Raw genomic sequence first — 57,671 nt, forward strand, 5'->3', positions numbered from 1 at the left:
GTGGATTCCATACATCATGTAAAGCAGCATGTGTTTCTGTGGATTCTTCCGATGGACAGAAAAGAAATCTCGGCACGACGCCGTCCCACACTGAACGATACCCAATTCTTCGAATGCCAATACATGGCTTTGATCGACAAACTCTTGGTGTGTCTGATCAGAGATCTCGTACCGTTCGTGTTTCTCACTCATTTCACTGGTCGCTCATTAGGTTTGCCTGCAATTAAATCGCCACTTTAGTCATTCGATAGTTTTGGAATAGATGATTTTGAAAACAGATCGTTTTGACAAATAGACAGCTTTTGAAAATAGATAGTTTGGCAAAAGTTTGTGATGAACCTGAACAATACAGCCTAAACAAATGCCGATAAACTTCTCGCATATTAACCACAGGGGAAATGCGATGCGCTCGACATATCTTCATCTAGACAAAGATTTTTGGCAAAAGCTTTTACACATCGGTTTGCCTGTATCGCTACAAACCATGTTGTTTTCATTACTCGGCGTGGTCGATATTTTTATGGTTAACCAACTGGGTGACTCTGCAACTGCGGCGGTTGGTGTGGGTAACCGCATATTTTTCTTCAACTTGATCATGGTATCCGGGATTAGCGGCGCTGTCAGTGTGCTAGCTTCGCAATATTTCGGTGCGGGAGATTTCAACGGAATTAGACGCACATTAGCACAGTCATGGGCATTGTCTGTCTTTACCATCATCCCCTTTGTGTTGATTTATACATTGGCTCCTGAATCAGTCGTGTCTGTGGTGGCCTCAGACCCTGATTACGTCCGCTTGGCAACGGATTACCTTTGGATAACAGGAGCCAGCCTTTTTGGTACCGCGATCGTAGTGCCCTTAGAAAGCGCACTGCGATCGGTCGGCGAAGCCAAGCTACCCACCAAGATCAGTATTGGGGCAATCATCGTTAATGCGATTCTCAATGCATTGCTGATCTTTGGTTTGTTTGGATTTCCAGAACTGGGCGTAGTTGGTGCGGCTATTGGCACCACGGTGTCTCGATTCTTTCAGACGATAGCGCTGCTTATCATGGCGAAGAAACACTACGCGCATCTATTCCCGACATTAAGTAATTGGCGAGAAGCGATATTACCGAAGCATAGAAAGAAGTACTTCACGATAGCAATACCTATGTTGGTTCATGACACAGCATGGGCGGGCGGGATTCTTATTTATAACGTGATAGTTGGGCAAATGGGTGTTGGAGAGCTTGCGATCATTTCGCTGTTATCGCCAGTAGAAAGTATCTTGATCTCGGCGTTCATGGGGTTTGCGGTCGCCGCTTCGATCATTCTAGGCAACGAGATCGGCGCGAAGAACTATCAACGTGTTGAGAACACCGCATGGGGTTATGTATTGGTCAGCTGTGGGCTTGCGGCTATATTAGCCTTGGTGTGTTGGTTTGCTAAACCCGCGATCGTATACATGATCGGCCTTACTCACTTAGAGCTTAAAGACACGGCCGTTAACGTCACCTTAGTCATGGCACTCGGCATGATACTAAGAGTCTTCAATATGGTTGGTATTGGTGGCGTGCTGAAAAGTGGTGGAGACATCAACTACAGTATATTCATCGACTTGTTTGGCCAATGGGCAATCGGTATCCCCCTTGCCTACTTTACTGCGCTGGTGTTGGGTTGGCCGCTAGAATGGGTTTTGATGATTGTACTGCTGGAAGAGCTCGCCAAAATAATTCTGACCAGTCATAGGATTCAATCCAAGAAATGGATAAACAACCTAATCGACGAGCCTGAGCACATTCCTATTTAAGCAAGCGCCAAACCGACACTGACGTGCAGGCGATAGAATCAAAAGAACTCACACCCAAGGGCTGATTTGTAGCATTGCGCTAACGATGATGCCCTTTTTCCTGTTTCTATTCCTTTTACAAGAGTCCTGAATTAGAACAAGCTTATAAGTCGGTAAATCGATGGATGATTTGGTTTGAACTACCACGCCAATCCAACATTGGATCCGCTTTATCTTGTTCAAAACGACCATCAATCAAAGTATCTACGTATTCAAGTACTTGCTTTTGCTTTTCATCAAGCTCATCGAGCTCGTAACCCGTCCACATCCAGATGTCTTTGCCTTCACATTCTGCTTTTACGCGTTGAACAAGCTTAAGCACTTCAGATACGTTTGCAGGATGCAAAGGATCACCACCAGAAAGTGACAAGCCACGACGCTTAATTCGCGGATCATTGAGATCAGCGATAATGTGGTCTTGCAGTTCTTGAGTAAACAAATGCCCGGAGTCCAACCTTTGCGTTGATTGGTTATAACACCCGCGACACTGGTGTACACAACCCGACACAAACAAAGTGCAGCGTGTTCCAGGGCCATTTACAACGTCGATTGGGTGATATTGGTGATAATTCATAAGGCAGTATTGAAAACTCGTGATGGCTTAATGGTTTAACTCGAAAAGTAGCGAGAGTTGAAACAAATGAATTGGTATCGACATAGCGCCGATACCAAACATATTTCTTGAAACGTAGCTCTTCTAAGTAAGCTAGCTAATAATCTTAGAGCTTACTAAAGATGCTTCACGCGGCGTTTAACTTCTTCTTGCTTACCGAAGTTAAATGGTCGTGCATCTGGGCTACCAAGGTAACCACAAACACGGCGCGTCACCGATACTTTGGTTGAGTCATGGTTGCCACATTTAGGACACGTAAAGCCCTTACTTGTACAGTCGAACTCACCGTTGTAACCACATTCGTAACACTCATCAATCGGTGTGTTAGTGCCGTAGTAAGGAACACGTGTGTAGCTGTAATCCCATACGTTTTCTAGTGCTTCGATGTTCTTCTGCATGTTCGGGAATTCGCCGTAACAGATAAAACCACCGCTAGAAATTTCAGGATAAGGCATCTCGAAATCGATCTTGTCGTATGGGTTCACTGTCTTCTGCACATCTAAGTGGAAGCTGTTGGTGTAGTAACCACGGTCTGTTACGCCATCAATCACACCAAACTCTTTGGTGTCGATGCTGCAGAAACGGCTACATAGGTTTTCACTTGGTGTGCCGTATAGGCTGAATGCGTAACCTGTCTCTTTCGTCCAAGATTCCACTTCACGCTTCATGTACTCCACCAGCTCAAGCGCTTTAGCACGCATTTCGCCATCGTCGTACAGGTGAACGTCAGTACCGTAAAGCGCAGTCATTGCTTCGTGGATACCAATGTAACCAAGAGAAACAGAAGCACGGCCGTTCTTAAAGATATCAGCGATAGAGTCGTCTGCTTTCAAGCGAACGCCACATGCACCTTCCATGTATAGGATTGGAGCAACACGTGCTTTCACGTTTTCTAGACGAGAAATACGAGTTTCTAATGCACGACGAGCCAGCTTGAGTTTATCATCAAGCAGTTCGTAGAACTTAGCCATATCTTGTTTTGCGTTAATCGCAATACGTGGCAAGTTCAAGCTAACAACACCTAAGTTGTTACGGCCTTCGTGAATCAACTCACCATTTTCTTCGTAAGTATTCAAGAAGCTACGACAACCCATAGGAGTTTTAAATGACCCTGTCACTTCTACTACTTTGTCGTAGTTAAGAATGTCTGGGTACATACGCTTAGACGCACACTCTAGCGCTAATTGCTTGATGTCGTAGTTTGGATCTTGCTTCTGGTGGTTCAAACCATCTTTGATCGCAAATACCAGTTTAGGGAACACGGCTGTTTTACGGTTCTTACCCAAACCTGCAATGCGGTTTTTCAAGATTGATTGCTGAATCAATTTCGAGCCCCAGCTTTCACCTAAACCAAAACCAAACGTCACGAATGGTGTTTGACCATTAGCGGTGTGCAGCGTGTTTACTTCGTACTCCAGAGATTGGAACGCGTCGTAACACTCTTTCTCTGTGCGAGAGATAGCAAAAGCTTCTGGGCTATGAATGTCCCACTCTTTCGCTAGCGATAAGTGCTTCTCGTAGCTCGCCATAACGTAAGGTTCAAGAACCTCATCGATGCGGTTAATCGTTGTGCCGCCGTAGATGTGACTCGCCACTTGCGCGATGATCTGCGCGGTTACCGCTGTCGCCGTAGAAATAGACTTAGGTGTGTCGATTTCCGCGTTACCCATCTTGAAGCCATGCGTTAACATGCCTTTCAGATCGATAAGCATGCAGTTAAACATTGGGAAGAACGGTGCGTAGTCTAGATCGTGGTAGTGAATATCACCACATTCGTGAGCATGTACGATATCACGTGGCAAAATGTGAGTTTTCGCATAGTGTTTAGCCACGATACCCGCCAGCAGGTCACGCTGAGTTGGGATTACTTTGCCATCTTTGTTCGCGTTTTCATTGATTAGATCAACGTTGCTTTCTTCGATCAAACCTTCGATCTCACGAGTTAAAGCGCTTTGCTTCTCACGGGCGATGTCGCGGTCATGACGATATTCAATGTAGGCACGAGCCAGAGACTTGTATGGTCCCTGCATTAGCTCGTTCTCGACCATGGTTTGAATTTCAGAGATATGAACTTCATCGTAGTCTTCGAGCTTCAACTCAACTGCTAATGCCACATTCAGTGCATAAATAGCAATTTCCTTATCGGCTTTGTCTGATGCTGCTTCCACTGCAGCTTGGATGCGATCTCTACTGAATGGAGCTCTTGAGCCATCACGCTTGATTACGATTGATTTCACCACTTCTCCTTACTCTTGAGGTATTCACAGACTTATCCACAAACACACTATATAGAGCGATTTATCGTTTAACTAACACTAGATATTGTGGCGTATTTAACGAGAACCACCAACTTTGAGTATTGATTTGGATCAATAAAAAGAGAACGCTGACTAAGATCAATTCAATATTATTACGCTAGTTCTCAAGTCGAAAAGAAACAATGTAACAATAAAAAAACTCCTAAAAAGAGTTGAATTTTTGGTAAGTGTTGTAGGATAACGGCTCATCAATATTGGCAGACAAAATTAGGGATATTTGGCATGAAACGACTTCAAAACTGGATAATGTTAGGCTGCTTACTCAGTAGCCAGACATTTGCTGAACCTTTGACCATATCCAGTTGGAATATCGAATGGTTATCAACCAACGAGGCTGTGAATAAGTTTTCTGACAAACGTGATCAAGCTGATTTCGACAAACTCGCAACTTATTTTCAATCCTTAGACGCAGACGTGGTTGCGTTTCAAGAAGTCGATAACGTAAATGCCATTCAGCGTGTGGCTGGTGATCAATACAAGATATTGATGTCTGACCGGGCACTATCTAAGAACAGCAACCGCCAATTTAAAGAAGTGAACCAATACACGGGATTTGCAGTTCGTAAAGGAGTAGCCCTCACCGACTACGCTGACTTTCCGCTTGAAACCACATCCAACAGTAAACTTAGGTTTGCCAGCTATATCGTTGTAGAAACAAACTTTAAACCCATTCACATGTTGTCTGTGCATTTAAAGGCAGGTTGTAGCGGAGCGTATAAGTCCAACCGCGATTGCTCTCGTTTAAAAGAGCAAGCTCAGCAACTGAACAAGTGGATAAAGCAAAGAGAGCGCAATAACGAAGACTACGCCATTCTTGGCGACTTTAACCATAACCTCGCTTACTCACGAGATTGGATGTGGAAAGAGTTATCACAATATACTGATGCGCAGTTAGCGACACGAAAGACCCGTGCAGATTGTAAGGTGCGCTCTAACCGCAATAACCATCGCACGCACCAATTCCGTTCTGTCATTGATCATATTGTGGTGAGTAAGTCACTAAATGTATCTTCTGCGAAACAGGTGGTATTTGAAACGCAAGATGTGCTTGATTACAAACTTAGCGACCATTGTCCAGTTTCAACGACTATCAGATAGATATAAAAAAGAGGTGACTGGCTTTTTTCTGAAAGCGAGTCAACCTCTAGACTTGGTCAGCTCAGAACGAATGACGTCAAAGCCACTTTAATCAGCGTTAAGCTTTCTACTAACAGGTTTTATTCGCTCGTCCCGCCAGCCACATTCCCACCAGCATACTTAAGACGAACAACCACACCGTTGGGTTGCCGCCACTAAGGCTGGTTACTGCTGGGCCCGGGCAAAAGCCTGCAATCCCCCAGCCTAAACCAAAGGCAGTTGAACCTAGAATCAGCTTTCTGTCGATTATCGGGTTGTTACGGCTGTCTAACGACTCGCCATTGATGGCTTGAACGCGCTTTTTTATGACTAAGTGATAAAACGGTGCGAAGACCAATAACGCGCCACCCATCACGAATGCCAAGCTGGTATCCCAGTCGCCAGTAATGTCTAAAAAGCCAAGTACTTTGTTTGGATCAACCATGCCTGAAATGATCATACCAGAGCCGAAAAGAAGACCTGCGAGCAAGCCAATAACGATAGTAAACGAAGAGTTTTTCATTACGCCCCCAAACCAATCATATTCTTAACCAACACAGTTGCCATTGCCACACCCATAAACACACAAGTGGCGACAATTGAACGTTTCGACAAGCGAGCCATTCCCACAATGCCATGGCCACTTGTACAGCCATTCGCGACCTTAGTGCCGAAGCCCACCAATAGTCCGGCTATGATAACCACTGCGAAGTTAATCTCTTCTAACTGAGGAAGTTGATAACCAGTCGGAATCAACAACCAACCGCTCACAACCATTCCGACAACAAAGGCAAGTCGCCAATGTTTCTCGGTTTTCTCAATACGCGTGTCCGAGCTAGATTCAGATCCTGATTCTAAGCTTTTATTCTTTCTAGACGGTAATAAGCGACTAACGATTCCACTGATTCCTGCTACTCGCCCGATGCCCAACATCAGAATAATTGCCGATGCGCCTAGCAGCATGCCGCCGAAAAACGCATCCCAAGGTATAAAACTAATCACTGACCTCTCCTATCCACAAACTCTAATTTAACTCACCACAAGTTAAATTAGAGTTTACTAATAAATATAAATTAGTCAATGCTAATGTAATGGCACTATGTTTCGGTTTGCAAGTCTAGTGTCTAAAGCCAAAAACCAAGAAGCTTCAACCATGAAAAAAGCCCCTAGGCGTTAACCTAAGGGCTTAAGATTTATTCTGTCTTTGGTAAAGAACAGCTATTTGATCTTGTTCTTCTCAGCAATCCACTGCGACATGTACTTAGTGCTCGCCATGCTGTGGTGCTTCAGCATAGAGCCAAAGAAGTTATCCAGCCGGTGAGACTCAAGCTCAGACTCTAGCGCAATCAATCGCTCGATCAATTTGTCGCCCAGTTGGTTCTGTTCGTAGTGCGCTTCAAGAATTGAATGACACTGGCTTTGAGCCTTGAGCCACTTCTCTTCATCTTTATAAAGAGCAACTGTTTGTTCAACAAACGCGTCGATATCGTCTGCTACCGCGCCCGGCCATTGCAACTCACCTTTCGGCAACATGCCTTCACTACCAATTTCACTAGTCACGTTTGGAGTTTGAAGCTTCATTGCATCAAGCAACTTACCTTTAATGCCCGCACCAAAACGTAGTGGAGCGACACACACACGTGCCTGCTCCATCACTTCTTGAGCATCTTTCGCCCAACCTTTGATATGGAAACCGGTTTTAGGGTTGTGTAATGCGGTCGCTTTTGGTGGCGGATACGATCCATAAATATGAAGTTCAGTGTCAGGCAGCTGTTTGCGAATCTTCGGCCAAATCTTCTGTAACTGAAGCACGGCATCCCAGTTCGGTGCGTGTCTAAAGTTACCTATCGTCATGAAATGCTTACGTTCTTCAAAGCTTTTCGTGCTTTCAGGAAGCGTATTAAGATCAACCATGAAAGGTAGATGGTGAAGCAGTTTGGGATCGATATTGAACTCGGATTGAAGCAGTTCCATCTCGTAGCTTGAAATGATCAACGAAAGATCACAGCGCAGAATCGCAGCAATTTCACGTTTAGCCAAGTCACTGTACAAATGCGCTTTGGTCAGTTCAGTCTCTTTCTTAACGGCTTCATGGCGCGCGTTACGTAGGAACTGCAAGTCTTCGGTATCCAACAGCTTAAACGCATTCGGACATACCTTCTCAACACGCCAACCAAACTGTTCTTCCATCATAAAACGGTCAAACATCACGACATCGGGCTGCAGCTCTTCAATATAATCGTCAAAGCTATCGCAATTTAACTGTATAGATTGGCTTGTAATGCCCTCTTCAGAGAGATCAATCATGTGCTCGGTTTCTTGAGCGGGTGTTGCAAATTCAACTGACCAACCTTGTCTCTTAAATAGGCGTAAAAGAGACATCATGTGGCTGCCAGCCGCCGATGAATTCGGTTCTGGCCAAACGTAGCCAATTGCTAAAATTTTCTTCAAAACACTTCCTAAGAAATAACAAAAGGGACTAACTTAGCCCCTAATAAAACGTTTACCGATCGTGGTCGACTTATATCGCTGATTATAATGAGTTTTAATCACTCGGCGATCAGATTCGCTCACCTACATTGCGAGCTATCATAAGCACTTCATCAGCAGAGTACAGGTTTGAAATCGTAGTTTCGACTTGAGCGCCTAATGTCGACTGATAGAGCTTTTGTGCAAAGTTATCCGCTCTGGTCGTCACTAGAACATGTTTTAGCGTCGAGTCTTGCTCTGCTAGCTTCTGTTTCACTTGCGGCAAGGAGTCAAGAATCAGCTTTTTACCCAAACCTTTTCCCTGTGCAGTTGTTAACACGGCAAGTTGCTCTAGTTCTAAAACAGCTTCAGGTCTAAACCCGCTTTTCTGCACCCAAATAATGTAGCCAACAACTTCACCTTCGCTTTCAACAACAAAGTTAAGAAAGCGTGGTGAAGCGTTTAAGTTACATTGTAACCAATCGCGTGAGTTTTTCTGTCGAACAAAGGCAGATTGATGAACCAAAGCCGCCCCATCGAGGTCAGCTTCTGTCATAAAACGAACTTGAGTCATGCAGCTACTCGCTCTCAGAATTAGGACGCGTTTTACAGTGTAAAATGGCTCTTTCTAGAAGCTCTAAAGCCGATTTATCAGCTTCTGGAAGCTTAGCATCCGATTGACCTAGTGGTTCAACGCGGCTGCCCCACTTAATGTGGCCAGCACCCCAAGTTAAACCCGCACCAAATGCTGCAACAAGAATGTTGTCGTTAGGCTTAACGAAGCCTTGCTCTAGCGATTCACACAGTGCAATTGGCACAGTAGCAGCAGATGTGTTGCCGTAGTTTTGGATGTTCACGAACGCTTTCTCGCGCTCAATACCCGCCATATCACACAAAGTTTGAATGATTCGGATGTTCGCTTGATGCGGAATCACAACATCGATGTTTTCAGTTGAGATGCCAGTGCGGCTCAATACTGTATGTGCTGCAGCGCCCATGCCTTTTACTGCACGCTTGAAGATCTCTTTGCCTACGAAATCAAAATCCCAGTAGCCGTTATCAGCAGCAAAGCGGTCCATAGAAGTACCGAATTTTGGTACTGCTAGAATGTCACGGCCCTCTGCGTCACAACCTATTTGAGCTTCTTGCAGACCCACTTGCTCTTCAGTACGTGATAGAACCACAGCGCCAGCACCGTCACCGAAAAGAACCGCCGTATCACGCTTGGTCCAGTCGATGAAGAATGAAAGACGTTCTGCGCCCACAACGATTGCATTGCGGTAGTTGCCCGCTTGAATCAATCGAGTTGCGGTTTCAACACCGTAAATGAAGCCTGTACATGCTGCGTTAAGGTCAAAAGCCGCTGCGCTCTTGATACCTAGGTTCTGTTGAACCTTAGACGCAGTATTTGGAATAAGAGAATCAGGGCTGCACGTTGCGATGATCACGAGATCGATATCTTCGGCAGTAAGGCCAGCGCACGCCATTGCGTGTTGAGCAGCAACAGTCGCTAGCTCAGAGGTATTTACATGACTGATACGACGGTTTTCGATACCAGTTCGAGTACGAATCCACTCGTCAGACGTATCAATGAAAGTGCTTAAATCATCATTGGACAGCACGGCTGGTGGCAGACACTTTCCCCAGCCAGTAATTTCGGCGTAAAATTTTGTCATCATTTACCTGTTTATTGTTTGTTTTTATTTAAGTATCGTATTCTTGTTTTAAACAGTATAAGCGCTCTGTGCGTGATTCGTAAATCGCGTTAGCCACGGAGTTGCAATAAAAAGAGAAAGTTATGTCTACATTCAACACACGCTGCCCTTCTTGTAATGGCGTAAACCGAGTTCCTTCAGAAAGAATTTCAGAAAGCCCAACTTGTGGTAAGTGCAAAACAGCACTGCTCGATGGCGCTCCTATCGAGGGAACGTCACTTAATTTCCAATCTATCTTGAACAGTTCACAACCTGTAGTTGTCGATTTCTGGGCAACATGGTGTAACCCATGTGTGGGCTTCGCGCCCGTGTTCAGCGACGTTGCAAAAGAACGCTCTGGAGATGTTCGATTCGTTAAGATTGATACTGAAGCTCAGCAGCAGCTCGCGGCAATGTATCAAATCAGAAGCATTCCGACCGTGATGGTGTTTAAAGACGGTAAACGTGTCGATACGATTAACGGTGCACTGCCAAAAGGTCAATTTGATCAGTGGCTTAATCAAGCACTAACCAAGTAACACTATTATTTAAACTATTATTTAAACTATTATTTAAACTATTGGTTAAACTATTGGTTAAACTATTGATTTAGTTTTACTTAATTCTAAGTAAGCACACAAAAATAGGTTAGAGAGCCTTACCAAACCAAGACTCTCTAACCTACTGTTTTATTTATAGTTATCACTTAATTCCTTGAATCAAACTACAGCTTCGCCTTTCGCTTGAATGCCAGCTTCTTGCTTGCCAAACCCGTATTGCTGTTTGATCTGGTCTGCGACTTTCTCGGCAATCATAATGGTTGGCGCATTGGTGTTTGCCCCAATCAGTGTCGGCATCACAGAAGCATCAATGACTCTCAAATTATCCAATCCATAAACTTTGAGATCTTTATCTACCACAGCTAAAGAATCGCTACTAGGTCCCATTTTACAGGTCCCCACCGGGTGATACTGAGTGTCTGCACGATTGCGAATATCTTGCTCGATAGCCTTGTCATCACTGGCGTCCACAAGGTAGAAAGCATTGCCACGTATATCATCGAATGCAGAACTTTCTAACATTTGATACTGCTTCTTCCAGCCTTTAATCATGATCTCCATGTCTTCAGGATGACTGAAAAACGCAGGATCGATCTTAGGCGGATCATAGGGATCATTACTATTGAGCGTTACGGTGCCGTAGCTCTTCGGTCGCAATAAGGTGACATGAGAGGTAAAGCCATGACTGGTATGAATTTTTCTAGCATGGTCATCTACAACAGCGACCACAAATACAAACTCTAAATCCGGTACAGCGATATGATCTTCGGAACAGAGAAAGCCTATTCCCTCTGCAAAATTACTGCTCATTTTACCGCGGCGTTCTTTGCGCCATAGTGGTAAGGCTTTGGTCATTTCAGAGGCCATTTGCAGCGAGATACCAAAAGTTTCACGCTTTTCACTGCATTTATACGAATGTACTAAGTCGATATGATCTTGAAGGTTCTTGCCCACTCCAGGTAATTCATGAACCTGTTCGATTCCATGTGTCTCTAGTTCAGTTTGAGCACCGACACCAGACAGTAACAGCAATTGGGGAGAACCAAACGCGCCAGCGGAAAGAATCACTTCTTTGTTGCATCGTATCTGATAACGCTTTCCGCTAGAACCATATTCAACCCCAATCGCCTTCTTGCCTTCAAACAAAACCTTATGTGTGGTGGCTTTAGTCACGACCGTGAGATTCGATCGTGAAAGGTTTGGCGTTAAGTAAGCCTTGGCAGCACTGCATCGTTCACCATTCAGCTGTGTTACCTGCGTCGGCATCGCCCCAAACTGAGCAGCGCCGTTAATATCCTCATTGCGAGGGACACCTATCGATTCACACGCCGTTAAATAACGTTCCAACATAGGGCTTGGCGATCTAAGATTGGCCACATTAAGAGGACCACCTTGGCCATGGAACTCATCTTGGTGGACTTCGTTGTTTTCTGCTTTCTTAAAGTAAGGCAAACAGGATTCATAGTTCCAGCCAGCATTGCCCAAGCTTTCCCATCTATCGTAGTCATAGCGATGTCCACGAGCGTACATCATGGCATTGATAGAGCTAGAACCGCCAAGTGTCTTACCTCTAGGCTGATAGCCTTTACGACCGTTCAAACCCGGCTGTTCAACCGTTTCGAATGCCCAATTATTGAGTTTGGTTGGCATCATCGCCACCACGCCAACGGGTGTGTGAATGAATGGGCTGGTGTCTTTACCACCCGCTTCTAACAAGCAAACCGTCACATCAGGATCTTCCGACAGCCGAGAAGCCATCACACACCCAGCTGAACCACCGCCAACAATAATAAAATCATAACTATCCATTTGCCATCTCCGCTATTTCTAGTGGGTGTAACTCACGCTTCAAGATTTTTCCGGTTGCTGTCATGGGTAAGGCTTTACGAATGAATACCTTACGCGGGTATTTGTAGTCGGCGAGTTGCTCACGACACCATGCTATCAAGGCGGCACTATCACATTGCGTATGTTCGTGAAGAACCACATGCGCGTGGATCTCCTCGCCTAAATGTTCATGATGCTCGCCTACCACCGCGACCATTTCGACATCGGGGTGACACATCAACACTTCTTCGACTTCACGTGGATAAACGTTGTACCCACCACGAATAATCATGTCTTTAACACGGTCAACAATGAACAAATTGCCATGCTCATCGACGCGACCGATATCTCCCGTTAAGAACCAACCATCACGAATAGATTCAGCTGTCGCCTCTGGCCTTTGATAATAGCCTTTCATCACACTTGGGCTTTTAATGCAGACTTCGCCGAGTTCACCCATAGCGACAGAGTTGCCTTGTATATCAGTAATCTTGATGAGGTGGCCACATAAAGGCTGACCGACACTACCCGATAAACGATCGCCATCAATATGATTAAAGGTCGCAACCGGCGCCGTTTCCGAGAGCCCATAACCTTCTAAGACTGGTAATTCAAAACGAGATTCAAACTGTCGTATAACCTCAAGCGGCATAGAAGCACCGCCAGAAACACCTAACCTCAAGCTGTGTTTAACCTGTTCAGAGCGTTTGCTTGTGTTTTCTAAACTATCAGAAGACTCTTCTCCCGCCTTTAATAGCGCGATATACATAGTAGGAACACCCGCAAACACGCTGACTTTATGGCTAATGATCTGTTCAATAACCAATGACGGTTCAAAACGAGGAATCAACACCATGGTGGACCCTGTTAGCACACTCGCGTTCATCATCACCGTCTGACCGAAGCTATGAAATAAAGGCAGTGTAGCCATTGTGGTGTCGCTGTACTCCAATCTCATTAGATACTGTGACGACATCGCATTGGTTTGCATGTTGGTGTGGGAAAGCTCAGCCCCTTTTGGTTGACCCGTCGTGCCAGAGGTATAAAGGATCACAGCGGTATCATCGCCATGACAAGCCACAGACTCAAAAGGAGTAAAAGGTTGTGCCAACCAATCAGCGATTGATTCATGCTCCCCATTACTTTCTAAAGTAGTGTCTGTGTTTGTTGGGATAGGCATCTCGACAAAGTGTTCACAGTGGTTTGCCTGCTCAAAACCTTGTAAACCATAGCGACCAATTGGAAGCTCTTCACTGCCGTCAAAACATAAATAGGCCTTCGCGTTAGAGTCATTAAGGTGATAAGCGATCTCTCTGGCCTTGAATAGCACGTTCAAAGGCACGACTACACAACCCGCTTTTAGAATCCCGTAATAGGCTATCGGAAAGTAAGTCACGTTCGGGCATGACAACGCTACCTTATCTCCGTTCTGCAACCCAAGTCTTTTCAAGTTAGCAGCCACGTTTCCAGAAAGTTGTTCTAACTGAGAAAAACTGATTTCATCCGATCCCATACGCAGAGCGGCTTTAGTTGGAAAAAGCGAAGCGCTACGCTCCAAATTAACAGCAAGATTGTGCATCCATGATCTCCTTGTGCGGCTTAGACCTGTTTGTGACGGTCACCGTAGACGTTCTAATCGTTGTAATAAGTCTCTTTCTTGTCATCACGAGCCTGCACATTGGTGTGTCATGTAGATAAGAGTCGTTATTGAGCAAAATGTTTGAGACGCTCCAATGTGCAGCCCAATAAATTACAACATTTCGATAACATTTCGAACAGGTTTCAAAAAGACAAAAACCGGTGATATTCGGACACGACCTGTGTAAGCCCAATAAAACCTTGCACACATAAACCAAAATTTGGAACAAGCTTGCGAAAGTGAGAACAAGCAACAGGCGTAAATGTTAAAAGTTCGGTTAAGATATCGATATTCAAGAAGAGGCAGCTTATGGAATACACCGCAGTTTACGAACCCGACATGCAAGCATTCGGCATTCTGGATCTTCAGTTGCTGCATCGTTACCTGTCGCCTGTTCTCAGTATCGAAGAGTTGCTCGAAGGCAGTAACATCGATGCTCTCCAACTCAACACACCCGATACACACATCACTTTGGCGCAAAAGCTTGCTGTGTTCAGTAATGCGTTAGCGAATTCCAACGAAGACGGATTGGGGCTTAAAGTTGGCCAACAAGCGAGGTTCAGCGATTTCGGCGTGCTCGGTTATGCGGTGTTTAGCAGCGAAACACTACTCGATGCCTTTTTAATCGGGTTTAAGTATCTGCAACTTGCTGGCCCTGTCCTCAGGAAAACCATGTCTGTAGAAGACAACATTGGTTACTTTCGCGCAGAGCAACTTATCGAACTCGATTCTTTACTGCCCTTTTGTTGTGAATACTGGTTCGCGGCGATACACAGTTTGTGCGAAGAGGTCTTACAGCAGCCCTTTCCTTCTCAAGTGATCCGCTTCCCCTATCCAAAACCTGAATACGGCGATCTATACACAGAGATTTTCCGCTGCCCGGTTGAATTCAATAGTGACCAGCTTGAATGGGAGTTCGACGCAACCACCTTGTATTCATCTCTTCCTACCGCCAACCCCATCACTTTACAGATGTGCTTAAAATCGTGTGATGACATGTTGGCAAAAGTCAGTGCACCCAGTAGCCTCAAAGAGAAAGTCTCTCAGATGCTGATTGAAAGGCCAGGATGTTACCCTTCTATAGAATCCATTTCTTCAGAACTGGGCATGTCTTCTCGAACTCTGCGTCGTCACCTGAAAGCAGCGGATACGAGCTATCAGAAGATACTGGACCATGTTCGCTTTCACCTTTCCCGGCACTACCTTTCTTCAACTCGAATGAGTATTGAAGAGATATCTGAACGAGTTGGCTTTTCTGATAGCGCTAACTTTCGTCATGCCTTTCGTAAGTGGAGTGGAAGCTCGCCACGTCAATACCGTAAAGAAACGGTCTAACACTTAAAATCCCACTCAATCCAAATCATAAAAAGACAATCACGCTGCAATCTTTTTCTAAATTAAACCACCAATGAACAACGGCTTAACGACTTTTTGCCCGCATAAAATCTCGCCAAACCACCAAATATCGCAACCGTATTTTAGTTTAGTTGGTCGATAAATTTCTTTTATCTTAACGACCATTTTTATTTGTTTTACCCAATTCAGTTTCTCCCCCATAGTCGCGGAAAATTCATCGTTTCTTTTACTATCAGAGGCTCCTGCATTGGACAACATCCAACCAACAACTCGCATAACTGTTCCTGTTATTGCATTGTCTTTTTACGCGATCGCTTCAGGCTACTTAATGAGTTCATTACCATTAATGCTGTCTGAGTATGGCTTAGACAAAGATCTATCGAGTTGGTTGGCGAGTGCATTCTATGCAGGTCTACTGGCTGGTACATTATTGATTGAACGTGCCATTGCGCGTGTTGGCCACAAAGACGCGTTCGTCATCGCATTGAGTGTGTTCATCGCAACGATCCTTGTATTGCCATTGATCCCACACCAAGCAGTATGGCTACTAGCTCGCTTTGTGGCTGGTGTGGCGGTTGCAGGTATCTTCGTGATTGTAGAGTCTTGGCTAATGAGCGGCGACGAGTCACAACGCGCAAAACGTCTCGCTATCTACATGTGTTCACTGTACGGCGGTTCTGCAGTTGGTCAGCTTGGTATCGGTTACCTAGGTATTACTGGTGGCGTACCTTTCATCGCAATGTTCACCCTTCTGTTTGGTGCGATCATTGTGCTGATGTACGGACAAGCAACTCCACCACAGATCCACGATGCGCAATCTTTGTCTTTAAAGCAGATCAGCAAATTAAGCCACAGCGCGCTAATTGGCTGCATTGTTTCCGGATTAACGCTAGGTGCGATTTACGGCTTGATGCCAGTTGAACTTGCTCAACGTAACATTGCACACGAAGACATTGGTGGTTTGATGGCTTTGGTTATCATGGGTGGTATGGCTGTACAGCCGATGGTGACTTGGTTATCTCACCACGTAGGACAAGTGTTATTAATGGCTTTGTTCTGCCTGCTAGGGGTTGCAAGCATTGGTGTGCTGACTATCAATCACGATTTCTACGTACTAGGCATGAGCTTGTTCGTATTAGGCATGGCCACATTTGCGCTATACCCAATCGCGATTAACTTAGGTTGCCGTAACCTTGACCCAAGCTACTTGGTGTCAGTGACTCAAATCATGCTACTTTGCTACAGCATCGGTTCTGTTGCGGGACCAATCATTGCAGACAGCTTTATGGATTCACAAGCAGGATTGTTCACTTACCTGTTCGCGTCTCTACTTGCTACAACGATCTACATGTTGATTGCTAGCCTAAAGCGCTCTCACCTACAGATTGCAGGCGAGTAAGCTTAAATAGACAGACACTAGATGCGTGTCATTAGGGCTCCGAGTTCAGACTTTATGTCTAAGCGAAGGGCCCTTTTCAACTCATGCCTATATGTAACCTTCTTCTCCCACACTTCTCATTTCATCGTGCAAGGCTAACCAAGAAGTCGATGGCTCTTTCGATATTGACTGGGTGATAAACCGAAATGCTTTTTGAAACGATGCGAAAAGTTATAAGGATCTTTGTAGCCTAAGCGATTAGCAATCATAGAAACTGACCAATCTTGATATTTCAGTAGACTGGTGGCTTTGTCCATGCGTAATTGAATCAATTTACTGCGTGGTGAGAGGTTGAATAGCGTCTTGGTGACTCTATTGAGTTGCTCTTCACTGATAAACACTCTTTCAGCCATCCCTGCCACTGTCCATGGCTGATGCAGACTACTTTCAATTTCGTTATAGAGCGCTTGAACACGTGCAGTGGTGCTGGTCGACTTAGGCTCAAACCCCGTCAATGTTCGGATAATTTCACTCAAGAGTAACTTACGGTAACTGGCTCTACCGCCTATCTCAAAGTAAACCAAGTTCATTAATGACCAGATCTGCTCACACTCTCCAAAAGGCACAATCCCCTGTCCTAAACTTGCTATGTGCTGCCATTGCTTGGTGTCAGGCGTCAGCATCCACGCCATTTTCCAATAATTATATTGAGGATCGAGTTCAAAACGAAATGGGGTTTCAGCAGGAAGCACCACGAGTGTATAAGGTGTAATCGCTTGGACCGATGTTGCGGTTGTTAGAATGCCGCCACCTTCCATAGTGAAAATCAACGTATGAACATTAACGGATTCGCGCTCAACCCAGTAGCCATCATATAGCTTCGCCATGCCGGCCATATAGACACCAAAGCTTTTCATCTCTGGAATATCTTCAACGGTCAAAAAACGTTCTTTGCACTGTTCAGCGAGAAAAACATCATCATGCCAAGTTGATTTTGGTCTCATTGAATCAATGACGGATTCGCACAGGTTTTGTTGTTTTTTAAACATGTTGTTACTTCGCTCAAATCACTATAGTTCTGCCATAAATCGGAGAGCTTATGACAACTAACATCAACCCTAACTCATCTATGAATAACAAGCCAGAGAGCATCTTACCTCGTATCGTTAAACTGGGTTTACCTGTTGCTTTACAAAGTGCGCTTGTCGCTATTCTTGCCCTTGCTGACGTATTAATGGTCAGTGATTATGGTATGGAAGCAGCTGCGGCTGTGGGAATTGCATCAAAATGGCACTTCGTTGCTATTATGATTATGGCAGGGTTGGCCTCAGCAAATGGAACATTAGTCGCTCAATACTGGGGAAAGAATGACCGAAAAAGCGCGCGAACAGTATCATCTATCGCGATGATGTTTGGCTTAAAAGTTCTGTTGCCTGTTACTGCAATCATCACTCTTGGTTCTCAGTTTTTAATGATGTTGCAAACCAGAGATCAAACCGTGATTGAACTTGGCGCGACTTACCTATGGTATGGCTTTCCCGTTCTACTGCTGACTCACATTGTTGTCGTAGTAGAAGCAAGTATGCGCTCATCAGGTGACACCGTAACCCCACTACTATTAGGCGCGGTGACCATTGCACTCAACATTGCACTTAACTTCGTTCTAATCAAAGGTGCCTTTGGTATTCCCGCTATGGGCGTAGCAGGTGCAGCACTGGCGACGACACTCGCTCGCGCAATTCAAGTTGGCTTGATGTATGGCTACATGCGCATGCGTAAACACTGGTTGTTAACCACGCCTAGCTCACCACATCGTCCGTCATTATGGTTGTCTTACCGTCGTATTGCTTTGCCACTAACGATGAATGCCGTGTTATGGGCAATGGGCACTATGGCATACCAAATGATCTTCGGTCACATGGGCACAACGGAACTTGCTGTGTTCTCTATGCTCGCGCCTTTTGAGTCGCTGTGTTACTCGATATTCTTTGGTATTTCTGTAGCGTGTTCCGTGTTGCTTGGTCACTCACTCGGTCGTGATGAGTTTGATGACGCTATGAGTATGGGTCTGACGTTCATCAAAGCCGTGGTTGGTTTTGGTGCGGTTGTAGGCTTGCTATTGTTTATGGGTAAAGAGCACGTTCTGTCATGGCTAAACCTGACCAAAGACGCTTTATACCCGCTTGCTTCACCTGCGATGATGATCATGTGCTTTGCGGTCGTGATTCGCATGCTCAACATGGTGATCATTAACGGTATTATTCGTGCTGGTGGTGATAATGCGTTCTGCCTTCGCATGGATTTCATCGCGATGTGGATGGTGGGCATTCCTGTATGTGTTTACGGCGCGTTTGTCGCTGAATGGGACTTTAAATACATCTATGGTTTGATGTTGGTGGAAGAAGTGGTGAAACTGGCAATTTGTTCTCATCGTTACCTAAGCCGACGCTGGATCAACAACCTCACAGTGACCTATGACGAGCCTCAAGCGGCGTAAGTTTCAGTTACCTGGCTATATTCAAACTTAGATAAAACGTATCTACATAAAAAAGGTCTGAGAAATCAGACCTTTTGCATTTCTTTAGAAATTACTTTAAAGCGCCACTTACTTCTTGTTCATTCGGATATGGCGGTTCGACACATTCGGCAACGGCTTTTCAGGCACTTTCCGTTTCTCATGAATCAGATGTCGAATCGCTAATATCGGATGCTTAAGTAGCATTCTTGGCCCGGCATAGCGCATCACCAATCGCATTTGCTCTTTCGGGTCTGGTTTATAGCAATGAATCGGACACTTATTACAGGTCGGTTTTGCTTCGCCATAAGGACATCTATCCAGTCGTGTTTCGGCGTAACGCAACAGTTGCTCACACTCCTCACATAACGCGTTATTCTGACGAACTTCACCGTGGTGATCTTTGCAATAGATGTGCACCATCGCAATAACGGTTTTGTACTCCGTTGCGAGCTCACCTTGTAGAATATTGTTATGTTGGAACATGTTTTAATTACCTAATGAGAAACCGTACAGGTTGAGATTAACGCTTTCGCTTATCACATCTTCAACTCGCTCGAACACAAAGCCTAACTTAGTCAGTAGTGTGATACTTCGAATGTTATCAGAGGTAGTGATGGCAACTAAATGATCGATATCAGCATTCTGCTTAGCTTGTTCAATTATCGCCTCCGCGGCTTCTTGGGCAAAGCCTTGACCATAAAACTCAGGAGCAAACCCGTAGCCAATATCATGCGACGCTAAGGTGTCTCTTTTTATTAATCCGCAGATACCAATTGGCGTTGAAGTTTCTTTGATTTCAACCATCAACAAACAGACACCCTTCTCTTCATGCATCTTAAGAATGTTGTTTTCAATGTACTCGACAGCCTTTTCAGTGTTGTTGATTTCCTTATCACCAATGTAACGCAGGAAATCTTCTGAGCTGTATAGTCGTTGAATAAACGCCGCATCTTGAGGTGTGATCATTCTTAATCTTAAACGTTCGGTCTCGACTGACTGCATAGTGATATTTTCCTTGCTGAATACCATGTAAATATTGAGTTCTAGAGCTAAAATGATTATCCTCCTCCGCCTAAACTAAATACAAGGCTATGCAGCAATGAACCGTAAGAAAAAAATCAATCAAATTCTAAAAAAGAAGCAGAAACAGGCGAATTCTAAACTGCATAGTAGCAACAAGCCTCGCTACATCTCTAAAGCTGACCGTGCAAAAATGGAAGCTGAAGAACAAGCGAAAGCAGCTCAAGAGCAAGCTGAAGGTTCAGTAGAAGCAACTGTTGAAGCTGAAGAGACAAAAGCTGCAGAGTAAGTTTATACTCGCAGTCCTCTTGTCTGACACTCTTTTCAGAGCCAACAGACAAGAACAAAAAAGCAGCCTCAAATTGGGCTGCTTTTTTGATCCTACCATTTTTAATCGCGCTGGTTAGCCTTTGAATGGCTGCACTTCCCAACGGGCAAACGGTGCTTTTGCGTTGATTCCCGCTCTGCCCCAACGATCAACAGAATCCACTACCAAGATACGCTCATTCGGTACCAATGATTTAATCAAGTTGCTTGGCTTTTTCGCTGTAACTAACCATAGAGCATCATCTTCCGAAAACATCTCTTTAAGCTTGGCTTTGTCCTGCTCTGTCCATTCCAGTTCAGCTTTGAACATGCGTTCTTCAACAAACAGTTGGCTGCCAGAGGCGAAATCTTCCAAGCTTTCTGAAAGCAACAATACTGAATCTACGTCATTGTCGAGCAATACTGCTTGCTGCTTGTTGATCAGTTCACGAACATCCAACATCACACGTTGTAAGTTGCTATCAATCGTTTCAGCTTGCGCAGGCCACAACAACTTAAAGTCGTCAGCCACAATCGCCGCCATACGTGTTAAGTTGGTCGGGTTTAACCATGCGTATTTAGACACATCACCATTCGACAATGTAAGCGCAGCAACGCCTTGTGCACGCGGTGTAATCGCTTGAGCGGCATCAACCTCAACTAAACGGATATTGCTTTGTCTTGCGTATACAAACGTAGGGTCGGCTTGCCAGATCGATGACAACGTTACCGCAACGGTCGCCTTTTCACCCGATTGAAGCACTTTACTCGCACCCTTGGTACCAAACCAATTCGGCAGACGATCAATACCGTAACGCTTGGGTGGCAGGTATTCAGTCGTAATGTCCGTGCCTTTGGTTAGCTCTGTCGCCAATGCATAAGTCACAGGTGTACTGGTTAGGATGTCTTCTGCATTCACGTTCAAAGACATCACAGAACCAGCCATTAACACACTACCCAGCACACTCACTTGAGCCGCTGCTTTTACTGAGCTAGCGATACGATTCATTAAACAAGTCATGATTACGCCTTTCTTACAATTCGGTATAGCGTTGCTGCTAGGAAAAACGTTGCAGAAACGATGATGATTGACGCGCCCGATGGCACTGGCAGTTTGAGCTCCATAGGCAATACTGTTCCAACCAAACACGCGATGGTCGCGAGTAATGCCGACAGCAGTACAAAGCTCCCCATACGTTTAGTCAACAATCGAGCTGTCGCACCTGGAATCAGCAATAACGCACCCACTAAAACCGCGCCCACGATCTTTACGGCTGCAATTGTCACTAAGGTGATCATCATGACAAACAAGTAATCGTAAAAGCTGGTGTTGTAACCGCGAACCTTCGCAATATCAGGGCTGATACAAGTCAAGAGAATGCGGTTGAACGTCGGTATCAAGAGCAAGATGATGATCGCGCAGCTACCTGCAAGAATCGCTAAGTCTTGGTCTGTTACCGTAAGAATCGAGCCAAACAGTACATTTTCAAGCATGTGGATGTTGATCTTACGAGCAACGTACATCAGTAATGCCGCGCCGACCGCTAGTGCTAGCGCTAGAAATACACCAACTAAGGTATCGTATGGTACGTTGGTTCTGTTTCTTACAAAGTGAAGAAGCAGAGCGAAGATCATACAGAAGCTAAACAGGCCAATGATTGGGTTTTCTGGTGGTTCGCCAAGCAAAACGCCAATGGCGATACCGGTTAACGCTGCATGACCAACTGCCTCAGAGAAGAAAGCTAAACGCTTGGCAATCACCAAGGTACCAAGACCACCTAACAGAGGGCCAAGCAATAACGCTGCAACAAGAGCATTGACCATGAAGGCATACATGAAGCTGTCTGATAACCAGCCCGCTTCAACACCACTAATGGCAAGTTGTCGTAACCAATCCATTACGCAACCTCCTGAGATTTAGTCATGGCAGAGCCACTGCTGTAGTGCTGGAATAGGCTCTCTATTTTACTTGGGTGTAAGACTTCTTCGTGTGGTCCACTATCAACCAAGAATCGATTCACAACATGTACGTTCGCTTCGAGTCGACGCACTGCCGTGACATCGTGGTGTACCGCAAGGATCGTACGACCTTCACTAACACATTCACGAATTAACGATTCAAGATAACGAACGCCCTGCTCGTCCATACCGGTCGTTGGTTCATCCAACACCAGTAGGCTTGGGTTATCCAACAATGCTTGGGCAAACAACACACGTTGCTGCTCACCACCGGATAACTGCCCCATGCGGCGGTCGCTACGTGTCGCCATACCAACGCGATCTAACTGCGCGAGAGCAAAATCCAGCTGCTTAGATTTACGACGCCAAAACAACGGTATTCGCGTTTGATTGAGCAGTACGAAGTCCATTACCGTCAAAGGTAAGCTCGACTCGAACGTCGCTTTTTGAGGTACGTAACCAATACTCGGCTTTTCTGGCCAGTGGATATTGATTTGACCAGAGAAAGGCGTAAGGCCAAGCACAGAGCGCAATAATGAAGTTTTACCGCCGCCGTTTGGCCCCATGATCACATGACATTCACCCGCTTTAAGTTCGAGCGAGATATCATCAAGAATTACGTTGTTATCGTATTGCAGACCGAGTTTATTAATTGAGATTGATGGACCTAACATTATGCGTTCCCGCTTTTAGCTTGGTTCGCCGCCGCAAATTTCATAGCTTCGATTAACGTCTCTAGGTTCTTCTTCATCTCAACTTCGACTTTATCGTCTTCATATTCGCCGTGCGTCATGTGAGAAAAACGGTAAAGCTGAACGCCTGTTTCCGCTTCAATGGTGTCAACAAAACGGTTTGGCATGTTTAGCTCGTAGAACAGAACATCAATGCCTGATGCGCGGATCTTCTCGATCGTCTCTTGCAATTGGCTAGCACTTGGCTCAACACCGTGTGCAGGCTCAATCACCGCCGCAACATCCACACCAAATTCTTGAAGGATGTAGCCATACGCATTGTGCGTGGTCGCCACCTTCATACCTGAAGTATCTAACTCACCTAATGACAACATCGCATCGCGCTTCATAAAGCGAAATTGCTTTGCGTATTTACGTGCATTCTTACGATAAAAAGCCGCGTTGTCAGGGTCGAGCTTAGAGACCTCACTCGCGATGGTGTAAACCTTTTGAATTGTTGTCGAAAGCCCAACAAAGGTATGTGGATTAACGGCACCTTGACCAACAGACTGACCAAGAGCAGGAAGTAGAGGCACTTCTTTGTTTGCTTCGATCACGACTAGGTCATCACGTTGCGCGGCTGAAATCACTTTAAGCGCGAAGTCATCGTGACCAATACCGTTTACCACGATGGCGTCCATCTGGCTCAATCTCTTCAAGTCGTTCGGTTGTGGCAAGTAGTTATGCGGATTAAAGCCGGCATCAACCAAAGGAAGGATGTTCACTTTGTCGCCTACTACTGCTTTTACGTAGCTGTAGTAAGGTTGAAGCGTGATACCAATCGTCAGCTTGTTGCTGTCGATCTTATATTCTTTTGCCAATGCATTGGGTGCCATGAACACCGCTAATAACGACATGAACAGAGTCATAATTCGCATAGTAATTCTCTTATTATTAGTGAGCATCGCTTTCATGATGCTGTTCAATTTCTGATTCGTTCACGACCATTTTCCAACCCGTAGACTCTAGCGTGTGTTGGTCAAAAGTAGCGGGCTGTTTCGCTACACCGCCCAAGAAGATCCAGATTTCAGGAGAAACGCTGTTCGCATTTAAAATAAAGGAATCCGCAAAACCATGATCGGTAGGCGTAGCTTGTTCACTTGGAGTAGAAAAGTAATAACCACGCTCGTCCAGTACCCAAGCATGAGAACCTTTGCGCTTCCAACTCTGATCTTCTACAAACGGGGCAACCCATTCATCTTTAAGTGATGCAACACTCGGCCATTCACCATCTGAGTCCATGCGCAGGTCACGGATTTCTTCATGCGCTAAACGCAGCTCTGATAGCATCGCCAAGTTTTCTTGTTCAACATCAGTCACTAGAATTTGATGATCAAGCACTGCTTTAACGTGGGATTCAGCCTGATGAAATGGGATTGCGACAGTTGCAAAGCAAAGGATGAACACAATGATCAGTCCTACCCATTTGCCCTCTCTGCCGCCCGTATCAGCACGTACGCTTTGAATCATCATTCTTCACTGATCTCTACAACATCAACTTCAACTGGAAACTCATGACCTGAATCGAACACAAGGTAGAACTCAGTGTCAGGATGTGGGAATTCAACGATAGAACGTTTATCTGTCATCTCTTTTGCAATCAAGTTGTCTTCGTAATCGTACATCTCAACTGCGTAATCAATCGCTTTGCTGCCATCCGAATAACCCGCTTCACAAGCAACAGTCTTACCTTCAAACCAGCAGCTCATCAGTGGAAAGTGTGCTTGCGCAGGTAATGCAGCGAAACCAAGTCCCAATGCTAAGCAAGGAGTCATTAAAGCGTTAAGTTTTGTTTTTATTGTCATGGTTCGTACCCTAGCCACAGTGCAAATTCTCAGAAGTAAACTGAGCGATAAAGGGCTCAAATGAGCCCTTAAGTTTTTTTGATTCTTAATCAGGGATCTAGCCCCGATATCACAGACTATTGAAGCAGCGCTTCGAACGTTAGGTGAACGTTCGCGCTTGCTTTGTCTGCCAGTGGGTTGTCAATCAACTCACCTTTGTAGTTCGCTTTCATTACGTAACGACCTGCTACGTCTGGAGTAAACGTGATTTCACCGTTCTCATCACTCACCACATCAATCTGCTCTTGGTGGTTGCGGTAAAGCGTACCTTCACGAGTAATCTCCGCTTTCACGTCTTTCTGGATTTCACCGTTGTAGAAGAACTGGAATGTCACAGGTTCGCCTTCAACGATATCTGAAGGGTGTGTCACAGGCTTCATTTCTAGAAGCTTGCCTTCAATTTTGAACACTGAATCCGTTGGCTTACCTACCGTGATGTAGCTTTCTGCACGAGTGAAGCTGATCTGCGTTACCACGTCACGTGATTTTTCAGGCAGAACTGAGTCACGCTCAGCTTTGTTTGCTTTAATCCACTTCACCGTGTCACGGCGACCCGCTTTGTATTGCGTGTAGTAAGACGGCTGGTTGTTGATCGCCACTTTGTGTGTACCTTCTTCTTCAAAATAGAAGTCGAAGATTGAACGACGCTTGCCACGAATAACGAAGTTAGGACGCTCGCTGCGGCCATCTGGCATGATGACATGAGCATTTTCGCTGCCAGCAGGCTTATCAAAAACAAACGTACCGTGAGACGCAGTAACATCGAACGTTAGCCAATCACCACCTTCTTTAGATACAGTAAAGTGAGATGGCAAAATCCAACGTGGGTGAGCTTGTGCCGTTGTCGTTGCTGCTAGGCCGAATGCCATCACACCCGCTAGAGCAAGTGCTTTGATTTTTGTCTGTTTCATCATGTTCAATTCCATTATTTATAATTGTTAGCCGTGTCGCTCTATCTGAGCCTACGATGACCACTGTCTATTCTGTTCAGCTTGGTTTTAGTTCGTACTTACTAGTTACTGTTCGCACTTACTAGTTACTGTTCGCACTTACTATTTAGCGATGTAGTTCAGGGTGATTTCACCCGTCTCTTCCGTTGCTTTTAATTCGTAAGATATGTTTGAATCTGCGAGTGATACTTTTTGGCGAAGGTAATTACGGCCACCGTGTTCACGAACCACTTCGATATGAACCGTGTACTCGCCTTGTTCTAACGTTTCACCGCTGTCGCTCTTACCATCCCACACGAAACGGTACTGGCCAGCAGGACGTGTTGCAGACGTCACAGCATCAACCAGTTCACGATCGTAACGGCCAACCTTTCTCCACCAGCTGCGCAGATCCTTAAGCCATTCGTCTTTACCGACCCAAAGCTCGATGGTTTTCACTGACTTTCGTTCGCTATTCTCTACCCACACCGCCACATAAGGACGTGCATACATAGAGGTATCAATCTTTGGAAGCTCAAAGCTGACATCCAGTTTTGCCGTATCAGGAATCGCTTGTGCCATACCTAGGCTTGGCAAAAGAGATAAAGCAAGAAGCGCCTTGCTCCAGTTCATTTTTTTCATTTTTAACAACCTTTTAAATCCGTTTAACCTTAAGTTCGCTCTTCAATCCGATTCATCAATCGAATCAAGCGTTAAGGCACGGCGACAAAATAGATAACCAATGAGATTGCAGACCCAAACACCGTCCATTTGATGGAAGTATTAAGCGTCTTTTTCTTAGGTAACAGTAAGCACACGCCAGTAAGCACAAAGAAGATCATCAATAGCGCAGTGATATCGATAAACCATTTCCATACTTCACCGCTGTTACGACCTTTATGCAGATCGTTCAACAATGCGATAACGCCGTAATTAGTGGTTTCGACTTCTACAAACTCAGACGTAACGTCAACAAAAACGGAAGCGTTGTAGCCGGGTCCTTTGAAGTCCATAGATACCTCACCGATGAGCAACTCACCATCTTCAATCTCTGCATAGATGTCCAAACCAGAAGGAACGCCGGAGAGGTTGGCTTCTTCGAACAGAAACGTTTCAAAGGCTGTCTCGTCAGCTTTTAAACGTCCGTCTTGAACCGTAAATAAACTTGTAGGAAGCGTTAGCGTAGAGCGTTGGATATTGGGTTGGCTTGATTCAAATAACTCAGGTCGGTTCAGGGTGATACCGGTTACTGAGAAAAAAAGAACCACGAACAGAAGCGCCATAGAAATATAAACATGAAGTCGACGAGCCCATGACTGAACCGCCCTACTTTTTAACGACATACAAACCAATACCTATAAATTTTATGACGACAATTTAGTTGATAATCATTCGTATTGGCATTCAATTTACATTGTTTACGTTTGCCGAGTGGCGTAAGGAAATTTACATAACATTACATGGGAAGTAATCGAACTGTATGCATATTCTTGCTAACGTGTACTAAAGGGATTTGATTCGTTTTATTAGAGGTTATTGATAACAGGGTCAAAGCTCAAAAAAGCTCAATCTCAACATGCTTGATTGAGATGGGTTTAAGGTAACAGTCGTAGCTTTAAGGATAGAAAGTTGGGACTATTTGATCACTGGTTTGATGATAGCTAATGAAGCTTAAAAGGATTTGAAATGCGTATTTTTGTTTTGGCTTTTGCTGCGCTAGTGACGGCGTGCACCAGCCAAATAATCAGCACGGAAGAACATATTCAAGAATACATCGGTTCAGACATAACCGATGTACAAGAACGTTATCTCACCGAACGGTCACGCCCTATCAGTTTTTGGGCGTCTCGAAACTATGCTTGGATTGAAACCAAGAAACCGTTAGACAATGGTTATACAGTACACGCATTCAAAAACCCTTATCGTGACTGCACCATTAATTGGGTTGCTGATACCAGCGGCGTGATTCAAAGTGCTACGTCCAGCGGCACGATGTGCGAGCCTTAACTGCCGCATTGGAACGATAAAGTTCAAAAAGCTTTAACCGCCAAAATTAAAAAGGGTGTCATTTGAACCATCAAATGACACCCTTTTCTCTATATTACTTTCTCTTGTCTTCTGTTGTGCTATTCGCAGTTAGACGTTGCCGTTATCACTCACTGTTCTTAGCTGAGTCAGATATTTAATCCAACCTTTTGCCTCAGAAGAAGGCTCAATGTTGTTCGCACGTTTCGCTTGAGCAAGAGCATTATCAAGATTCTTTAGCTTGTACCATGAACGTACTTTCGCTAAAGCAACATCAGCTTGCTTGTTCTTGTCTTTCACTTTATCCAAAACAACCAGAGCACGATCGTAGTAACCTTGTTGAACCAGTAACTGAGCCACATTCCAATGATATTGCGTGTCTTTTCTAGACGCTAACGTCCACACTTCAATAGCACTGTCCCACTCTTTCGCTAACTGCCAGTAGGTTGCTTGCTCAGCCAGAAGTTGAACATCGCTGTTCGCATCATCTAACTTACTAATTTCTTGTGCTGCGCGCTCTGGAATGCCACGTTTCGCGTAAAGCTGCGCTAACAAGCGGCGATCTGAGTTCTTCAGCTCAACACCTTGTAGATCAGCCAGTGCTAACGTGTTCAATGCATCACGATTACGATCTAACCTAAGTTGAATACCAACCAGTTGACGCCACCAGTTATCTTTCTCGGGTTGAAGTTCAATCAAGCTTTCCAGTGTAGGAATCGACTGTTTCCACTGCTTTAACTGAAGCTGTGCGCCCAGTTTTAGCGATAGAGGTGATAACTCTGGTTTTGAATTGAACTTGTCGTGATTACCGATGGCCACTAGGACTTTCGACCAGTTTTCGATTTGGTATTCCGCTTGTGCAATTCGCATCCAAAGCACGTCTTTCTTTTCTGCCTCTGGCGCTGTTTTTACTAACTCGTAGTAATGTGGAAGCGCGTTTTTGAACTGTTGATCGTTTAATAACAGATCCGCAAGCATACGCTTCGTTATCCAAGCTTGTTCATCCACCAGCAAATTGGTATCGACGGCGTATGTAAGCTGCTTAATCGCCTTATCGGTTTTGCCATCTTGCCAGTAAAAAACACCTAGCATACGAGCTACGTACGCTTTGTCGTAGCCCTTAGAAAGCTCTAAACCTGCTAGTACGTCAATGGCCTGTTTAACCTGTTCATCTTGAGCAAGCTTATGCGCCTTTTGAACACGAATAGCAGTATATTGGGTTAGCTCTTGTGCCTGTGTTGTAAGGGGCATTAACAACAAGCCCACTAATATCCATATATGTTTCATCATTTTGCCAACTTAAACTCTAGTTTCACGGTTTGACCAACCTGAGCTATCGCTTTTCCATCGACGACTTTCGGTTGATATTTCCATTTTTTAAGTGCTCTCATCGCTTCACGTTCAAACATACGACGTGGGTTTGCGTCAGTGACTTGAATGTCAATTGGACGTCCCGTTTCATCGATAGTAAAAGACATAATCACATGGCCTTCAGCTCCACGCTTAAGCGCTTTCGCAGGGTAACGAGGTTCTACTCGATACAAAGGCATAGCCTGTTGGTTTGACCCAAAATCAGAGAATGTCGGTGCGTTAATCGCTAGGCCATCAATGGATGTATTCAAATCCAATGAAGGCAGAGAAGACATCGAATTCAGAGGCGTAACTTCAGCTTGTGACTGAGATGTTTGCGCTTCCGGTGGCGGCTCTGGCATTTCTGGTTTTTCCGGAACTGCACGTTGTCTTCTTTGAACTTCTTGTTCTTGTTCCACCATCACCATGTTGAAACTTAACGTCTCGCTATCGTCTGGTGAACGTTGGTGGCCATTATCGACCATCCAAGCCATGAAAGAAAACAGCGCTAAGCCCAACGCACCCGCTAGCGGTAAAGCAAGAAATAGGCGAATCATTTATGAAGATCCTCCAAGATCATCGCTTATCAGCAGCAAGCGCAATGTTTTTAACACCAGCACCTTTCGCAGCATCCATCACTTTAACAACAGTGCCGTTGTAAGCGTGTTCATCCGCTTGAATAACCAAAGAAGCATCAGGTTGTTCTAGCAACAAGTGCTCTAACGTCGCTTGGACACGTTCAACATCTACGACACGCTTGTCGATGAAAATGTCGTTTGCAGAAGTAATCGCAACAAAGATGCCTGCATCCTTTTGGCTTACTACGTTAGAAGCTTGTGGGCGATTGACTTCCACCCCTGATTCACGAACAAATGAACTGGTCACAATAAAGAAAATAAGCATGATAAAGACAATATCAAGCATCGAAGTAAGGTCTATTTGAGCCTCTTCGTTTTTAGAATGACGTCGACCGAGTCTCATCGTTGACTCCTTAAAGATTTTTCTAATTTCAATTCTAAGCGGTTACATACTTTCGCTAAGCGAGCGTGAACGAACATGCCCGCTAACGCTGCAACCATGCCTGCCATGGTTGGCAGTGTTGCTAACGAGATACCTGAAGCCATCAATTTAGGGTCACTGCTGCCTTGTGTCGCCATAACATCAAAAACAGAGATCATACCGGTTACAGTGCCTAGCAAGCCCAACATCGGGCAAATAGCGACTAACAGCTTAATAAAATTCAAGTTTTGGTTAAGCAAGATACTCGCTTGCCCTAACCAACCTTCACGAATGGCTTTGGCATGCCAAGAAGAGTGATCTTCTCTTTCATGCCATTTCGCTATCCAAGCTTGGCGTTGCTTAGGAAAGTAGAACGCAAGATAAAGCACACGTTCTACCACAAGCACCCAATACACTAGGACGACAGCCGCTAGCCACCACAGGACGAAACCGCCCTGCTCCATAAAGCTTGATAAAGACAGCAGCCAGTCACTCGTTAACCAACTCGCTGGTAATAGAGAACCCGACAAAATATCCATTACGCAGCAGTCCCAACTGGTGAAACAACAGCGTTTGATTCAACGGTCTTTTCAGCCTGCTCAGCAACAAGACCAATACCTTGCTTCTCAAGAATATTGCGAATGTTTTCTGCTTGAGTGCTAAGAATGTTGTGTGCCAGTAGAAGAGGCATTGCCGCAACCAGACCAAGTACCGTAGTTACAAGCGCCATCGAGATACCACCCGCCATAACTTTAGGGTCGCCATTACCAAACTGAGTGATCACTTGGAATGTTTCGATCATGCCGGTTACTGTACCTAAAAGGCCCAACATTGGTGCTAGTGCCGCCAATAGCTTAAGCATCGATAGACCTTTCTCTAGGTGAGTCTGCTCATCAACTACCGCTTCTAAAAGTCGCAACTCTAACGCTTCAACCGTTTGGTTTTGTTCCTTGTTGTACATCGCAAGAACACGACCTAGTGGGTTATCACCCGCTTGCTCAGGGTTCTTAAGTTGCGCGCGAATTTTCTGGCGTGCGATAGCAAGAGAGACACCACGAACTAATGCGATGATTAGACCAATAGCTAGTAGGCCAAGAATCACTTTACCAACCACACCACCCGCTTGTAGACGGTCAGTTAAACTTGGCGTAAGTGCTAATTGCTCTAGCATAAACCCGCGAGAAGGATCGACAACCACGTTAGATACTTCACCATTCGCTAACGAAGAAAGTGACGCTAACGTTGGACCATTTTGTGGTTGCTTAAGGTAAGCGATCGCATCTTCACGCTGAGTGTTCCAGCTAACATAGCCTTGCTCTGTCACAAGACCAATCGAACCTAGTCGGTAAGCGTCAACCTTGTTTGTATTGCCTTCACCATTAATGAATGCAATTTGAGATTTGCTAAGCTCAGAACTCGCTTGGATCTGTTCAACCATGCTCATCCACAAACCGGTCAGCTGTGGCATTGAAGGCAGTGATTTAGCATCAATGATTTGATCAACAGTTGCAGTGTGTTCAGCACGATCAACACTATTCACGGTTGAGCTAAGCTCTGCGCCGAGTTCTTTTGCGTTTTGACGAACGACACCGAACAGCTCGCCTAAGCTACCGGTTTCTAAACGCAGCTTCTCTTCTAAGCGAGCAAGCTTGTTTTCGTTATCACTGAACGTTTGAGTCAGAACATCTGTCGCACCTTGGATAGACGTACGCTTCGCTTCAAGCTGAGCTTTGATCGCTTTCAGTTCTTGTTCTGTCTTTTTGAAATCAGCTTCACGCACTACGTTGTGAGAAGCTTGAGTTCGACTCTCTGATTTTGCTTTATTAACTAGCTGAGCCGTCGTATCTGATGCAGAGAAAGCTGAAAATGAAAGTGATGTAATGCAAAGCAATGCTGCTAATGGCTTTAAGTTCATTACTTAACCTCCGCAACAGTTAAAGAAACAGGTAAAGTAATTAGGCTTGGCGCCGCTTGTTGGCTTGCAATGTCGTAAGCTTTATCTAGCTCAGATTTCATTGAAGAATCTAGCTCTTGCCACTGATTTTGTGTTTGATTCCAAGACCAATATTGGCTGCCATTTAGGTTACGAGCCACCAAAGAGATACGACCTAGGTGCAACACGTCAGCTTCAATCGTTCTGTCGTTGCTCAATGCAACGCGGCCTTGGTAAGCACCGAGCTTGATGCCGTAGTCCATCTCGATTTGGTAAGCTTCCAGGATACGACGATACTTCTCAGCATCACTCACATCAGCACGAGTCATCATTGCTTGTAGCTTTTCTACTCTTTCTAGACGCTGTTCTTTCTTAATCGGCACGTCTTTCTCTACCAACTGTTCAAGACCATCGATCATTTGATACATCAATGGCACAACACCTTGGCGTGTGTATTTGATTTCTTCGATCTGCTCTTCAATGCTTTGAGCTTCTTGGTTTTGGCTCTCAACTAATGCAGCAAGGTGATCGTGATAGATTTCTAGGTTTTTAACTTCTTCTTGCAGACGCTCAATCTCAGCTTGCAGCATTAAAGTCGCTTGTGAGCTTTTATCAATAACCTTTTGGCTCGAAGCCGACGCGTTATTGGTCTTGTTTTGAATTGATTGAGCTTGATCCAAGCTGTTTGCCATAGAAGACGTTGCAACCAAACTGATGGCAAGCGCTAGGCTAGTTTTTAAAAGATTCATAATTGTAGTCATTTACTATAGAAGAAGGTCAAATACATTTTATTGATAAATACTATTATTGATAAGCACTCTCATTATCATTAAAAGTCACTCGCATTACTAGGGATATTTTACTGAATAGCAGAATCACGAAAGGAGAAAGCCGAAACTTTCCCCTTAGTATTTAGGCTAACAATAGTACCCTACTAACAAATTAGTATTTTACCTGTAAAGTCGCCATGTAGTTACGGCCTTCGCCGATTACTACGTCTTCAGCAAATTGGTGGTTTGAAGATGTTGAACCGCCACCCGCTAGGTATTCTTTATCAAATACGTTCTCGACTGTTAGACGCGCTACGAAATCAAGAGAATCGTCGTACTTAAGCGTGTATGCAGCACCCATATCTACACGTGCGTAGCCGTCTTTCTTGAATGTGTTCGCGCTATCGCCGTAACGAGAACCTTCGTAGATAAGACCCAGGTTCACATCAACTTCGTTTGTTGCTGCATAGGTAGACCAAACGCTTGCTGCAAACTCAGGTACGTCTACTGGACGGTTACCTTCATATGTTTCATGGTTCGTGATTTCAGCATCTAAGTACATTGCAGAACCAGACATTGAGAAGCGCTCTGAAATAAAGCCTTGTGCGGCTAGCTCAGCACCACGGTGAACTTGTTCGCCACCTTGTGTCTTCGTCCAATCGCCTGATGAAGTGTCTTCTACATCCATTGAAATGTTTTCTTGGGTAATATCGAATACCGCACCAGAAACGAATAGACGTTCGTCCATCAGTTCCCACTTAGTACCGACTTCGTAAGACACGCCCGTTGCTGCGTCAACAAGTTCGCCATCGTTGGTGTAGTTGCGGCTTCCGCTAGACACAACACCTTGTGGTTCGAAACTTTCAGAGTAAGAAGCGTAGATACTACCGTTTGATACTGGGTGGTAAATCAGGCCAAGCTTAGGTGCTACGTTTTCTTCTGCAACGCCATCACTTACTTTACGGTCGAAACGAGCACCCGCAAGAACTTGCCATTCATCATTAATAGTAATCAAATCTTGGATGTAGAAGCCCCAAGTATCGTAAGTACTCATCTTACCTAGCGATGTTGGACCCACTGACGGCGCTGGTACTGTTGCATCTGGTGCGTATTCAGCGCTGCTGAAGCGATCCATACCACGGTAATAGCTGTAGCCTAACCAGTTAGCACCGAATAATAGTTGGTGCTCTGTGCCCGCAAGATCAGCGGTTGTTGTTAGATCGACATAAGCTGTTCTGAAACGCCATTTGTCATGACGGTAGTTGCCACCTTGAGTCACGGTTCCTGTACCATCAGGATTCATGTTTGAAAAGCTTGGGTAGCTTTCCATATCAATACGTTCGAAATCTTGGTAGTTGAAACCTGTTTTTAATGACCATGTATCAGTCAGGTTAGCAGCAATATCAAAACCAACGTTCTCAACATCGTTTTCAATCTGTGACCACTGCGCATCCCAGATATGCTTGTCGCTACCCACTCGGTTGCCGTCTAGTGTGTATAGTGCACCAGAATCTACGCTGCCTTCGTCGTTGGTCTTATCGTAGTGAACAGAAACCATTACGTCTTCAGTTACATCGTAATCAACGAATACACCACCAACAAAACGTTCTGTTTGTGGTTCAGTTCCGTCACCGTAAGTTCTCCAAGAGCCGTAGCTTTCTTTAGATAGAATCGCGCGACCACGTAGAGTTTCAGCGTCGTTCAAAGCGCCACTTACGTCTACCGTTGTACGAGAATGGTCATTAGAACCAATATCTTGACTTACACTTACTTGAGTTTCATAAGTTGGTTTTTTAGCTACCATGTTAATCAAACCACCAGGAGCTGACTGACCATAAAGTAGACCTGAAGGACCTTTTACTACTTCAACTCGCTCAAGTAATTCAATAGGTTGACGGTAGTGAGACCAATGTTGCTGGCCATTTTTAAGGAAGCCCGAAGAGCTTTCTACCGAGAAACCACGTAGAGAGAAACGTTCACGGTTACGGCTTGTACCGCCAGCACTTACACTCGCGTCATTCTTAAGCACGTCACCAAGCGTTGTTGCACGCTGTTCATCGATGATTTGCTCATCGATTACTAAAACTTGTCCCGGAGTCTCTAATTGAGTCGCCTCCATGCGCATTGCTGTTGTGTTCGTGTCGGCTTTATAACCGTAGTCACGACCTTCAACAACCATATGCTCGTCTGTTTTTACTGTTTCTGCCAATACTGCTGGTGAAGCTAATACTGCGCCGATCACTAAAGCCAATGGGCTCTTTGAAAACATGTCCTTTACTCCGCTTTTATTCTTTTAGACGAACACTTTGTTATTTATTCGATGTGTTCGCTGAACCGTTGCCGGTACCACTGAATTATTTCGGGAGTGAATATAAGTGATAACTATTACCATTTGCATTAAATTTACATTCTTTGCATTCGTAAAGTTTTGTAAAGGCCTGTCGGTGAGTCATATTTGAGGAGTTCAACAAAACCATTCAATACAAATAGTTAAGGCTCATGGACGTAAATCGACTGGTTATCTTCACCGAATTTTTTGAAACAACGGTATTTGTTCAGTCAATTGAAGACGTGAAGATTGATAAGAAAATCATCTCTTCTTATTTACTACCTTTGAAACGACAAATTTATGTATAAAACCCTCGATAGATGTAAATTAATAGTGAATTATTTTGTTTTTATTTGTTTAGTTTACACAATTATCAGTGATTTTGATCACATCTATAATTCCAAACTCATTTTTTGTTTTTCGAATTGATTATCCGACTGCTAATCTCCTGCTCACTTTGAAAAGGTATCAAAGTTATAAATAATAAGGAGTGTTCTAAATGAATACCAAGAAACCTATGTCTCTGACTGGTCGAGTAATCCTCGGTATGGTCGTAGGTATATTAACGGGATTCGCCATTCAATCCCTTTTTGCAGACAACGGATTTGTTAACAACTACATCGTTAACGGACTCTTTGAAGTGGGCGGACAAATCTTTGTCGCCAGTTTAAAAATGCTTGTTGTGCCTCTAGTCTTCGTTTCACTAGTGTGCGGTACAAGTTCTCTTAAAGACTTATCAACTCTTGGCCGTATGGGTGGCAAAACGCTTGCACTTTATATCGGTACTACTGCCGTTGCCATCACTCTAGCATTAACTATCGGTAACCTGTTCCAACCTGGAGCTGGTGCGGATCTTACTGCTGCGAGCTCTTTCAAATCAGCGGATGCCCCTTCTCTGGGCCAAGTAATCATCGACATGTTCCCAACCAACCCTATTCAGGCGATGGCTGAGGGCAAAACGTTACAAGTTATCGTATTTGCAGTGTTGTTTGGTATCGCAATCAGTGCAGCGGGCAAACCCGGTGAACGTATCGCTGCAGTTTTCTCTGATCTAAACGAAGTGATCATGAAGCTAGTTGCGCTACTAATGAACCTTGCTCCTTACGGCGTATTCTTCTTGATGGCGAAACTGTTCTCTGGCCTTGGCTTAGGTGCAATTTGGAACCTAGCAGAATACTTCTTAGTGCTTGCTGGTACCCTGCTGTTGCATGGCTTGGTGACTTACAGTGCGATGCTTAAAGGATTCACAGGTCTTAGTCCGATTACGTTCCTACGTAAGATGGAAGATGCAATCATGTTTGCATTCTCAACAGCATCTTCGAACGCAACAATTCCAGTAACTATGGAAACGGCTAAGAACCGTATGGGCGTAGACAACAAAGTCGCTTCTTTCACAGTACCACTAGGTGCAACTGTGAACATGGACGGCACTGCAATCATGCAAGGTGTTGCGACGGCGTTTATCGCGCAAGCGTACAACATCGACCTTTCAATGGGTGATTACCTAATGGTTATCCTAACGGCGACACTGGCGTCTGTTGGTACTGCAGGTGTCCCTGGTGTTGGTCTTGTTATGCTAGCGATGGTATTGAACCAAGTTGGCCTGCCGCTTGAAGGTATTGCTCTAATCATGGGTGTTGACCGCCTTCTTGATATGATTCGTACCGCTGTAAACATCACAGGTGATAGTGCCGTATCTATCATCGTTGCTAAGTCTGAAGGCGCTCTAGACGAGTCTCGCTTCAACGACCCAGCAGCAGGTGAGAAAGAAGAAGAAGTTAAGCTAGCTCGCCAACAGGCATAGTCTCGCTTATCTTATGCTCTTGTCTTCAAGCTCAGGCGTAATTAATGGCTACGCCTAGCCCATACCAAAGCGCATAAAGAAAAACGCCACTGCAGATGCAGTGGCGTTTTTATTGGGTATCGCTTAAGTCAGTACTACTGAGTTGGGACAGTTATCAATTTAAGGTAATTATCAATAGGGAAAGCTAATCACCGATTGGGAACATCAAGTTCACTCTCAGCCCCCCACCTTCTCTATTCTCAGCAGTTACATGTCCATTCATCACACCCATCGCTTCTTTAACAATCGCAAGGCCCAGACCGTAGCCACCAGACCGTTTGTCTCTTGCTGATTCAATACGAGTAAACGGGTCGAATATACCTGCAATCTTGTTATCGGGAATACCGTCACCGTCATCTTCTACAGATATTACACTGTAACGTCTATCCATTACCTGTTCGTATGTCGTCACGACCACATGAGCGTTCTCACCCGCGTATTTAATGGCATTCCCGACCAAGTTACCAATGACTCGAAGCAGTAGCCTCTCATCAACGTTCACCATTGATATCGGCGTCTCTAGGGAACCAATCAAAGTTTGATTCGGTTTTAAATCGTTTTGCATCTGCGCGATCAACATTGAACAATAGTGCTCAAGGTGCATTAAACTTAACTTGGAGTCATAGCGAGAGGTTTCTAAGCGGCTAAATTCAAGTATCTCACCCACCAGCTTATTCATCTCTTCTGTTTCATTTTCCATTCGTTCTAGCAAACCAATGCTTTTATCATCAACCTTGCTGCGCAGCAGGTGTAGTGCGAGGTTTTGCCTTGCTAATGGTGTTCTTAACTCGTGTGAGACATCACGAATCAAACAACGTTGCTTTTCAGCCAGAGATTTAATCTCAAAGGTCATATAATCAAAATCGTGTGCAAGCTCGTTGAATTCACGCGTGGTGGAGTTCAACTCCGACACCACACTGACCGTGAAGTCACCTTGAGCCAGTCTGCGGCTCGCTTCTCTCAATCTATCCAACGGTTGCTGAAGGCTTTTGGCCATGATAATCGAGAACAGAGACAATACGACCAATGCAATCAATGCTTTAAGCATATAGGAATATGGCGCAAAAGATTTTGCGGGATGAAACTGGTGCGGTAGTTGGATAACCAGTGTTTTACCGTTATCCAGTGGTAGGCCGAAGATCGGCTTACTCACACGATCACTAAGTTGGTGATCTAACGTTCTTAAGTATTTGAGCTTAAATTCAAAATGTGGGTGCATGTGACGATGTGTGATCGGACGATTGTCTTTATCAATTACGAACAGATAATACTGCTGAGCATTACCCCAGTCCGCGAGTTCATCCATGTCCCCTTCTTCGATCAACACATTCGCTTGGTAAGCAAGGTCGAGCATTTCCGCTTTTACCGATTCTGGGACTTTAAGCAGCGCTTTCATCAAGGCTCTTTCAGCGACACCTTGCAGGATCAAAATACTCACCAAAATGACGGTCAGGTAACTGAACAGTTGGAAAGTGAGTCCGTCTTTACGCTTAGCAATAAAATCAGGGCAACGCAGCAGTTTTTTACTCATGCTCCGACCGACTCTAGGTAACTGTAACCTTTACCACGAACGGTTTTTATATGTTGTTTAGACAAACCTGCCTGAACGAGCTTTCTACGTATATTGCTGATATGCATATCTAAATTACGATCGAAGGGACACAATTCTTTCTTGAGTACATGGATTTGCAGATCAGATTTTGAGACGACAATACCGTCATTTTTGACCAAATAATCAAGCAAGTCTTTTTCAGTGCCAGTTAATGGCAAACGAGAGAGTTGTTCACACAAGCCGTGATTAGAGGAAGCTAAAGATTGTCTCTGACGCTCAAAGCCCACTCGGCGTAAAATCACCTTTATACGAGTCAGGAGCTCAGGAACATTGAAAGGTTTAGCGATGTACTGGTCGGCGCCTGCTTGGTAGCCATCGAGCATTGAGGCATCGTCGTTAAGCGCGGTTAGCATAAGAATGGGAGTAGCAAAACGCTGACAAATACGTCTTGCTACTTGAATGCCGCTTAGGTTCGGAAGCATTACATCGAGTAGAACCAAATCGACAGGGTGAGATTGAATAAACTCAAGCGCGGATTCACCGCAATGAACAGTATCAACGTGATACCCCTCATTTTCTAACACTTCACCCAGTAATTCACACAACTGAATATCATCATCAACAACTAAAACGCGAGACATTACACATACCGATAAATAAGAACTGTTTGCATTCTAATTATCGTTATTATTGATTTCAATTATAAAGTGCCCGATTTCCTCTATAGAAGAAAATCTTTTTCAATCGGTACAAATTTTGATGCAGAATCGATAAGATTTTGAGCAGTTAACCCGGGAACACCATACACTTCAACAGGCTTGCCAAAGCGCTCTTTGATTCGCTCTACAAGGATTTCGAAATCACCGTCTCCTGATACCAAAACAATCGTATCAACCGTCTCAGCAAGTTCTATCGCGTCTAACGCAATACCCACATCCCAATCGCCTTTTGCACTGCCATCTCGACGCTGAATAAACGGCTTTAACTTCACATTAAAGCCCACACCACGAAGGATATGATGAAATTGACGCTGCTTTGGATCTTGGCTTGAGATTGCGTAAGCATTAGCTGCAATAACGTTACGCCCTTCCGTGGCAACATACCAAAACTGGTTATAGTCGAAGTTAGAACGGTATTTGTCGCGCGTCGTGTAGTAAACGTTCTGAACGTCGACCAAAATTGCTATGTTTTCCATAAATTCATACCTTTAGATTTTCCGTATACCCTATTCTATTCAATTGTAAAATGCGAGTCGCTTTACTCAATAAAAATGAACCTGCCAGCTATCGTTAACGTAAATCTAATATCTTTAGCGTAAAGCTAAGTGTCTTTACGTAATCCTAACTATGCTTATTGTAAGTGGATTTGTTTTGAGCGTTTCTTAGGTGGTTCTGATCTTCACCTTCTTCTTTACGTAGCGTTCAAATCGTACTCAGGCTTAGAGTTTTTAAAGGGAGGTTGGCAATGCTGCACCGACAAACACACAATTCGATCGTAAGCATCGACACAACCAAAGCGATGCAAACTTTAAATCAACCATCAAACTCTGGTAGCTGGTTTAGTTTGCTTAAACTACTGACCATCAGCACGGTAATAATCATGAGCTTAACCATCAATTCAGTACTCGCCTACCCCGCTTATTCTCACTCAAAGCCTTTGCCACACCGCAGTGTGATTTATTTCGCTCCAAAGGAAGATTCAATCGTTAAAGAGTTTCTGAATGAAGTGTTGCTCAATAACTGTCAATTGGACGAACGAGATGTCGTCATTATGGTTATTGCAGAGAGTGGTTACACAGTCCCAACTTGGTTAGAAGAAGAGTTTAACTTAGAAGCAGTCACCAGTATTTACGAGATCCCGAAAGGATCACATACCGCTGTTTTGATTGGTAAAGACGGGAAAGAGAAGCACCGATGGAGTGGCAAAACAGATTGGAAACAGATCACCAATATCATTGACGAAATGCCGATGCGCCAACAAGAAATGCAGCGACAAGGCAGCCGCTGCAGTATTTGATTCTTGATGGACTCAGTAGTGGCTTAGAGATCCAATTAGAAGGTCAAACGATCAAGCTTGTTTGTTAAACCAAGCAAGTTTTTCATGGAGCTGAGCCACGCTGCCTACAACAATCAGCGCTGGGCTCTTTGCGACGCTCGCAAGGTCAGCTAAATCACGTAACCCACCTCTAAACACCTTTTGTTCTTGGCGTGTACCGTTTTCGATGATCGCAACTGGCATGTCAGCTCGCATACCATTATCGAGTAGATTCTTCTGAATGTTCGGACTCTCTTTCAAGCCCATGTAAAACACGATGGTATGGTTGTGCTGAGCAAGAGATTGCCAGTCAATATCTTCGCCATCTTTCTTCAAGTGACCTGTAATAAACTGCACGCTTTGTGCATGATCACGGTGCGTCAACGGAATGCCCGCATAAGCCGTTGCTCCGGCAGCAGCTGTGATGCCCGGAATCACTTCAAATCTCACGTCATTCTCAGCTAACGTTTCACACTCTTCACCACCACGACCAAAGATAAACGAGTCACCACCTTTTAGACGCACTACGTGTTTGTTCTCTTGAGCTTTGGTCACTAATAGTTGGTTGATCTGATCTTGCGGTACGCAGTGATGATCGAGCTTTTTGCCCACATACAACATTTCTGCTTCTGGATTAGCCATCGCCAAAATATCTTTTGATACCAAGCGGTCATAAACCAACACGTCTGCTTGTTGAATCACTCGTGCGGCTTTTAGCGTAAGTAAGTCTGGGTCGCCCGGACCTGCACCTACCAATGAAACAAATCCTTTGTTTACTTCTTTAACATTCGATGACGATACTTCTGACATGCTGCGCTCCGAAGGTTTGCTTGTTTTATCTCAAGCTTAAATCTATGTGATAAGTCACTGTATTGATGATGACTTATCCAAATCCTTAACCCTTAGACTATCAGGTGTTGATATAAATATTCAGTCTAAATACTAACGAAGATAGAAGTAATTATAACAAAACAGTCTATTGCGAGTAATTTGCGCAATGATATAAGGGCTTTCGAACTAAAAAAGCCCCAAACATGTTGTTGGGGCTCTTAATCTCATACTAAATTACGTTTCACCCTACTGAGGATTACTTAGCACCTAGAGAAGGCGCAGTTTTAGCGTGAGTTAGGTATAGAGGAACACACGTCATTAATAGACCACCAACGATGTTACCTAGGATTGTTGGGATAAGGTTGAAGTTCAACCATGTCGCAATACCGAAGTCAGCGCCAAGAATCATACCCAGTGGGAATAGGAACATGTTTACTACTGTGTGCTCAAATACGAGTGCGAAGAAGATGAAGATTGGGAACCACATCATTGCTACACGGCCAGATACTGTGCGTGCAGTCATGTTGCCAATCACACCTAGACATACCATAAGGTTACAGAAGATACCGCGTACGAAACACGTGATCCATCCGTCCATACCCATGTTTTCAAAACCTAGGCTACGACCTGTAGAAACAGCAATGAACTTTTGAGCAACAGCGTTTGGTTCTAAAGAGAAGTTACCCGTTAGTGATACTGCAACAAGGAAAGCAACAATCAAAGAACCGATAAGGTTACCAAGACCAACAATACCCCAACAACGTAGGATACGACCCCAAGTAATACCTGGGCGGTTGTCGAATTTCGCTAAAGGTGCAAGGCCGAATACGCCAGTTACTAGGTCATAACCCATTACACTTAGAATGACGAAGCCAACTGGGAACACAAGTGCGCCAACAAGGCCAATACCGGTTTGAACCATTGCTGTAATAGCAACAACAACCGCTAGAGAAAGGATGATACCAGCCATAGTGCTTCGAATCAGAAGATCGCGAGTACTTGTTTTCGTTTTCGCTTCACCCACATCAATCATCGTTTGAACGAATTCAGCTGGTTTGTAATCAGGAGACATAAGGTTGTCCTTAAAAAGTTTAAATTAAAAGTTAAAATTGGATAGGAAAAGGCTCTAGTTGCCGAGTTAAGGCAATATCGAGAACTAGAACCCTTGAACTATCAAATCTTACTCATCCGAAGATTAAGCAGAGATTTCTACAGCGCCTTTGGCAACACGAGCTTTGTACGCTTTCACGTTGAAGTTCTCGTCTTCCATGCACACACCTGTTGCTAGGTTAAAGCGTTGCTTCTTAAGTGGGCTTGCTACCCAAAGCTCTTCTTTGTGCTCAACAATCAAGCCACGTGATAACACGTTTGACTGGAAGTAAGGGTCTGTGTTGCTAATCGCGAATACTTCTTCAGCTTTCGTTGGGCGGAATACAGCTACTTGCTCACCACTAACCAACGCACAAACACCTGTACCTGGGATAATGTCTTCGATCTTACAAACTTTGGTAAATGCCATGATGTCGTCTCCCCTTAAACAGATTCTACGTGAATGATGTCGCCCTGATGCTTTGAAGTAATGGCTTCAGGGTGTTTCTCAGTGAATGTCGCAGGACGGTGTTGTTCACGACCATCTTCAACAAACACAACGTTATCATCGCGGTCATCAGCATTGATGAAGTGTGCAAAGCGCTTAAGTTGAGCTTCGTCGTTGATTGTATCTGTCCATTCACAAGCGAAGTTATCAACTAGGCCAGCAATGTCAGTTTCAAGTTGGTCATTGATACCAAGCTTGTTGTCTACAATCACTTCACGTAGGTAATCAACACCACCTTCTAGGTTGTCCATCCATACCGAAGTACGTTGTAGTGGCGCAGCCGTGCGGATGTAGAACATCATGAAACGGTCGATGTACTTGATTAGCGTTTCTTGGTCTAGGTCGCTTGCCAGTAAGTCTGCGTGACGGGGTTTCATACCACCGTTACCACATACATACATGTTCCAACCTGCGTCAGTCGCAATAATACCTAAATCTTTACCTTGAGCTTCAGCACACTCACGAGTACAGCCAGACACACCAAACTTCATCTTATGAGGAGTACGGATGCCTTTGTAACGGTTCTCGATCATCACGCCTAGGCCAACTGAATCTTGAACGCCGTAACGACACCAAGTAGAACCTACACATGTTTTCGCCATACGAAGTGCTTTTGCGTAAGCTTGACCCGTTTCGTAACCTGCAGCGATTAACTTCTTCCAGATTGCTGGTAAGTCATCTTTCTGAGCACCAAATAGGCCGATACGTTGTGCACCTGTGATCTTGGTGTACAAGTTGTATTCAGCAGCAACATCAGCAAGAACGCTTAGTGCTTGAGGTGTTACTTCACCACCCGCCATACGAGGGATTACAGAGTAAGTACCGTCTTTTTGCATGTTACCTAGGAAGTTGTCGTTGGTATCGTGCAGCTTCACTAATTCAGGCTTAAGGATGTGTTCACCCCAGCAAGAAGCAAGGATAGAACCTGCTAGAGGCTTACATACTTCACAGCCGTAGCCTTTACCGTATTTCTCTAATAGCTCATCGAACGTTTTGATTTCTTCGATGCGAATTAGGTGGAAAAGCTCTTGGCGAGAGTATGCAAAGTGCTCACACACGTCGTTCTTCACTTCAACACCAGCTTTAGCAAGTTCAGCGTTTAGTACTGAAGTCACTAGTGGAATACAACCACCACAACCAGTACCTGCGCCTGTTACTGCTTTGATATCACCGATTGTGTGGTGACCTTCAGCAACCGCTTGAGCGATCTTGCCTTTAGTCACATCGAAACAAGAACAGATAACAGCAGACTCAGGAAGAGAATCCGCGCCAAGTGTTGGCTTTTCAGCACCAGCATGAGCAGGAAGAATCAATGCATCTGGGTGTTCTGGTAGGTCGATTTCGTTCAGCATAAGCTGTAGAAGATCACCGTAGTCAGACGTGTCACCAACCATTACTGCACCAAGCAGCTTCTTGTTGTCTTCAGAAACGATTAGACGCTTGTAAACTTCTTGTTCTTCGTTTTGGTAAACGTAGCTCTTACAGCCAGGAGTACGACCGTTCGCATCGCCGATAGAGCCTACTTTCACGCCCAAAAGCTTAAGCTTCGCAGACATGTCAGCACCTTCAAATGTGCTTTCGTTACCAACAACGTGGTCAACCGCTACCGTTGCCATTTTGTAACCAGGAGCCACTAGGCCGTAGAACGTTTGGTTCCAAGACGCACACTCACCGATTGCGTAGATGTCTTTGTCTGTCGTTTGACAGTGATCATTAATCTCGATACCGCCACGTGGTGCAATACCCAGCCCCATTTGACGAGCAAGTTTGTCTTGTGGGCGAATACCAGCAGAGAATACGATGAAATCAGTTTCTAGCTCTGTACCGTCTGCAAAGCGCATTACGTTACGAGCTTCAGTGCCTTCAGGAGCAATCTCAAGCGTGTTCTTACTTGTATGTACGTTAACGCCCATACGTTCGATTTTTTGACGAAGTTGGTTACCACCCGCTTGGTCAAGCTGCTCAGCCATTAGCTTTGGAGCAAACTCAACAACGTGCGTGGTTACACCAAGAGCTTTTAGTGCGCCTGCAGCTTCAAGACCAAGCAAACCACCACCAACAACCACACCAGATTTAGAATTCTTAGCGGTTGCTTCGATAGCTTTCAAGTCTTCGATTGTGCGGTAAACGAAACAGTCTTTACCTTCGTTACCTTTGATTGGCGGAACGAATGGGTATGAACCTGTAGCAAGGATTAGCTTGTCGTATTGAATTTCACGACCAGTACTTGAGTAAACTGTTTTCTTTTCACGGTTAACGTTAATAGCACGCTCACCGATCAGCATGTTGATGCCGTGTTTCTCGTAGAAGCCTTCTTTAACTAAAGAAAGTTCGTCCGCAGTATGGTGTGAAAAGTAAGAAGAAAGGTGTACACGATCATAGGCTACGCGAGGCTCTTCACAGAAGACTGTGATGTCCATGTTAGCAACGTCTGTCTTCTCGACTAAATCTTCGATATAGCGATGGCCGACCATCCCGTTACCGATTACGACTAGCTTCATCTTGCTCATAAGAATTCCTGAAGGTTATATATTTCTTAACTGAGCGAATAATGAATTATGAAAGAAAATGAAAATATGATGTAAATCAATTACGAAATCGAACTACCCTAAAGGGGTAGGACAAAAGAGGTAGATCTGCTGATTTATCATACGAAGCAAACTAATAACCGTAGGTTTAATAAGGTTTAGCGGGGTTTTATATACACTTTCGTGCAGTAGATAAGATGTTGTAAAGTTTCACAATAGGTTAGCAGTAACACAAGTAAATGACAATCATTTTCATTTGTGGTCATAATAAGTGTAATAACTCATGAAAGCGTTACAGGATCATGAGCAACTATGTATAAATATGAAGAATTTAATGACGCAAAAGACAGTCGCCCTTTTCCATTCCCCACTCATTCCACTCACAAACGGCGCAATTGGTTAACAGATGCTGTTGGTTGTTTAGCAAATGATAGGTTTACATAAGGAAAAGACCGGCACAAAAGTGATCTGATATAGCTTGTTCCTAGTGGTGCTACTGATTAGAGAGCATACGTGGAAGTTTGAACATAGCATGAGGGTTTAGAATTTCAGATAGCAAAAAGGCCAGCATTTCTGCTGGCCTTTCAACTTTGAATAGTGGAGGCGCCTCCCGGAGTCGAACCGAGGTCCACGGATTTGCAATCCGCTGCATAGCCACTCTGCCAAGGCGCCTTCAATAGTGTTTTAAGAGAACAACTCTTTTGATTAATACCAAGCGAGGTAATAATCAAATAGATGGTGCCCCGGGCCGGACTTGAACCGGCACAACGCGAACGTCGAGGGATTTTAAATCCCTTGTGTCTACCAATTCCACCACCAGGGCACGCAATTCTTTATTGCGATGCCGATTACTGAAAAGTAAAACACCATCTTAATGTCGAAATGAATCAACACTACAAAATTTGGAGCGATACATCGGGTTCGAACCGATGACCTCAACCTTGGCAAGGTTGCGCTCTACCAACTGAGCTAGTATCGCATTTTCATTCTTATTATCTCTTAACTTATCAAACTAAGAGAAAGAATGGAGGCGCCTCCCGGAGTCGAACCGAGGTCCACGGATTTGCAATCCGCTGCATAGCCACTCTGCCAAGGCGCCTTTAATAGTGATTTAAGAGAACAACTCTTTGTTCATCACTCTACTCAAAATGTAGAAGCTAGATAGATGGTGCCCCGGGCCGGACTTGAACCGGCACAGCGCGAACGCCGAGGGATTTTAAATCCCTTGTGTCTACCAATTCCACCACCAGGGCAACGCAATCTTGCGAGGCCGATTACTGAAAAGTAAAAACACCATCTCTCAGCGACCTAAGCCGTGAGAACGAGGTGTACTTTAACGGAAGGAAAAAATTCGTCAACAATAAATTTTATCTTTTAATTCAAGTGATTAATTATCGAACTCAAAAGAATAAATTTAGTGCAGCTTGTACGGTTCTTATACTTGGATTTCTAATTTAAACGGACAAATCACTGACAACCATTGATTCAAATACCAATTGAATGCGGTGATTTTATTGTTTTAAACCAAGCAAATGGCGTTTTCATGTGCTTTTCACATTCAACGATTAGAGTTTGAAGTAACTCTTATTAAGAAGTAAACATGTGAAACCACTAAAACGATATCAATATGAGCGCTATGCCGTTCTTTGTAACCTCGCCTACCCTAGAGTTTTTAAGCAGACTCGCTATGGTTTTGACCCTAATGGACAACGCATCATCAAGAACCAGTTTGGTAAAACCATGATTAGAGTGTTGTGGAGTAGCGACAAAGATGAAGTGGTTGTGGTAATCAAAGGATCGCACAGTATCTCAGATTGGCTACTAACCTTTGCTCTATGGACAAGAAGCTGTAAGAGAATTGGGCTCAATTATCGTGTGCATGCGGGTTTCTACCATCTAATGTTTCAAGAGAGCCAGCCAAGTCGTAATGAAGATAAGCTTGGCTTAACCGTTATTGAGCGCTTGGAAGCCACGCTCACACCTCTCATCGAACAAGGAAAAAGAGTGTCTATTACTGGCCACTCTTCCGGAGGCGCTATCGGTTGTGTCTTCGCTGATTACTTTGATCAAAAGTACCCAGGCTGTATTAAACGAATAGTGACTTTTGGCCAACCCGCCATTGGTGATTGGAGCTTTCGAAAGCACTATCGCATGAGTAAGAAGACCTACCGAATTTGCTGTGACATCGACATCGTGACCTTCATGCCACCGGTTCCTTTGCTCTATTGGCATGTAGGTAAAGTGCTTTGGCTTTATAACGGACGAATCTATGAGAACACTCCTACATTAATCCGCCTTGGTCGCTCTATCTTTAGTTGGCTGATAAGACCTTTCTCTTACCACTTAATGAGCAAGTATATCCGTAACAAAGATTTCTTTGATAAGCATTGAAATGGGTACGTAGGAAGCTTTTAGCGGGGTCAAAAACGAAAAAACCAGTCACTAGGACTGGTTTTTTCTGAATGATGGAGGCGCCTCCCGGAGTCGAACCGAGGTCCACGGATTTGCAATCCGCTGCATAGCCACTCTGCCAAGGCGCCTTCAATAGTGTTTTAAGAGAACAACTCTTTTGATCAATGCCAAGCGAGGTAATAATCAAATAGATGGTGCCCCGGGCCGGACTTGAACCGGCACAACGCGAACGTCGAGGGATTTTAAATCCCTTGTGTCTACCAATTCCACCACCAGGGCACGCAATTTTTTATTGCGATGCCGATTACTGAAAAGTAAAACACCATCTTAATGTCAAAATGAATCAACACTACAAAATTTGGAGCGATACATCGGGTTCGAACCGATGACCTCAACCTTGGCAAGGTTGCGCTCTACCAACTGAGCTAGTATCGCATTTTCATTCTTAATATCTCTTAACTTATCAAGCTAAGAAAAAGAATGGAGGCGCCTCCCGGAGTCGAACCGAGGTCCACGGATTTGCAATCCGCTGCATAGCCACTCTGCCAAGGCGCCTTTTTTAATTCAACACTTTAGGGACTTAAGTAAGCCGCACCGCTGTGTTCGGGTGCTTACTTTACGGATTGAGGGGAGATAGTCAAACAAAAAAGTGAATTTAAATTCCGTTTGCTGACATTTAAATCAAATTGCTGCATGTTCGATCTCTTTAATCAAAAAACACACAGCAAAATCGAGTTAAACAAGATGTTCTAGCGCTACCACTTCTTCATGAAACGACCGACAAGACTCGGATGATACGCCCAGCAGTGGTCAAACATAGTCATAAGTTGAGGGTTGCCATACTTAGAAAGACTAACCGCATGGAAACGGTTTTTGTGTTCTTTCAACTTTTCAACCTGAGCAATCATTTCGTCTGATTGTTTCGGCGCAATAAAGTCAGAAAGTACGATTAAATCGGCATTCTTGTATTTATCACCAGTCATTAGGTCAATCGACTTCATGAGAACAGGTTCCAAATCCGTACCGCCGTGGAATGAGTAACTTAAGAAGTCGCTCGCTTCACGTAGGCCATCTTGCCTGGTTAACTCATAGGTAATCTGCTCAGAAGAAAAAAGAATCACATAACAGTCTCTCTCTTCTGCAAGAGCAATTTGCATTAAGGCATAAGCCATTGCTTTAGCAGACTGCTCAGGGAAACCACTCATAGAACCCGAAGCGTCCACACAGACGATAAACGGGCCCTTTTCAATATCGATGTTCTTGCTATCTGGTTTTTGCGCCTTCACTTTGCGTAACGTGCGTGATTTACCTTGCGAGCGATAGCTCAGTAAACGCTTGTCGGCCAAGTGCTTGTAAAAGATAACCTCAAGTTCAGGATAAGCTAAGAACATGGTTTCGTTTGGCAGCATCTTGTTAAGGTCATCACTTTCATGAATCCCGACAATATCATCGACCGCTTCATCGCTTTTCTCTTCAACCACCTGCAATTCTTCTACAGGGGCTTTGTGTAGCGAAGGATCATCTTCCTCACCAGCCATACGGCCTAGCTTTTCAGCGATCTCTTGCAAGCCCTTGTGCTTATTCAAGAACTCAGCATGACGTTTCATGATGGTAAGGTCTGTTTTGCTTAATTTGGCAGAAGCCATGTCCCACAAGCGCCCTACACTGCCTTCATCACCCGACTCAGTCACTTTATCCATGTTTTTCATGGTTTCCATGCGCTGATAAAGATCGGCTAAGACTTTTTCTTTGCTTGTTTCAAGTTCAGTTACTTGAGCTTGTTTAATCGCATCAGAAAGTGATTGGTACCATTGGTCGCAAAAGTAGTGTGGAAACATCGCGTTATAAACACCCTTGTTGTTCTCCATAAGGCGTCGAGCTTGTAGATAAAACGCTGAGTGCCACTCCAGCTTTTTGATAACGCTGTCAATCTCATCAAAGAACTGAGGTTCATCCCAGTAAATCACTTCTTGGTAAAGGGCGATTTCCTCTTGGAATCGATCAGTTTCACACACCTTAGTAACGCGTTTTTTAACTTTACCGCGCCATTTAACTAAGTGGTTTTTCACTGATGTTTTCACACCTTTGTTCTCTGCAGCCATCATGACTTGAGAACGAGCGATGAGATCATTCATCGCGGTATCAATGATTCCGGAATCAGCTACCATCAAAGCGAGGTTTAAGCCGTCTGCTCCTAACATATGCTCTCCTCTTACTCGAAGTACTGGCTCATAAACTTAATACGCTGAGTGATCTTGGCACTCTTCACTTTCGTGGTTTCAAGATCTTGCGTTACCGATTGCAAACTTGCTTCCATCGCTTTTGGTAAATCAGGGTCAATATAGTTATGAGGTAATGCATCATGGAATTCAGTACGAACGCGTTTTAACTTGAATTCAGCTTCAGTTAACTGTTCTAAGGCTTTCTCAGCGCCACTCAACCACTTGTTGTACAGTTCTTGGTCTAAACCGTCAGTAGTAACCACACTCACCAATACAGAGCGATTGGCGATGTCTTTAATCACTAATTGGTTTGATGCATCCAAGTCGAGTTTTAAACGGCATAGGTTTTTATTTTCGTTTACGTAACCGTAAATATCACCGTGACCTTCTTTAAGAACACGATCAAAATCGTCTTTGGCTACGTATACCCAACGGCTATCGCCTTTCTCAGATTCAGAAACCGACATGTTGCTTTGCAGCATAACCAGTTTCACTAGATTGTAAGCACTGCCCACACTGTACATTTTCGCGTTCTTGATGTCATTCTGGTAAACATCTTTACGCAACAAGCCACTGGTTGACTCCATAGAAAGTGACACCGACAACGTTGATTCAACATCGTCTTGAATCTCTTCTAACTCTTCACGAGACATTTCAATTTGAGCTTTCGACTCTTGTTGATCAAACGCTCGGTTCAATGCAAAGTCTTTCACCACGCTACGAACCACATCACGTGATTCTGGGCTATGCCACAAACAATCTTGCAGAAGCATAATATCCAGCGGGTTCACGCTATCGCGACCACTAAAGAACGCACTCGCTTTCAATAGTTTAACGGCCTTCTTCCAGCGTCTGTCTGATACATACAATTCTGACTCTGAAGCAGAGCCTTGCTTCTTAACCGTCTCTTCAAGCATGGTTTTTAGTTCAAACAACTTATCAAACGAATTGTCTGTCAGTTCCAGCTTATCGAGCTCTTTCTGCCATTGATGGTATTCAATGTCCGTAATCGCCAAACCTTTTGGAATTACCGCTTCTTGAGAAGTACCCGTCGTCAGCATCGATTTGAAGTTTTGTTTGTTTTGAATACGGTTCACGAACACGCGTACCAACATACGGTCATAAAGTGCTTCCAAGCCGCTGTCTTCATCTGGAAGTTCGTTGGATGCCGATACTAGTAGACGCATCGGTACACGTTCAATATCACTGCCGTTTTTGAAAGTCTTTTCGTTAACGACAGTAAGTAGCGTGTTTAGGATTGCAGGGCCGGCTTTCCAGATCTCATCGAGGAAGACGACTTGTGCAGTTGGTAGGTAGCCTTCGGTGAGTCTTACGTAACGACCGTTGTCTTTTAATTCTTGGATACTTAGTGGGCCGAACACTTCCTCGGGAGTAGAGAAACGAGTCATCAAATATTCGAAATAGCTGCTGTTATCAAAAGCCTGAATGAGACGTTTCGCGATAAGGCTTTTTGCGATGCCCGGAGGGCCTAATAGAAACACGCTTTCACCAGCCAAAGCAGCCAGTAAACAAAGCTTAATGGTGTCTTCTCTTTCGTAGACACCATCAGACAGAGCATGCGCTAATTTATTGATTCTTTCAGAGAGTAGCGCCTTGTCAGCATGTGAAGAAATAGAAGGGTTCATGCGTTACTCCGAAAATCTTTGAACAGTTGAGAGTGTAGAATTGTTTTTATACATTTGTTAGCGCTTTGTTACAAGTGCATTTTATTATTGAGTTGCATTTATATCAGATGGTTACGTCGGTAATTTTGGCGCAATCATAGATTCCAATTATGAGAGTAACATCACGAACGGCGTGAAACTAAATCTAATACGAAACCTAATTTTTCTTTTATTTTCGACACCATAGACGTTATGGTGGTGCACGTCTTCCGTTATACGAAAAATTGGCAAGGAATGTGGCCAGACTGCATGAGTAAAGTTATCCATAAATGGAAAAGTATTTCTCTCATAGAGGAGAACGTGACGCTCCCTACGAACGTCGTGGTAAAACATACAACAATCAATCACCCTGGCGCGGCAGTTATTCTTCCTATCACTTCGTCTGGAAAAATCATCCTCATTAACCAGTTCCGCCCTTCTCTAAAGAAATGGCTTTTGGAACTACCCGCAGGCACGATGGAAATAGATGAGACACCTCTTCAATGTGCCCAACGCGAACTGGAAGAAGAAACAGGTTACAGTGCAACTTCTTTTCAAAGCTTGGGGCAAGTCACCCCTTTGGCTGGCTTCTGTGATGAGATACAACATCTGTTTGTCGCAAAAGACTTAAGCCTCACTACCCGCTTTGAATGCGATGACGATGAAGTAATAGAAGTGATCGAACTGAGTTTAGAAGAACTGCACGATAAAATACGACACGATCAAATCACTGATACCAAAACTATCGCTTGTTTAAGTAAAGCCCAACTATGTGGCCATCTATAGCCAATTATATGGCTACCTAAAGTACTCTAGGAGAGAAACATGGACTTTCGTTCTGATACCGTAACTAAACCTTCGCAAGCTATGCGTGACGCAATGGCAAACGCAGAAGTGGGCGATGATGTTTATGGCGATGACCCAACCGTCAACGAACTAGAACAGTGGGCAGCAAATGAGACAGGCTTTGAAGCGGCAATGTTTACCTCTTCAGGTACGCAAGCCAACCTACTCGGCCTAATGGCGCACTGTGAGCGTGGTGATGAATACCTATGTGGTCAACAGGCGCACAACTACAAATACGAAGCCGGTGGCGCGGCGGTATTGGGCTCGATTCAACCTCAACCAATCGAGAACAACCCAGACGGCACTTTAGATTTTAAAAGGCTTGCTGCTGCGATTAAGCCAGACGACAGCCACTTTGCTCGTACTAAGCTTCTTAGTTTAGAAAACACGATCAATGGTAAAGTGCTGCCAATGTCTTACCTAGCGGAAGCTCGTGAGTTCGTAAACCAACATGGTTTACAGATGCACTTAGACGGTGCACGCGTATACAATGCGGCAGTCGCGTTAGACGTTCACATTAAAGAGATCGCACAGCACTTTGACTCTATGACGATTTGCTTATCAAAAGGTTTAGGCGCTCCTATCGGCTCACTACTTCTTGGCAACAAAGAATACATCGCTAAAGCACGTCGACTACGTAAAATGGTCGGCGGCGGTATGCGCCAAGCAGGTATTCTTGCCGCAGCGGGAAAAATGGCTTTAACAGAGAACGTTACTCAACTTAAAGCTGACCACGACAATGCAAAAAATCTAGCGATTGGTTTAAACAAGCTAGAAGGCTTTTCTGTTAACCCTGATTTCATCCAAACTAACATTGTGTTTGCTAAATTAGATGAGTCAGTCGATATCAACCGCATCGCACAAGAGTTAGGTGAACAAGGCATTACGATGTCACCGGGTAATCCTGTTCGCTTTGTTACTCACCGTGATATTAGTGCAGAAGACATCGCTCGATTCCTAACAAAGTTGGCAAATGTACTTTAAGCCATACTAAATGTTCACCCAGAACAAATAAGACTTGAGCTTCCTCTTAGGGGAAGCTTTATAATCATGTTTTTACCGGAGTAAAAACGTGCATTACCCAACCTTCGCTCTAATATTGCTAGCTCTTTCCTCTAACCTTCATGCCTCTGATTTTGGCGACGCTGAACTAGGTAAAGTTAAATCACCAAGCTGCGTTTTTTGTCATAACCCTACCAGTCAATCGACTAATAACTCCTATCCTAAGCTTTCTGGCCAAGATCCAACCTATCTCTTTAATACAATGAAAGCGTATCAAACCGGAGATAGGCAGGGCGATTACGCGGATATGATGCGAGCGCAACTAAGTAAGCTTAACGATCAAGATTTGAAAGACATAGCGGCTTTTTACGCTTTACAAGATTAGCGGCTCCCACCTTCAATAGGTCAATCATCAGCTAAATAAACATCACCAAGTCGCCTATACTTCAAGCAAACTCACTGAGCTCATTGAAGGTCGGGATAGATATACCTTTACACGTATCATCCAACCCTTACAATGTGCAGCAAATATATTTATCAAGGTTTATCTCTATGTCTATTCAATGGTTTCCGGGTCACATGCATAAAGCCCGCAAAGAAATCGAAGAAGTTATCCCACAAGTTGATGTGATCATCGAAGTACTGGACGCTCGTATCCCGTTCAGTAGTGAAAACCCAATGATCTCTTCACTGCGCGGCGATAAGCCTTGTGTAAAAGTGCTGAACAAGCGTGACCTTGCAGATCCTGAACTGACTCAACGTTGGATTGAGCACTTCGAGAAGGAGCAAGGCGTTAAAGCGATTGCGATTACGACTAGCGTAAAAGAAGAAGTTAACCACGTTATGGAGCTGGTACGTAAACTGGCACCGCACCGTGAACAGATGGGCAAGAATATTCGTACAATGATCATGGGCATCCCGAACGTGGGTAAATCGACCATTATCAACTGCTTGGCTGGACGTACGATCGCGGTTACTGGTAACCAACCTGCGGTAACTCGTCGTCAACAACGTATCAACCTGCAGAATGGCGTGATCCTTTCAGACACTCCAGGAATCCTTTGGCCTAAAGTAGAAAACCCACACAGTGGCTTCCGCTTGGCTGCAACAGGTGCTGTAAAAGATACAGCAATGGAATACGATGAAGTGGCATTCTACACAGTAGAATACCTAGCAAAGCAGTACCCTAACCTTTTGCAAGAGCGTTACCAAATTGAAGAGCTGCCAGAGTCTGACATCGAACTGATGGAAGCGATTGGCCGTAAGCGTGGTGCACTTCGTGCCGGTGGTCATATCGACATTCACAAATGTTCAGAAATCCTGCTTCACGAATTGCGTAATGGCACTTTAGGTAAGGTAACGCTTGAGTTGCCAGAAATGATCACACAAGAGCTGATCGAAGTTGAAGAAGCGGCTGCGCTGAAAGCGGAACAACAGATTAAGAAAAAAGAAGAGCGTCGTAAGCGTTACCTGAAGAACAAGCGTTAATCGCGATTAGTTTTTATAATCTGCTTTAATTTCTGTTTACCACTGTTACACCAGCCTCTAGATATTCACGCTCTATCGATAATAGAGCGTGAATATTGCCCGCTACCGTTTGTTGATCTAGCTAACATACTGACAAATCTATAGAAATGGTCGTTTACAATCCCAAAGACTGTGACATACTAAGCAAATTATTGTGTATCAATCTCGGCTAATTTCTCAATGCGCTCTTATTCTGGGTTCAAGAATCAAAGATTTAAAACCTATTTCGATAATGAAATTTATTTGCCGTACATAAATTTCATCTACATCCCTATCTCAATATTCTGTGCTTTTATCGTCACCGACTACATCCACTTTGGTAGCGAGTGCATTACGCCTATCATTTTCCGAGTCATACTTTTTTTATTGATGATGGCCGCCGCCAGATACTGTATTACAAACAAACCCAACGTTTTGGAACTCGTAGAAAGTGCCTTCCTTGTAATTAGCTCACTTTTCTTGGTCTATGTCGGTCGACTAGCCATCGAGCTGAACAACTTCGATTACCAAGGTGGCATCATTTTAGTGATGATCTACATTGGTACGTTTTCAAGATTGTCAGCCAGATACAGTATATCTACGCTGTCGTTTATCTTTTTGGCTTATCTCATCGGCCTTGCGCCACTGCTTTATGAAGCGGAGCCAGAGCATGAAATAGAAACAATTTCCGTTTATATCTCGGCTTACATCCTAATCTCAGCGGCCTGTGTTAGACGTGACCTGGAAGTACACAAACGTTTCGCTCAATCCGAGCAACTCCGCAAACAAGCGATTCAGCTTCGCAAGCAATCTAATATGTTCGAGGCCCTTTCCTATCAAGACGCACTAACGGGCTGCTACAACCGCCTTTATCTTCATCAGGTGATAGAACCGAGCATAGACCGTCAGCGATCCATTACATCGCTCATGATAGATATTGATCATTTCAAATCGATTAACGACACCTACGGCCATCAAATGGGTGACATGGTGATTAAAGAACTGGCCGATGAGATTCAAAAACGACTACCGACTAGCAGTAACTGCTTTCGATACGGCGGTGAAGAGTTTTTGGTGCTGGTCCAAGGAGAAACCGAGGCTTCAATTGAATCGCTGGTTAATGCCCTTTTAGAATCCCCTACTCGCCTTAGATTAGAAGTAACAATTTCAATCGGTGTGAAACATGCCCCTCAAGCCCTTGGTTCTGTCGAGCAGCTTATCGACGACGCTGACCAAGCACTCTACATTTCGAAAAAAGGCGGTAGGAATAAGATCACATGGTGTGATTAATCGCCCAATATTTCACGCATCTTTGCGAATCATTAAAACGACCACTAATTCAATCAAAAAAGCCCCGAGCAACTTAATACTCGGGGCTTTTGTCTTTGTTCTTCTGCTTTAAAATAGCTTCGTTAAGAACCTGCTACTCAGCAAAAAAACAGTATTCAACAAGAATCGACTAAGAATACACAACGCTCGCTGTTTTCTGTTCAAGTTCAACGGGAGAGCTCCAAGAAATCACTTTTTCATTCACTTGGCTGCCACATGGTGCGTTCCAAACTTGCTCTAGTTCTTCTTTGCCCCCAATCGCCTGATAAAAAGCAATCGCTTGGTGGTTCTCAGACATCACCTCTAGGTAAAGCCCTGAGTCCGAATAGTATTGCTGCAACCACTTCGACAATTCAGACAGCAGACGCTTGCCTACACCTCGTCCACGATAATTATTATCTACATGTAACGCATCGATGAACGTACCACGCTCAAAGTTGTGATTACCGAACGCGCAGACAAAACCAACCAGTAAACCGCCTTCCTCAAGCAATAAAACATGTTGGTTGAAAGGAGGATTAATCAAACGAGTCTGCCAAATAACAGATCTGTCCTCCAAAACATCATGTTCTAGGTAATCATCAGCAAGAATGCCACGGTAATATAGCTTCCAGCTATCCGCGTGTAATTGGGCAATCCGCTCATAATCTTTATATTCAGCTACCTTAATTTCCATTTATTAGCCCTTAGTACTTCCATTTATGACTTGCTACTACATTTCACACTACCTTTATACAATATTTAAGCAAAACATACTAATACACGTTTACACTTTCAATATTGACTTACACGTG

The 57,671-nt window shown here is 44.3% G+C and carries 55 protein-coding genes, 9 tRNA genes and 1 pseudogene; 16 read left to right on the forward strand and 49 right to left on the reverse strand.

The window, feature by feature from the left end; translation table 11 throughout:
• A pseudogene (locus tag AB4167_RS11700) lies at positions 1-192 on the reverse strand (AraC family transcriptional regulator); the annotation flags it as partial.
• A gap of 169 nt (positions 193-361) precedes the next feature.
• Here AB4167_RS11700 and AB4167_RS11705 point away from each other — a divergent pair.
• On the forward strand, positions 362-1,789 hold the full coding sequence (locus AB4167_RS11705) for an MATE family efflux transporter (RefSeq protein ID WP_102394373.1): 1,428 nt from the start codon (positions 362-364) through the stop codon (positions 1,787-1,789).
• Between the two features lie 142 nt (positions 1,790-1,931).
• On the opposite strand, the gene nrdG is transcribed toward AB4167_RS11705, so the two are convergent.
• On the reverse strand, positions 1,932-2,402 hold the full coding sequence (gene nrdG, locus AB4167_RS11710) for an anaerobic ribonucleoside-triphosphate reductase-activating protein (RefSeq protein WP_017058260.1): 471 nt from the start codon (positions 2,400-2,402) through the stop codon (positions 1,932-1,934).
• Between the two features lie 155 nt (positions 2,403-2,557).
• Complete coding sequence (gene nrdD / locus AB4167_RS11715; protein WP_102394372.1) at positions 2,558-4,678, reverse strand: anaerobic ribonucleoside-triphosphate reductase; 2,121 nt, start codon at positions 4,676-4,678, stop codon at positions 2,558-2,560.
• A 303-nt stretch (positions 4,679-4,981) separates the two neighbouring features.
• On the opposite strand from nrdD, the gene AB4167_RS11720 reads away from it, so the two are divergent.
• A complete protein-coding gene (locus AB4167_RS11720) occupies positions 4,982-5,857 on the forward strand; it encodes an endonuclease/exonuclease/phosphatase family protein (protein WP_372136561.1) in 876 nt (291 codons plus the stop codon).
• A gap of 109 nt (positions 5,858-5,966) precedes the next feature.
• Here AB4167_RS11720 and AB4167_RS11725 read toward each other — a convergent pair whose 3' ends face one another.
• The 5 genes from AB4167_RS11725 to AB4167_RS11745 all read right to left on the reverse strand — a co-directional run bounded on the left by AB4167_RS11725 (position 5,967) and on the right by AB4167_RS11745 (position 10,020).
• Positions 5,967-6,398 (reverse strand): DUF6691 family protein, encoded by a 432-nt coding sequence (locus AB4167_RS11725; RefSeq protein ID WP_372136562.1) that lies wholly within the window; start codon positions 6,396-6,398, stop codon positions 5,967-5,969.
• Positions 6,398-6,874: a YeeE/YedE family protein gene (locus AB4167_RS11730; RefSeq protein ID WP_372136575.1), complete on the reverse strand. Its 477-nt coding sequence runs from the start codon at positions 6,872-6,874 to the stop codon at positions 6,398-6,400. The genes AB4167_RS11725 and AB4167_RS11730 overlap by 1 nt, the downstream gene beginning before the upstream one ends.
• 219 nt (positions 6,875-7,093) lie before the next feature.
• Entirely contained in the window at positions 7,094-8,326 is a 1,233-nt protein-coding gene (locus AB4167_RS11735) for a glycosyltransferase family 4 protein (RefSeq protein WP_372136563.1), read from the reverse strand.
• A 109-nt stretch (positions 8,327-8,435) separates the two neighbouring features.
• Positions 8,436-8,900, reverse strand: a complete 465-nt coding sequence (locus AB4167_RS11740; protein ID WP_372136576.1) for a GNAT family N-acetyltransferase — start codon at positions 8,898-8,900, stop codon at positions 8,436-8,438.
• 22 nt (positions 8,901-8,922) lie between these two features.
• The gene (locus AB4167_RS11745; RefSeq protein WP_248642501.1) at positions 8,923-10,020 is read right to left on the reverse strand and encodes a ketoacyl-ACP synthase III; all 1,098 of its coding nucleotides are present in this window, start codon (positions 10,018-10,020) and stop codon (positions 8,923-8,925) included.
• 122 nt (positions 10,021-10,142) lie between these two features.
• Here AB4167_RS11745 and trxC point away from each other — a divergent pair, with 122 nt between their 5' ends.
• Entirely contained in the window at positions 10,143-10,577 is a 435-nt protein-coding gene (gene trxC, locus AB4167_RS11750; RefSeq protein WP_004731082.1) for a thioredoxin TrxC, read from the forward strand.
• Positions 10,578-10,757: 180 nt separating this feature from the next.
• Here trxC and AB4167_RS11755 read toward each other — a convergent pair whose 3' ends face one another.
• Together AB4167_RS11755 and AB4167_RS11760 are read right to left on the reverse strand one after the other, a co-directional pair.
• Complete coding sequence (locus tag AB4167_RS11755) at positions 10,758-12,407, reverse strand: GMC family oxidoreductase (RefSeq protein WP_372136564.1); 1,650 nt, start codon at positions 12,405-12,407, stop codon at positions 10,758-10,760.
• Complete coding sequence (locus AB4167_RS11760; protein ID WP_065584942.1) at positions 12,400-14,004, reverse strand: long-chain fatty acid--CoA ligase; 1,605 nt, start codon at positions 14,002-14,004, stop codon at positions 12,400-12,402. The genes AB4167_RS11755 and AB4167_RS11760 overlap by 8 nt, the downstream gene beginning before the upstream one ends.
• 369 nt (positions 14,005-14,373) lie before the next feature.
• On the opposite strand from AB4167_RS11760, the gene AB4167_RS11765 reads away from it, so the two are divergent.
• Positions 14,374-15,399, forward strand: coding sequence for an AraC family transcriptional regulator (locus tag AB4167_RS11765; RefSeq protein ID WP_102394369.1), 1,026 nt, complete (start codon positions 14,374-14,376; stop codon positions 15,397-15,399).
• Positions 15,400-15,456: 57 nt separating this feature from the next.
• Here AB4167_RS11765 and AB4167_RS11770 read toward each other — a convergent pair whose 3' ends face one another.
• A complete protein-coding gene (locus tag AB4167_RS11770; RefSeq protein ID WP_017060129.1) occupies positions 15,457-15,696 on the reverse strand; it encodes a hypothetical protein in 240 nt (79 codons plus the stop codon).
• Here AB4167_RS11770 and AB4167_RS11775 point away from each other — a divergent pair.
• Positions 15,668-16,819, forward strand: a complete 1,152-nt coding sequence (locus AB4167_RS11775; protein WP_102320790.1) for an MFS transporter — start codon at positions 15,668-15,670, stop codon at positions 16,817-16,819. The two genes, AB4167_RS11770 and AB4167_RS11775, sit on opposite strands and share 29 nt — an antisense overlap.
• 134 nt (positions 16,820-16,953) lie before the next feature.
• On the opposite strand, the gene AB4167_RS11780 is transcribed toward AB4167_RS11775, so the two are convergent.
• Positions 16,954-17,847 (reverse strand): helix-turn-helix domain-containing protein, encoded by an 894-nt coding sequence (locus AB4167_RS11780; protein ID WP_372136565.1) that lies wholly within the window; start codon positions 17,845-17,847, stop codon positions 16,954-16,956.
• Positions 17,848-17,897: 50 nt separating this feature from the next.
• Here AB4167_RS11780 and AB4167_RS11785 point away from each other — a divergent pair, with 50 nt between their 5' ends.
• Positions 17,898-19,295 (forward strand): MATE family efflux transporter, encoded by a 1,398-nt coding sequence (locus tag AB4167_RS11785; RefSeq protein ID WP_372136566.1) that lies wholly within the window; start codon positions 17,898-17,900, stop codon positions 19,293-19,295.
• Positions 19,296-19,403: 108 nt separating this feature from the next.
• Here the strand turns inward: AB4167_RS11785 and AB4167_RS11790 are convergent, their stop codons facing one another.
• Together AB4167_RS11790 and AB4167_RS11795 are read right to left on the reverse strand one after the other, a co-directional pair.
• Positions 19,404-19,799 carry a nitrous oxide-stimulated promoter family protein gene (locus AB4167_RS11790; protein ID WP_017060975.1) on the reverse strand — a complete coding sequence of 132 codons (396 nt, stop codon included), beginning with the start codon at positions 19,797-19,799 and terminating at the stop codon, positions 19,404-19,406.
• 3 nt (positions 19,800-19,802) lie between these two features.
• Positions 19,803-20,318, reverse strand: a complete 516-nt coding sequence (locus AB4167_RS11795) for a GNAT family N-acetyltransferase (RefSeq protein WP_136978234.1) — start codon at positions 20,316-20,318, stop codon at positions 19,803-19,805.
• Between the two features lie 97 nt (positions 20,319-20,415).
• On the opposite strand from AB4167_RS11795, the gene AB4167_RS11800 reads away from it, so the two are divergent.
• Positions 20,416-20,625: a DUF2986 domain-containing protein gene (locus AB4167_RS11800; RefSeq protein WP_017060973.1), complete on the forward strand. Its 210-nt coding sequence runs from the start codon at positions 20,416-20,418 to the stop codon at positions 20,623-20,625.
• Positions 20,626-20,739: 114 nt separating this feature from the next.
• On the opposite strand, the gene AB4167_RS11805 is transcribed toward AB4167_RS11800, so the two are convergent.
• From AB4167_RS11805 to AB4167_RS11845, 9 genes are all read right to left on the reverse strand, one after another.
• Complete coding sequence (locus AB4167_RS11805) at positions 20,740-21,663, reverse strand: ABC transporter substrate-binding protein (RefSeq protein WP_372136567.1); 924 nt, start codon at positions 21,661-21,663, stop codon at positions 20,740-20,742.
• Between the two features lie 2 nt (positions 21,664-21,665).
• Entirely contained in the window at positions 21,666-22,541 is an 876-nt protein-coding gene (locus AB4167_RS11810; protein ID WP_065206162.1) for a metal ABC transporter permease, read from the reverse strand.
• Positions 22,541-23,275: a metal ABC transporter ATP-binding protein gene (locus AB4167_RS11815; protein ID WP_372136568.1), complete on the reverse strand. Its 735-nt coding sequence runs from the start codon at positions 23,273-23,275 to the stop codon at positions 22,541-22,543. Before AB4167_RS11815 ends, AB4167_RS11810 begins: the two co-directional genes overlap by 1 nt.
• Complete coding sequence (locus AB4167_RS11820; RefSeq protein ID WP_017062541.1) at positions 23,275-24,210, reverse strand: metal ABC transporter solute-binding protein, Zn/Mn family; 936 nt, start codon at positions 24,208-24,210, stop codon at positions 23,275-23,277. The genes AB4167_RS11815 and AB4167_RS11820 overlap by 1 nt, the downstream gene beginning before the upstream one ends.
• 16 nt (positions 24,211-24,226) lie before the next feature.
• On the reverse strand, positions 24,227-24,805 hold the full coding sequence (locus AB4167_RS11825; RefSeq protein ID WP_029235381.1) for a DUF6162 family protein: 579 nt from the start codon (positions 24,803-24,805) through the stop codon (positions 24,227-24,229).
• On the reverse strand, positions 24,802-25,137 hold the full coding sequence (locus AB4167_RS11830; RefSeq protein ID WP_102320787.1) for a hypothetical protein: 336 nt from the start codon (positions 25,135-25,137) through the stop codon (positions 24,802-24,804). The genes AB4167_RS11825 and AB4167_RS11830 overlap by 4 nt, the downstream gene beginning before the upstream one ends.
• 116 nt (positions 25,138-25,253) lie before the next feature.
• Positions 25,254-26,090 carry a DUF4198 domain-containing protein gene (locus tag AB4167_RS11835; protein WP_017062544.1) on the reverse strand — a complete coding sequence of 279 codons (837 nt, stop codon included), beginning with the start codon at positions 26,088-26,090 and terminating at the stop codon, positions 25,254-25,256.
• A 138-nt stretch (positions 26,091-26,228) separates the two neighbouring features.
• The gene (locus AB4167_RS11840; RefSeq protein ID WP_017062545.1) at positions 26,229-26,747 is read right to left on the reverse strand and encodes a DUF2271 domain-containing protein; all 519 of its coding nucleotides are present in this window, start codon (positions 26,745-26,747) and stop codon (positions 26,229-26,231) included.
• 71 nt (positions 26,748-26,818) lie between these two features.
• Positions 26,819-27,448, reverse strand: a complete 630-nt coding sequence (locus tag AB4167_RS11845) for a PepSY-associated TM helix domain-containing protein (RefSeq protein WP_017062546.1) — start codon at positions 27,446-27,448, stop codon at positions 26,819-26,821.
• 343 nt (positions 27,449-27,791) lie between these two features.
• Between AB4167_RS11845 and AB4167_RS11850 the strand changes: the two genes are divergently transcribed.
• Positions 27,792-28,112, forward strand: coding sequence for a hypothetical protein (locus tag AB4167_RS11850; protein WP_017067850.1), 321 nt, complete (start codon positions 27,792-27,794; stop codon positions 28,110-28,112).
• A gap of 129 nt (positions 28,113-28,241) precedes the next feature.
• Here AB4167_RS11850 and AB4167_RS11855 read toward each other — a convergent pair whose 3' ends face one another.
• The 7 genes from AB4167_RS11855 to AB4167_RS11885 all read right to left on the reverse strand — a co-directional run bounded on the left by AB4167_RS11855 (position 28,242) and on the right by AB4167_RS11885 (position 35,451).
• Positions 28,242-29,420 (reverse strand): lipopolysaccharide assembly protein LapB, encoded by a 1,179-nt coding sequence (locus AB4167_RS11855; RefSeq protein WP_102320786.1) that lies wholly within the window; start codon positions 29,418-29,420, stop codon positions 28,242-28,244.
• Positions 29,417-30,037 (reverse strand): energy transducer TonB, encoded by a 621-nt coding sequence (locus AB4167_RS11860; protein WP_008219721.1) that lies wholly within the window; start codon positions 30,035-30,037, stop codon positions 29,417-29,419. Before AB4167_RS11860 ends, AB4167_RS11855 begins: the two co-directional genes overlap by 4 nt.
• A gap of 19 nt (positions 30,038-30,056) precedes the next feature.
• Complete coding sequence (locus AB4167_RS11865) at positions 30,057-30,461, reverse strand: biopolymer transporter ExbD (RefSeq protein WP_004739212.1); 405 nt, start codon at positions 30,459-30,461, stop codon at positions 30,057-30,059.
• The gene (locus tag AB4167_RS11870; protein ID WP_010429842.1) at positions 30,458-31,018 is read right to left on the reverse strand and encodes a MotA/TolQ/ExbB proton channel family protein; all 561 of its coding nucleotides are present in this window, start codon (positions 31,016-31,018) and stop codon (positions 30,458-30,460) included. The genes AB4167_RS11865 and AB4167_RS11870 overlap by 4 nt, the downstream gene beginning before the upstream one ends.
• The gene (locus tag AB4167_RS11875; protein ID WP_017062549.1) at positions 31,018-32,394 is read right to left on the reverse strand and encodes a MotA/TolQ/ExbB proton channel family protein; all 1,377 of its coding nucleotides are present in this window, start codon (positions 32,392-32,394) and stop codon (positions 31,018-31,020) included. Before AB4167_RS11875 ends, AB4167_RS11870 begins: the two co-directional genes overlap by 1 nt.
• Positions 32,394-33,161 carry a DUF3450 domain-containing protein gene (locus AB4167_RS11880; protein WP_017062550.1) on the reverse strand — a complete coding sequence of 256 codons (768 nt, stop codon included), beginning with the start codon at positions 33,159-33,161 and terminating at the stop codon, positions 32,394-32,396. Before AB4167_RS11880 ends, AB4167_RS11875 begins: the two co-directional genes overlap by 1 nt.
• A 193-nt stretch (positions 33,162-33,354) precedes the next feature.
• Positions 33,355-35,451: a TonB-dependent siderophore receptor gene (locus AB4167_RS11885; protein ID WP_372136569.1), complete on the reverse strand. Its 2,097-nt coding sequence runs from the start codon at positions 35,449-35,451 to the stop codon at positions 33,355-33,357.
• 559 nt (positions 35,452-36,010) lie between these two features.
• On the opposite strand from AB4167_RS11885, the gene AB4167_RS11890 reads away from it, so the two are divergent.
• Complete coding sequence (locus tag AB4167_RS11890) at positions 36,011-37,315, forward strand: dicarboxylate/amino acid:cation symporter (RefSeq protein WP_017062553.1); 1,305 nt, start codon at positions 36,011-36,013, stop codon at positions 37,313-37,315.
• Between the two features lie 184 nt (positions 37,316-37,499).
• Here AB4167_RS11890 and AB4167_RS11895 read toward each other — a convergent pair whose 3' ends face one another.
• From AB4167_RS11895 to AB4167_RS11905, 3 genes are all read right to left on the reverse strand, one after another.
• Entirely contained in the window at positions 37,500-38,885 is a 1,386-nt protein-coding gene (locus tag AB4167_RS11895) for a sensor histidine kinase (protein WP_017064547.1), read from the reverse strand.
• The gene (locus tag AB4167_RS11900) at positions 38,882-39,547 is read right to left on the reverse strand and encodes a response regulator transcription factor (protein WP_017062555.1); all 666 of its coding nucleotides are present in this window, start codon (positions 39,545-39,547) and stop codon (positions 38,882-38,884) included. Before AB4167_RS11900 ends, AB4167_RS11895 begins: the two co-directional genes overlap by 4 nt.
• Before the next feature lie 80 nt (positions 39,548-39,627).
• Positions 39,628-40,101, reverse strand: a complete 474-nt coding sequence (locus AB4167_RS11905; protein ID WP_010429860.1) for an NYN domain-containing protein — start codon at positions 40,099-40,101, stop codon at positions 39,628-39,630.
• 323 nt (positions 40,102-40,424) lie between these two features.
• On the opposite strand from AB4167_RS11905, the gene AB4167_RS11910 reads away from it, so the two are divergent.
• Positions 40,425-40,922, forward strand: coding sequence for a DUF4174 domain-containing protein (locus tag AB4167_RS11910; RefSeq protein WP_050546503.1), 498 nt, complete (start codon positions 40,425-40,427; stop codon positions 40,920-40,922).
• Positions 40,923-40,973: 51 nt separating this feature from the next.
• Here the strand turns inward: AB4167_RS11910 and cobA are convergent, their stop codons facing one another.
• From cobA to AB4167_RS11955, 9 genes are all read right to left on the reverse strand, one after another.
• The gene (gene cobA, locus AB4167_RS11915) at positions 40,974-41,750 is read right to left on the reverse strand and encodes a uroporphyrinogen-III C-methyltransferase (protein ID WP_017071487.1); all 777 of its coding nucleotides are present in this window, start codon (positions 41,748-41,750) and stop codon (positions 40,974-40,976) included.
• Positions 41,751-42,027: 277 nt separating this feature from the next.
• Positions 42,028-42,843: a formate/nitrite transporter family protein gene (locus AB4167_RS11920; protein ID WP_017062558.1), complete on the reverse strand. Its 816-nt coding sequence runs from the start codon at positions 42,841-42,843 to the stop codon at positions 42,028-42,030.
• Between the two features lie 123 nt (positions 42,844-42,966).
• Positions 42,967-43,290: a nitrite reductase small subunit NirD gene (gene nirD, locus AB4167_RS11925; RefSeq protein ID WP_102320784.1), complete on the reverse strand. Its 324-nt coding sequence runs from the start codon at positions 43,288-43,290 to the stop codon at positions 42,967-42,969.
• A gap of 14 nt (positions 43,291-43,304) precedes the next feature.
• Positions 43,305-45,878, reverse strand: a complete 2,574-nt coding sequence (gene nirB / locus AB4167_RS11930; protein ID WP_017062560.1) for a nitrite reductase large subunit NirB — start codon at positions 45,876-45,878, stop codon at positions 43,305-43,307.
• A 616-nt stretch (positions 45,879-46,494) separates the two neighbouring features.
• Positions 46,495-46,568 (reverse strand) — tRNA-Cys (locus AB4167_RS11935).
• A 64-nt stretch (positions 46,569-46,632) separates the two neighbouring features.
• Positions 46,633-46,719 (reverse strand) — tRNA-Leu (locus AB4167_RS11940).
• A gap of 80 nt (positions 46,720-46,799) precedes the next feature.
• Positions 46,800-46,875 (reverse strand) — tRNA-Gly (locus AB4167_RS11945).
• Between the two features lie 46 nt (positions 46,876-46,921).
• A tRNA-Cys gene (locus AB4167_RS11950) sits at positions 46,922-46,995 on the reverse strand.
• Between the two features lie 67 nt (positions 46,996-47,062).
• Positions 47,063-47,149, reverse strand: a tRNA-Leu gene (locus AB4167_RS11955).
• Between the two features lie 349 nt (positions 47,150-47,498).
• Here AB4167_RS11955 and AB4167_RS11960 point away from each other — a divergent pair.
• On the forward strand, positions 47,499-48,287 hold the full coding sequence (locus AB4167_RS11960) for a lipase family protein (protein ID WP_017064543.1): 789 nt from the start codon (positions 47,499-47,501) through the stop codon (positions 48,285-48,287).
• Positions 48,288-48,362: 75 nt separating this feature from the next.
• On the opposite strand, the gene AB4167_RS11965 is transcribed toward AB4167_RS11960, so the two are convergent.
• The 6 genes from AB4167_RS11965 to AB4167_RS11990 form a co-directional block, all read right to left on the reverse strand.
• Positions 48,363-48,436: transfer RNA gene (locus tag AB4167_RS11965), tRNA-Cys, on the reverse strand.
• 64 nt (positions 48,437-48,500) lie between these two features.
• Positions 48,501-48,587: transfer RNA gene (locus AB4167_RS11970), tRNA-Leu, on the reverse strand.
• Between the two features lie 80 nt (positions 48,588-48,667).
• A tRNA-Gly gene (locus tag AB4167_RS11975) sits at positions 48,668-48,743 on the reverse strand.
• Positions 48,744-48,789: 46 nt separating this feature from the next.
• Positions 48,790-48,863 (reverse strand) — tRNA-Cys (locus AB4167_RS11980).
• Positions 48,864-49,063: 200 nt separating this feature from the next.
• Positions 49,064-50,509 (reverse strand): ATPase RavA stimulator ViaA, encoded by a 1,446-nt coding sequence (gene viaA / locus AB4167_RS11985; protein ID WP_017064542.1) that lies wholly within the window; start codon positions 50,507-50,509, stop codon positions 49,064-49,066.
• A gap of 11 nt (positions 50,510-50,520) precedes the next feature.
• The gene (locus tag AB4167_RS11990) at positions 50,521-52,176 is read right to left on the reverse strand and encodes an ATPase RavA domain-containing protein (protein ID WP_136981827.1); all 1,656 of its coding nucleotides are present in this window, start codon (positions 52,174-52,176) and stop codon (positions 50,521-50,523) included.
• A gap of 288 nt (positions 52,177-52,464) precedes the next feature.
• Here AB4167_RS11990 and AB4167_RS11995 point away from each other — a divergent pair, with 288 nt between their 5' ends.
• The 5 genes from AB4167_RS11995 to AB4167_RS12015 all read left to right on the forward strand — a co-directional run bounded on the left by AB4167_RS11995 (position 52,465) and on the right by AB4167_RS12015 (position 56,838).
• A complete protein-coding gene (locus AB4167_RS11995) occupies positions 52,465-52,980 on the forward strand; it encodes an NUDIX hydrolase (protein WP_017062564.1) in 516 nt (171 codons plus the stop codon).
• A 39-nt stretch (positions 52,981-53,019) separates the two neighbouring features.
• Positions 53,020-54,024: a low-specificity L-threonine aldolase gene (gene ltaE / locus AB4167_RS12000; protein ID WP_136981826.1), complete on the forward strand. Its 1,005-nt coding sequence runs from the start codon at positions 53,020-53,022 to the stop codon at positions 54,022-54,024.
• Between the two features lie 88 nt (positions 54,025-54,112).
• Complete coding sequence (locus tag AB4167_RS12005) at positions 54,113-54,427, forward strand: cytochrome c (protein WP_017069125.1); 315 nt, start codon at positions 54,113-54,115, stop codon at positions 54,425-54,427.
• Positions 54,428-54,594: 167 nt separating this feature from the next.
• Positions 54,595-55,530, forward strand: a complete 936-nt coding sequence (gene ylqF, locus AB4167_RS12010) for a ribosome biogenesis GTPase YlqF (protein WP_029405588.1) — start codon at positions 54,595-54,597, stop codon at positions 55,528-55,530.
• Between the two features lie 282 nt (positions 55,531-55,812).
• Positions 55,813-56,838, forward strand: coding sequence for a GGDEF domain-containing protein (locus tag AB4167_RS12015; protein ID WP_017070587.1), 1,026 nt, complete (start codon positions 55,813-55,815; stop codon positions 56,836-56,838).
• Between the two features lie 169 nt (positions 56,839-57,007).
• On the opposite strand, the gene AB4167_RS12020 is transcribed toward AB4167_RS12015, so the two are convergent.
• A complete protein-coding gene (locus AB4167_RS12020) occupies positions 57,008-57,553 on the reverse strand; it encodes an N-acetyltransferase (RefSeq protein ID WP_017062600.1) in 546 nt (181 codons plus the stop codon).
• Positions 57,554-57,671: the final 118 nt, after the last annotated feature.

This window comes from Vibrio sp. 10N.286.49.E11 (assembly GCF_041469505.1).
Classification (GTDB): Bacteria; Pseudomonadota; Gammaproteobacteria; order Enterobacterales; family Vibrionaceae; genus Vibrio; species Vibrio crassostreae_C.

Bases quoted from the DNA above. Each gene is read 5' to 3' on its own strand.
- AB4167_RS11850 (WP_017067850.1), top strand. From the start codon at position 27,792: ATGCGTATTTTTGTTTTGGCTTTTGCTGCGCTAGTGACGGCGTGCACC.
- AB4167_RS11855 (WP_102320786.1), bottom strand. From the start codon at position 29,420: ATGATGAAACATATATGGATATTAGTGGGCTTGTTGTTAATGCCCCTT.
- nirD (WP_102320784.1), bottom strand. From the start codon at position 43,290: ATGGCATTTACCAAAGTTTGTAAGATCGAAGACATTATCCCAGGTACA.
- AB4167_RS11875 (WP_017062549.1), bottom strand. From the start codon at position 32,394: ATGAACTTAAAGCCATTAGCAGCATTGCTTTGCATTACATCACTTTCA.
- AB4167_RS11830 (WP_102320787.1), bottom strand. From the start codon at position 25,137: ATGACAATAAAAACAAAACTTAACGCTTTAATGACTCCTTGCTTAGCA.
- viaA (WP_017064542.1), bottom strand. From the start codon at position 50,509: ATGTTAGGAGCAGACGGCTTAAACCTCGCTTTGATGGTAGCTGATTCC.
- AB4167_RS11780 (WP_372136565.1), bottom strand. From the start codon at position 17,847: ATGTTTAAAAAACAACAAAACCTGTGCGAATCCGTCATTGATTCAATG.
- nrdG (WP_017058260.1), bottom strand. From the start codon at position 2,402: ATGAATTATCACCAATATCACCCAATCGACGTTGTAAATGGCCCTGGA.
- AB4167_RS11845 (WP_017062546.1), bottom strand. From the start codon at position 27,448: ATGTCGTTAAAAAGTAGGGCGGTTCAGTCATGGGCTCGTCGACTTCAT.
- AB4167_RS11920 (WP_017062558.1), bottom strand. From the start codon at position 42,843: ATGTCTCCTGATTACAAACCAGCTGAATTCGTTCAAACGATGATTGAT.
- AB4167_RS11870 (WP_010429842.1), bottom strand. From the start codon at position 31,018: ATGGATATTTTGTCGGGTTCTCTATTACCAGCGAGTTGGTTAACGAGT.
- AB4167_RS11770 (WP_017060129.1), bottom strand. From the start codon at position 15,696: ATGCGAGTTGTTGGTTGGATGTTGTCCAATGCAGGAGCCTCTGATAGT.
- AB4167_RS11805 (WP_372136567.1), bottom strand. From the start codon at position 21,663: ATGACTTGTTTAATGAATCGTATCGCTAGCTCAGTAAAAGCAGCGGCT.
- AB4167_RS11840 (WP_017062545.1), bottom strand. From the start codon at position 26,747: ATGAAAAAAATGAACTGGAGCAAGGCGCTTCTTGCTTTATCTCTTTTG.
- AB4167_RS11900 (WP_017062555.1), bottom strand. From the start codon at position 39,547: ATGTCTCGCGTTTTAGTTGTTGATGATGATATTCAGTTGTGTGAATTA.
- AB4167_RS11995 (WP_017062564.1), top strand. From the start codon at position 52,465: ATGAGTAAAGTTATCCATAAATGGAAAAGTATTTCTCTCATAGAGGAG.
- nirB (WP_017062560.1), bottom strand. From the start codon at position 45,878: ATGAGCAAGATGAAGCTAGTCGTAATCGGTAACGGGATGGTCGGCCAT.
- AB4167_RS11740 (WP_372136576.1), bottom strand. From the start codon at position 8,900: ATGACAGAAGCTGACCTCGATGGGGCGGCTTTGGTTCATCAATCTGCC.
- AB4167_RS11765 (WP_102394369.1), top strand. From the start codon at position 14,374: ATGGAATACACCGCAGTTTACGAACCCGACATGCAAGCATTCGGCATT.
- AB4167_RS11885 (WP_372136569.1), bottom strand. From the start codon at position 35,451: ATGTTTTCAAAGAGCCCATTGGCTTTAGTGATCGGCGCAGTATTAGCT.
- AB4167_RS11895 (WP_017064547.1), bottom strand. From the start codon at position 38,885: ATGAGTAAAAAACTGCTGCGTTGCCCTGATTTTATTGCTAAGCGTAAA.
- AB4167_RS11835 (WP_017062544.1), bottom strand. From the start codon at position 26,090: ATGATGAAACAGACAAAAATCAAAGCACTTGCTCTAGCGGGTGTGATG.
- AB4167_RS11865 (WP_004739212.1), bottom strand. From the start codon at position 30,461: ATGAGACTCGGTCGACGTCATTCTAAAAACGAAGAGGCTCAAATAGAC.
- AB4167_RS11860 (WP_008219721.1), bottom strand. From the start codon at position 30,037: ATGATTCGCCTATTTCTTGCTTTACCGCTAGCGGGTGCGTTGGGCTTA.
- AB4167_RS11745 (WP_248642501.1), bottom strand. From the start codon at position 10,020: ATGACAAAATTTTACGCCGAAATTACTGGCTGGGGAAAGTGTCTGCCA.
- AB4167_RS11890 (WP_017062553.1), top strand. From the start codon at position 36,011: ATGAATACCAAGAAACCTATGTCTCTGACTGGTCGAGTAATCCTCGGT.
- AB4167_RS11725 (WP_372136562.1), bottom strand. From the start codon at position 6,398: ATGAAAAACTCTTCGTTTACTATCGTTATTGGCTTGCTCGCAGGTCTT.
- AB4167_RS11755 (WP_372136564.1), bottom strand. From the start codon at position 12,407: ATGGATAGTTATGATTTTATTATTGTTGGCGGTGGTTCAGCTGGGTGT.
- AB4167_RS11785 (WP_372136566.1), top strand. From the start codon at position 17,898: ATGACAACTAACATCAACCCTAACTCATCTATGAATAACAAGCCAGAG.
- AB4167_RS11905 (WP_010429860.1), bottom strand. From the start codon at position 40,101: ATGGAAAACATAGCAATTTTGGTCGACGTTCAGAACGTTTACTACACG.
- AB4167_RS11815 (WP_372136568.1), bottom strand. From the start codon at position 23,275: ATGTTAGGTCCATCAATCTCAATTAATAAACTCGGTCTGCAATACGAT.
- AB4167_RS11810 (WP_065206162.1), bottom strand. From the start codon at position 22,541: ATGGATTGGTTACGACAACTTGCCATTAGTGGTGTTGAAGCGGGCTGG.
- AB4167_RS11880 (WP_017062550.1), bottom strand. From the start codon at position 33,161: ATGAATCTTTTAAAAACTAGCCTAGCGCTTGCCATCAGTTTGGTTGCA.
- AB4167_RS11820 (WP_017062541.1), bottom strand. From the start codon at position 24,210: ATGCGAATTATGACTCTGTTCATGTCGTTATTAGCGGTGTTCATGGCA.
- AB4167_RS11720 (WP_372136561.1), top strand. From the start codon at position 4,982: ATGAAACGACTTCAAAACTGGATAATGTTAGGCTGCTTACTCAGTAGC.
- AB4167_RS11825 (WP_029235381.1), bottom strand. From the start codon at position 24,805: ATGATGATTCAAAGCGTACGTGCTGATACGGGCGGCAGAGAGGGCAAA.
- trxC (WP_004731082.1), top strand. From the start codon at position 10,143: ATGTCTACATTCAACACACGCTGCCCTTCTTGTAATGGCGTAAACCGA.
- cobA (WP_017071487.1), bottom strand. From the start codon at position 41,750: ATGTCAGAAGTATCGTCATCGAATGTTAAAGAAGTAAACAAAGGATTT.
- AB4167_RS11800 (WP_017060973.1), top strand. From the start codon at position 20,416: ATGAACCGTAAGAAAAAAATCAATCAAATTCTAAAAAAGAAGCAGAAA.
- AB4167_RS11795 (WP_136978234.1), bottom strand. From the start codon at position 20,318: ATGCAGTCAGTCGAGACCGAACGTTTAAGATTAAGAATGATCACACCT.
- AB4167_RS11910 (WP_050546503.1), top strand. From the start codon at position 40,425: ATGCAAACTTTAAATCAACCATCAAACTCTGGTAGCTGGTTTAGTTTG.
- ylqF (WP_029405588.1), top strand. From the start codon at position 54,595: ATGTCTATTCAATGGTTTCCGGGTCACATGCATAAAGCCCGCAAAGAA.
- AB4167_RS12020 (WP_017062600.1), bottom strand. From the start codon at position 57,553: ATGGAAATTAAGGTAGCTGAATATAAAGATTATGAGCGGATTGCCCAA.
- ltaE (WP_136981826.1), top strand. From the start codon at position 53,020: ATGGACTTTCGTTCTGATACCGTAACTAAACCTTCGCAAGCTATGCGT.
- AB4167_RS11760 (WP_065584942.1), bottom strand. From the start codon at position 14,004: ATGCACAATCTTGCTGTTAATTTGGAGCGTAGCGCTTCGCTTTTTCCA.
- AB4167_RS11790 (WP_017060975.1), bottom strand. From the start codon at position 19,799: ATGTTCCAACATAACAATATTCTACAAGGTGAGCTCGCAACGGAGTAC.
- AB4167_RS11705 (WP_102394373.1), top strand. From the start codon at position 362: ATGCCGATAAACTTCTCGCATATTAACCACAGGGGAAATGCGATGCGC.
- AB4167_RS11990 (WP_136981827.1), bottom strand. From the start codon at position 52,176: ATGAACCCTTCTATTTCTTCACATGCTGACAAGGCGCTACTCTCTGAA.